The sequence below is a fragment of the Heliophilum fasciatum genome, assembly GCF_004341395.1.
GTDB lineage: Bacteria > Bacillota > Desulfitobacteriia > Heliobacteriales > Heliobacteriaceae > Heliophilum > Heliophilum fasciatum.
Window position 1 is genome coordinate 1 of record NZ_SLXT01000016.1, and the last position, 57,061, is coordinate 57,061.

General features: G+C 51.8%; 60 protein-coding genes and 1 pseudogene (1 of these 61 cut by a window edge). 7 read left to right on the forward strand and 54 right to left on the reverse strand.

The window, feature by feature from the left end:
• Window positions 1-113: 113 nt before the first annotated feature.
• The 3 genes from EDD73_RS09200 to EDD73_RS09210 are packed head-to-tail and all read right to left on the reverse strand — an operon-like array spanning window position 114 to window position 2,420.
• The gene (locus EDD73_RS09200; protein WP_131919498.1) at window positions 114-473 is read right to left on the reverse strand and encodes an EscU/YscU/HrcU family type III secretion system export apparatus switch protein; all 360 of its coding nucleotides are present in this window, start codon (window positions 471-473) and stop codon (window positions 114-116) included.
• Between the two features lie 12 nt (window positions 474-485).
• On the reverse strand, window positions 486-1,763 hold the full coding sequence (locus tag EDD73_RS09205) for a hypothetical protein (protein WP_131919499.1): 1,278 nt from the start codon (window positions 1,761-1,763) through the stop codon (window positions 486-488).
• A 15-nt stretch (window positions 1,764-1,778) separates the two neighbouring features.
• Window positions 1,779-2,420 carry a ribonuclease HII gene (locus EDD73_RS09210; protein ID WP_131919500.1) on the reverse strand — a complete coding sequence of 214 codons (642 nt, stop codon included), beginning with the start codon at window positions 2,418-2,420 and terminating at the stop codon, window positions 1,779-1,781.
• Window positions 2,421-2,552: 132 nt separating this feature from the next.
• Here EDD73_RS09210 and EDD73_RS09215 point away from each other — a divergent pair, with 132 nt between their 5' ends.
• Complete coding sequence (locus tag EDD73_RS09215; RefSeq protein WP_131919501.1) at window positions 2,553-3,413, forward strand: polysaccharide deacetylase family protein; 861 nt, start codon at window positions 2,553-2,555, stop codon at window positions 3,411-3,413.
• Between the two features lie 29 nt (window positions 3,414-3,442).
• On the opposite strand, the gene ylqF is transcribed toward EDD73_RS09215, so the two are convergent.
• The 31 genes from ylqF to EDD73_RS09370 all read right to left on the reverse strand — a co-directional run bounded on the left by ylqF (window position 3,443) and on the right by EDD73_RS09370 (window position 30,174).
• On the reverse strand, window positions 3,443-4,339 hold the full coding sequence (ylqF, locus tag EDD73_RS09220; RefSeq protein WP_243116865.1) for a ribosome biogenesis GTPase YlqF: 897 nt from the start codon (window positions 4,337-4,339) through the stop codon (window positions 3,443-3,445).
• On the reverse strand, window positions 4,300-4,869 hold the full coding sequence (gene lepB, locus EDD73_RS09225) for a signal peptidase I (protein ID WP_243116866.1): 570 nt from the start codon (window positions 4,867-4,869) through the stop codon (window positions 4,300-4,302). The genes ylqF and lepB overlap by 40 nt, the downstream gene beginning before the upstream one ends.
• A gap of 78 nt (window positions 4,870-4,947) precedes the next feature.
• Entirely contained in the window at window positions 4,948-5,292 is a 345-nt protein-coding gene (rplS, locus tag EDD73_RS09230; RefSeq protein ID WP_131919503.1) for a 50S ribosomal protein L19, read from the reverse strand.
• Window positions 5,293-5,428: 136 nt separating this feature from the next.
• The gene (locus tag EDD73_RS09235; protein WP_131919504.1) at window positions 5,429-6,007 is read right to left on the reverse strand and encodes an RNA methyltransferase; all 579 of its coding nucleotides are present in this window, start codon (window positions 6,005-6,007) and stop codon (window positions 5,429-5,431) included.
• Window positions 6,000-6,851 carry a tRNA (guanosine(37)-N1)-methyltransferase TrmD gene (gene trmD, locus EDD73_RS09240; RefSeq protein ID WP_131919505.1) on the reverse strand — a complete coding sequence of 284 codons (852 nt, stop codon included), beginning with the start codon at window positions 6,849-6,851 and terminating at the stop codon, window positions 6,000-6,002. The genes EDD73_RS09235 and trmD overlap by 8 nt, the downstream gene beginning before the upstream one ends.
• A gap of 3 nt (window positions 6,852-6,854) precedes the next feature.
• A complete protein-coding gene (gene rimM / locus EDD73_RS09245) occupies window positions 6,855-7,367 on the reverse strand; it encodes a ribosome maturation factor RimM (RefSeq protein ID WP_131919506.1) in 513 nt (170 codons plus the stop codon).
• Window positions 7,368-7,437: 70 nt separating this feature from the next.
• Complete coding sequence (locus EDD73_RS09250) at window positions 7,438-7,665, reverse strand: KH domain-containing protein (protein ID WP_131919507.1); 228 nt, start codon at window positions 7,663-7,665, stop codon at window positions 7,438-7,440.
• Between the two features lie 14 nt (window positions 7,666-7,679).
• Window positions 7,680-7,967: a 30S ribosomal protein S16 gene (gene rpsP, locus EDD73_RS09255; protein WP_131919508.1), complete on the reverse strand. Its 288-nt coding sequence runs from the start codon at window positions 7,965-7,967 to the stop codon at window positions 7,680-7,682.
• Window positions 7,968-8,006: 39 nt separating this feature from the next.
• Entirely contained in the window at window positions 8,007-9,365 is a 1,359-nt protein-coding gene (ffh, locus tag EDD73_RS09260; RefSeq protein ID WP_131919563.1) for a signal recognition particle protein, read from the reverse strand.
• On the reverse strand, window positions 9,358-9,732 hold the full coding sequence (gene ylxM, locus EDD73_RS09265) for a YlxM family DNA-binding protein (RefSeq protein ID WP_131919509.1): 375 nt from the start codon (window positions 9,730-9,732) through the stop codon (window positions 9,358-9,360). The genes ffh and ylxM overlap by 8 nt, the downstream gene beginning before the upstream one ends.
• A gap of 160 nt (window positions 9,733-9,892) precedes the next feature.
• Window positions 9,893-11,194, reverse strand: coding sequence for an amidohydrolase (locus tag EDD73_RS09270; protein ID WP_131919510.1), 1,302 nt, complete (start codon window positions 11,192-11,194; stop codon window positions 9,893-9,895).
• Window positions 11,195-11,233: 39 nt separating this feature from the next.
• Window positions 11,234-12,268 carry an S-methyl-5-thioribose-1-phosphate isomerase gene (gene mtnA / locus EDD73_RS09275; protein ID WP_131919511.1) on the reverse strand — a complete coding sequence of 345 codons (1,035 nt, stop codon included), beginning with the start codon at window positions 12,266-12,268 and terminating at the stop codon, window positions 11,234-11,236.
• 18 nt (window positions 12,269-12,286) lie between these two features.
• Window positions 12,287-13,084: an S-methyl-5'-thioadenosine phosphorylase gene (gene mtnP / locus EDD73_RS09280; protein WP_131919512.1), complete on the reverse strand. Its 798-nt coding sequence runs from the start codon at window positions 13,082-13,084 to the stop codon at window positions 12,287-12,289.
• 2 nt (window positions 13,085-13,086) lie between these two features.
• Window positions 13,087-13,332 (reverse strand): 2-hydroxymuconate tautomerase, encoded by a 246-nt coding sequence (locus tag EDD73_RS09285; RefSeq protein WP_341467735.1) that lies wholly within the window; start codon window positions 13,330-13,332, stop codon window positions 13,087-13,089.
• The gene (gene ftsY / locus EDD73_RS09290; protein WP_243116867.1) at window positions 13,299-14,219 is read right to left on the reverse strand and encodes a signal recognition particle-docking protein FtsY; all 921 of its coding nucleotides are present in this window, start codon (window positions 14,217-14,219) and stop codon (window positions 13,299-13,301) included. The genes EDD73_RS09285 and ftsY overlap by 34 nt, the downstream gene beginning before the upstream one ends.
• A gap of 4 nt (window positions 14,220-14,223) precedes the next feature.
• Complete coding sequence (gene smc / locus EDD73_RS09295) at window positions 14,224-17,805, reverse strand: chromosome segregation protein SMC (RefSeq protein ID WP_131919515.1); 3,582 nt, start codon at window positions 17,803-17,805, stop codon at window positions 14,224-14,226.
• 149 nt (window positions 17,806-17,954) lie between these two features.
• The gene (locus EDD73_RS09300; protein WP_131919516.1) at window positions 17,955-18,215 is read right to left on the reverse strand and encodes a stage V sporulation protein S; all 261 of its coding nucleotides are present in this window, start codon (window positions 18,213-18,215) and stop codon (window positions 17,955-17,957) included.
• A 60-nt stretch (window positions 18,216-18,275) separates the two neighbouring features.
• Complete coding sequence (locus EDD73_RS09305) at window positions 18,276-19,391, reverse strand: elongator complex protein 3 (RefSeq protein ID WP_131919517.1); 1,116 nt, start codon at window positions 19,389-19,391, stop codon at window positions 18,276-18,278.
• Window positions 19,392-19,394: 3 nt separating this feature from the next.
• A complete protein-coding gene (rnc, locus tag EDD73_RS09310; protein ID WP_131919518.1) occupies window positions 19,395-20,114 on the reverse strand; it encodes a ribonuclease III in 720 nt (239 codons plus the stop codon).
• Entirely contained in the window at window positions 20,114-21,355 is a 1,242-nt protein-coding gene (gene fabF, locus EDD73_RS09315; RefSeq protein WP_131919519.1) for a beta-ketoacyl-ACP synthase II, read from the reverse strand. Before fabF ends, rnc begins: the two co-directional genes overlap by 1 nt.
• A gap of 18 nt (window positions 21,356-21,373) precedes the next feature.
• A complete protein-coding gene (locus tag EDD73_RS09320) occupies window positions 21,374-22,321 on the reverse strand; it encodes an NAD(P)H-dependent flavin oxidoreductase (protein ID WP_131919520.1) in 948 nt (315 codons plus the stop codon).
• Between the two features lie 154 nt (window positions 22,322-22,475).
• Window positions 22,476-22,706, reverse strand: coding sequence for an acyl carrier protein (gene acpP, locus EDD73_RS09325; protein WP_131919521.1), 231 nt, complete (start codon window positions 22,704-22,706; stop codon window positions 22,476-22,478).
• 24 nt (window positions 22,707-22,730) lie between these two features.
• Window positions 22,731-23,477, reverse strand: coding sequence for a 3-oxoacyl-[acyl-carrier-protein] reductase (gene fabG / locus EDD73_RS09330; RefSeq protein ID WP_131919522.1), 747 nt, complete (start codon window positions 23,475-23,477; stop codon window positions 22,731-22,733).
• 16 nt (window positions 23,478-23,493) lie between these two features.
• Complete coding sequence (gene fabD / locus EDD73_RS09335; protein WP_131919523.1) at window positions 23,494-24,420, reverse strand: ACP S-malonyltransferase; 927 nt, start codon at window positions 24,418-24,420, stop codon at window positions 23,494-23,496.
• Between the two features lie 2 nt (window positions 24,421-24,422).
• Window positions 24,423-25,370, reverse strand: a complete 948-nt coding sequence (fabK, locus tag EDD73_RS09340; RefSeq protein ID WP_131919524.1) for an enoyl-[acyl-carrier-protein] reductase FabK — start codon at window positions 25,368-25,370, stop codon at window positions 24,423-24,425.
• Between the two features lie 30 nt (window positions 25,371-25,400).
• Window positions 25,401-26,393: a beta-ketoacyl-ACP synthase III gene (locus EDD73_RS09345; protein WP_279222099.1), complete on the reverse strand. Its 993-nt coding sequence runs from the start codon at window positions 26,391-26,393 to the stop codon at window positions 25,401-25,403.
• A gap of 10 nt (window positions 26,394-26,403) precedes the next feature.
• A complete protein-coding gene (gene plsX / locus EDD73_RS09350; protein ID WP_131919526.1) occupies window positions 26,404-27,405 on the reverse strand; it encodes a phosphate acyltransferase PlsX in 1,002 nt (333 codons plus the stop codon).
• A 19-nt stretch (window positions 27,406-27,424) separates the two neighbouring features.
• Complete coding sequence (gene fapR / locus EDD73_RS09355) at window positions 27,425-27,988, reverse strand: transcription factor FapR (protein ID WP_131919527.1); 564 nt, start codon at window positions 27,986-27,988, stop codon at window positions 27,425-27,427.
• A 166-nt stretch (window positions 27,989-28,154) separates the two neighbouring features.
• The gene (rpmF, locus tag EDD73_RS09360) at window positions 28,155-28,331 is read right to left on the reverse strand and encodes a 50S ribosomal protein L32 (protein WP_131919528.1); all 177 of its coding nucleotides are present in this window, start codon (window positions 28,329-28,331) and stop codon (window positions 28,155-28,157) included.
• Between the two features lie 17 nt (window positions 28,332-28,348).
• Window positions 28,349-28,891, reverse strand: coding sequence for a YceD family protein (locus EDD73_RS09365; protein WP_131919529.1), 543 nt, complete (start codon window positions 28,889-28,891; stop codon window positions 28,349-28,351).
• Window positions 28,892-28,974: 83 nt separating this feature from the next.
• Complete coding sequence (locus EDD73_RS09370) at window positions 28,975-30,174, reverse strand: acetate/propionate family kinase (RefSeq protein WP_131919530.1); 1,200 nt, start codon at window positions 30,172-30,174, stop codon at window positions 28,975-28,977.
• 123 nt (window positions 30,175-30,297) lie between these two features.
• Here EDD73_RS09370 and EDD73_RS09375 point away from each other — a divergent pair, with 123 nt between their 5' ends.
• A complete protein-coding gene (locus EDD73_RS09375; protein ID WP_131919531.1) occupies window positions 30,298-31,461 on the forward strand; it encodes a hypothetical protein in 1,164 nt (387 codons plus the stop codon).
• A 19-nt stretch (window positions 31,462-31,480) separates the two neighbouring features.
• Here EDD73_RS09375 and EDD73_RS09380 read toward each other — a convergent pair whose 3' ends face one another.
• Genes EDD73_RS09380 through rsmD form a run of 3 tightly spaced genes read right to left on the reverse strand, consistent with a single transcriptional unit; the run spans window position 31,481 to window position 33,128 of the window.
• Window positions 31,481-32,005, reverse strand: a complete 525-nt coding sequence (locus EDD73_RS09380; RefSeq protein ID WP_131919532.1) for an ATPase — start codon at window positions 32,003-32,005, stop codon at window positions 31,481-31,483.
• Between the two features lie 33 nt (window positions 32,006-32,038).
• Window positions 32,039-32,533, reverse strand: coding sequence for a pantetheine-phosphate adenylyltransferase (coaD, locus tag EDD73_RS09385; RefSeq protein WP_131919533.1), 495 nt, complete (start codon window positions 32,531-32,533; stop codon window positions 32,039-32,041).
• A 28-nt stretch (window positions 32,534-32,561) separates the two neighbouring features.
• Window positions 32,562-33,128: a 16S rRNA (guanine(966)-N(2))-methyltransferase RsmD gene (gene rsmD, locus EDD73_RS09390; RefSeq protein ID WP_131919534.1), complete on the reverse strand. Its 567-nt coding sequence runs from the start codon at window positions 33,126-33,128 to the stop codon at window positions 32,562-32,564.
• 170 nt (window positions 33,129-33,298) lie between these two features.
• Here rsmD and gpr point away from each other — a divergent pair, with 170 nt between their 5' ends.
• A complete protein-coding gene (gene gpr, locus EDD73_RS09395) occupies window positions 33,299-34,285 on the forward strand; it encodes a GPR endopeptidase (protein WP_131919535.1) in 987 nt (328 codons plus the stop codon).
• 15 nt (window positions 34,286-34,300) lie between these two features.
• On the opposite strand, the gene recG is transcribed toward gpr, so the two are convergent.
• The gene (gene recG / locus EDD73_RS09400; RefSeq protein WP_131919536.1) at window positions 34,301-36,688 is read right to left on the reverse strand and encodes an ATP-dependent DNA helicase RecG; all 2,388 of its coding nucleotides are present in this window, start codon (window positions 36,686-36,688) and stop codon (window positions 34,301-34,303) included.
• A 66-nt stretch (window positions 36,689-36,754) separates the two neighbouring features.
• A complete protein-coding gene (locus EDD73_RS09405; RefSeq protein ID WP_243116868.1) occupies window positions 36,755-36,961 on the reverse strand; it encodes a DUF1858 domain-containing protein in 207 nt (68 codons plus the stop codon).
• 162 nt (window positions 36,962-37,123) lie between these two features.
• Between EDD73_RS09405 and rpmB the strand changes: the two genes are divergently transcribed.
• The gene (rpmB, locus tag EDD73_RS09410; RefSeq protein WP_131919537.1) at window positions 37,124-37,315 is read left to right on the forward strand and encodes a 50S ribosomal protein L28; all 192 of its coding nucleotides are present in this window, start codon (window positions 37,124-37,126) and stop codon (window positions 37,313-37,315) included.
• 149 nt (window positions 37,316-37,464) lie between these two features.
• Here the strand turns inward: rpmB and EDD73_RS09415 are convergent, their stop codons facing one another.
• The 9 genes from EDD73_RS09415 to EDD73_RS09455 form a co-directional block, all read right to left on the reverse strand.
• Window positions 37,465-37,800 (reverse strand): Hpt domain-containing protein, encoded by a 336-nt coding sequence (locus tag EDD73_RS09415; protein WP_165876431.1) that lies wholly within the window; start codon window positions 37,798-37,800, stop codon window positions 37,465-37,467.
• Between the two features lie 23 nt (window positions 37,801-37,823).
• Window positions 37,824-39,053: a response regulator gene (locus tag EDD73_RS09420; protein ID WP_165876432.1), complete on the reverse strand. Its 1,230-nt coding sequence runs from the start codon at window positions 39,051-39,053 to the stop codon at window positions 37,824-37,826.
• Window positions 39,007-40,596, reverse strand: a complete 1,590-nt coding sequence (locus tag EDD73_RS09425; RefSeq protein WP_165876433.1) for a hybrid sensor histidine kinase/response regulator — start codon at window positions 40,594-40,596, stop codon at window positions 39,007-39,009. The genes EDD73_RS09420 and EDD73_RS09425 overlap by 47 nt, the downstream gene beginning before the upstream one ends.
• A gap of 71 nt (window positions 40,597-40,667) precedes the next feature.
• Entirely contained in the window at window positions 40,668-41,675 is a 1,008-nt protein-coding gene (locus EDD73_RS09430) for a sugar ABC transporter substrate-binding protein (RefSeq protein WP_243116869.1), read from the reverse strand.
• A 199-nt stretch (window positions 41,676-41,874) separates the two neighbouring features.
• Window positions 41,875-43,179: a flagellar filament capping protein FliD gene (gene fliD / locus EDD73_RS09435; protein ID WP_131919541.1), complete on the reverse strand. Its 1,305-nt coding sequence runs from the start codon at window positions 43,177-43,179 to the stop codon at window positions 41,875-41,877.
• Window positions 43,180-43,313: 134 nt separating this feature from the next.
• Entirely contained in the window at window positions 43,314-44,831 is a 1,518-nt protein-coding gene (locus tag EDD73_RS09440; protein ID WP_131919542.1) for an aldo/keto reductase, read from the reverse strand.
• A 42-nt stretch (window positions 44,832-44,873) separates the two neighbouring features.
• Entirely contained in the window at window positions 44,874-45,470 is a 597-nt protein-coding gene (locus EDD73_RS09445; protein ID WP_131919543.1) for a class I SAM-dependent methyltransferase, read from the reverse strand.
• Window positions 45,471-45,662: 192 nt separating this feature from the next.
• Window positions 45,663-45,839, reverse strand: coding sequence for an indolepyruvate ferredoxin oxidoreductase subunit alpha (locus EDD73_RS09450; protein ID WP_131919544.1), 177 nt, complete (start codon window positions 45,837-45,839; stop codon window positions 45,663-45,665).
• Window positions 45,840-45,953: 114 nt separating this feature from the next.
• On the reverse strand, window positions 45,954-46,952 hold the full coding sequence (locus EDD73_RS09455) for a CapA family protein (protein WP_243116870.1): 999 nt from the start codon (window positions 46,950-46,952) through the stop codon (window positions 45,954-45,956).
• Here EDD73_RS09455 and EDD73_RS15285 point away from each other — a divergent pair.
• Complete coding sequence (locus tag EDD73_RS15285; RefSeq protein WP_243116871.1) at window positions 46,951-47,286, forward strand: hypothetical protein; 336 nt, start codon at window positions 46,951-46,953, stop codon at window positions 47,284-47,286. The genes EDD73_RS09455 and EDD73_RS15285 overlap by 2 nt on opposite strands.
• Window positions 47,287-47,351: 65 nt before the next feature.
• A complete protein-coding gene (gene uvsE / locus EDD73_RS09460) occupies window positions 47,352-48,278 on the forward strand; it encodes a UV DNA damage repair endonuclease UvsE (protein WP_131919546.1) in 927 nt (308 codons plus the stop codon).
• Between the two features lie 60 nt (window positions 48,279-48,338).
• Here the strand turns inward: uvsE and EDD73_RS09465 are convergent, their stop codons facing one another.
• The 3 genes from EDD73_RS09465 to EDD73_RS09475 form a co-directional block, all read right to left on the reverse strand.
• The gene (locus tag EDD73_RS09465; protein ID WP_131919547.1) at window positions 48,339-52,007 is read right to left on the reverse strand and encodes an AAA family ATPase; all 3,669 of its coding nucleotides are present in this window, start codon (window positions 52,005-52,007) and stop codon (window positions 48,339-48,341) included.
• Complete coding sequence (locus EDD73_RS09470) at window positions 51,970-53,244, reverse strand: exonuclease SbcCD subunit D (protein WP_131919548.1); 1,275 nt, start codon at window positions 53,242-53,244, stop codon at window positions 51,970-51,972. The genes EDD73_RS09465 and EDD73_RS09470 overlap by 38 nt, the downstream gene beginning before the upstream one ends.
• An 88-nt stretch (window positions 53,245-53,332) precedes the next feature.
• Window positions 53,333-54,076, reverse strand: a complete 744-nt coding sequence (locus EDD73_RS09475; protein ID WP_320055182.1) for an SDR family NAD(P)-dependent oxidoreductase — start codon at window positions 54,074-54,076, stop codon at window positions 53,333-53,335.
• A 251-nt stretch (window positions 54,077-54,327) separates the two neighbouring features.
• On the opposite strand from EDD73_RS09475, the gene EDD73_RS09480 reads away from it, so the two are divergent.
• Window positions 54,328-54,762, forward strand: coding sequence for a nitrous oxide-stimulated promoter family protein (locus tag EDD73_RS09480; protein WP_243116872.1), 435 nt, complete (start codon window positions 54,328-54,330; stop codon window positions 54,760-54,762).
• A gap of 57 nt (window positions 54,763-54,819) precedes the next feature.
• Here EDD73_RS09480 and EDD73_RS09485 read toward each other — a convergent pair whose 3' ends face one another.
• The 3 genes and pseudogenes from EDD73_RS09485 to EDD73_RS15615 form a co-directional block, all read right to left on the reverse strand.
• On the reverse strand, window positions 54,820-55,380 hold the full coding sequence (locus tag EDD73_RS09485; protein WP_165876434.1) for a DUF4230 domain-containing protein: 561 nt from the start codon (window positions 55,378-55,380) through the stop codon (window positions 54,820-54,822).
• A 109-nt stretch (window positions 55,381-55,489) separates the two neighbouring features.
• Complete coding sequence (locus EDD73_RS09490) at window positions 55,490-56,953, reverse strand: ATP-binding protein (RefSeq protein WP_243116873.1); 1,464 nt, start codon at window positions 56,951-56,953, stop codon at window positions 55,490-55,492.
• A 45-nt stretch (window positions 56,954-56,998) separates the two neighbouring features.
• A pseudogene (locus EDD73_RS15615) lies at window positions 56,999-57,061 on the reverse strand (DICT sensory domain-containing protein); its annotated part runs 297 nt beyond the window's last position; the annotation flags it as partial.

A 57,061-nucleotide genomic window follows, 5' to 3' on the forward strand; every position in this document is an offset into this window, starting at 1 on the left:
AGCGAAGCCAAAATACCTTTAAATGGCACAAAATACCATTGAATACTGAGTTTTATGAATCGACCCTTGGGATGCGGGGGTTTTTAGACAGACTCTAAATGATTTTAGCTTGCTTATGCTTTGCGATTTTTTTCTTCGCTTTGTTTTAGTATTTCCCGATTTTTTTCCATGGCATGTCGGTCAAGTTGATAGACAAAAGCCAGCACTTCAGCAACTACCGGATAAAATTCCTCAGGAATCTCCATGCCGATCTCCAAGGCACTGAGCATCTTCGTCAACGCCGGATCACTGACAACGGGAACCTCTTCCCTTTCAGCGACCTCTAATATACGACGCGCCACATATCCCTGACCCTTAGCGACAACTTTCGGCGCCCCTTCTTCCTTTTGATCATAACGGAGTGCCACTGCTTCTGTTTTAGCCAGATCTTGACGCAACTTATCATGAACATCCACTTTCGAACGCTGTTGCATGGCACTCCCTCCCTAGGCCCGAATATCAATTCCCCTGGCACAAGGCTGGGCGACCGTCTCGGTCAAGCGCGCTTCCACTTCCGGTGCCCGACCAACACGCCAATCGCCTTTTAGGCGAAAACCCAATTTGTCCAGCTTTTCCTGCAAATCAGACCATGCTGCCCGCCCTGCTCGCGCCGTCACTTCATCATTGACAGTGACCCGAGCCCACACTTCTTGCCGCTGCAAAGTCAATTCAACAGTGACCACGCCAAGAGAAGCTGTATCTAAAATCAAGGCTACTCGCAACGGTCCCTCTTCCCGTTGATCCCGAGGCCGACGATATACGCGCAGTTGACCTTGACCATTCTCACCATCGGGCCGTTGATAAAGCAACGGAACATAAAGATAATCTTCCATTCTGACGCCCTGCTTATCAAGGGCATTCCAGAGATGACGTCCCGCCAAGCCATCTAAAAGAGTTTGGCCCCGTTCCCATAATTCACCTCCTTTTTGACCGATCTGCCCAAGTTCATCAAGCACCTGTCCAATCGGTGCACCCAAACGGTCGGCAGCCTTGCCTTCCGCCATATTTTGAATCAGCTTGCTTAAGTCTCCTTCTTGGGGATGGAGCGTTAAGGCCTTAAGCCCTGCCTTAAGCTCATTGATGGCAGCAGTCAACTCAGGTGATGGTGATTTCACAGTCAGATCGGTTGTCCATCGATCCAATCCGTTCAGTACATTATCACCACTTTGCACAAAAGTTTGCAGTAACCGCAACCATTCCGCTTCAACAGGTAGGTCTGATTTGAGCGCTACGGCTGCCAAGAAAGCGGCAGGCAAGTCACGTCGGCCCGTACCCTCCAGTCCGGCAGCAATCTGTTCCAGTCGTTCCGGCGTCGGCATCATTCCCACCAGATCAAGGGCACGTAAGGCCATACGATGGCGTGGGGAATCAGGTACTTGCAACGCTTGCAATCGCGCAGCTTCGCTGGGCGTTGCTTTGGTTTCCAGTAATTCCGGCGCCAACAACCGCGCAGCCACCTGACCTTGCCGCTCTCCCTCTACGAGCAAAGCGATCGACTGCCCCGGTACCAGACCATAAGGTGATTGAATCGTAACGGATTTACCGTCTACGTTGACTACAAAAAGATCGCTGGTCAGCGAACTAAGCACAATGCCCGTAAGCACATTGCCTTGCTCCCAACCCAAGGTCGCACCTTTGCTACCGCCTGGTTGCTGACCCAATAGCGGTAGTTGCCCTTGATCAACCCGCACCAGCGGCAGCATACCTGTTTGATTCACTGCCATCGGCGACCCTCCCGTCTATCTGTTCACGTGATCGATCCAGCGGTGGCAAAAACTGCGCCGGTGGATCAACGACAATCCCTGTTTCTCCATGGCTTGAACATGGGCTGCCGTACCATAGCCTTTATGTCGACCTAATTCGTATCCTGGAAAAAACCGATCATAGGCAGTCATCAATTGATCGCGATAGACCTTGGCCAGAATCGCTGCAGCCGCGACCGGAGCCGCTAATCCATCACCACCGATCAGCGTCATTTGGCGTCCATGATACGCCGGCAATTTGGCTCGGCCATCGATAATCACCATCGACGGAGTAATGGACAACCGCGCTAAGGCTCGTTCCATCGCCAGAAAAGTGGCCGGCACAATACCGATCGCATCGACAACACGGGCCGATACGATGCCAATCCCCCAAGTTAAGGCCTCACTCCGTATCACCTGGGCTAACGCTTCCCGGCGAGGGGCCGAAAGCTTCTTCGAGTCATCTAAGCCCGCAAGTTGCCACTGCGGTGGCCCAATTACGGCACCGGCTACAACCGGCCCGGCTAAGGGACCGTGACCTACTTCATCAACACCGGCAATCATCGTCATTCCTTCGGTATGCAAGGAGGATTCTAACTCCGCCCAGTAAGCCTGTAATCGCTTTTCGCCTTTACTCATCCTACTCCCGTCCCCTTCTGTCGTCAATCACCATAATCACCGCACAATACCAGCTATAAGGCCATCCCTGCTGCGACAAACTAAATCAAACGTTTCAGCAAGGAGGTGCTCTCACTGCGACAAATCATAACATTGCTCATCCTCTTTATCACGACCGTATTTATCGGTGCCAAAGGACTGGCCCTGTGGCATCCCCCGCAACCGGAAGAAATGTATCCGTTTAATTTCGCTGCCGCTCCGGGACAAGACTCCAAACTGGGTTGGGGTTTTGTTCGCAGCAAAAACGAAGTCCCTCCCTATGTACCGGAATGGGAAAAAGAATTGCTTCAAGCCTATGATGCGGTCTACATGCTACCCGGCGATGAACGGCGCATCAGTCTGACCTTTGACATGGGCTATGAAAGAGCCGGAGCAACACCACGTATCCTCGATATTCTCGATCGCCATCAAGTAAAAGCCACTTTTTTTCTCACGGGCCATTGGGTCGACACACAGCCTGAATTACTCAATCAAATAGCCCAAAAAGGACACATTATCGGCAATCACACGCGCAACCATCCCGACTTAACCAATATTACACCGGATCAACGGGCCGAAGAAATTCTTTCCCTCCATCGTAAAATTGAACAAACAGCCAATTACAGTCCTCGCTACCTCCGTCCGCCCGAGGGCAGATTCAGCCGCGAAAGCTTAAACGCTTGTCGCAACCTAGGTTATCAAACTGTTTTTTGGAGCATTTCTGCCGTCGACTGGTTGCCAACGGCCAATGCTCAAGAGATTCACGATACCGTTCTGGGACAACTTCATCCCGGTGCAATCATTCTCTTGCATGGTAACGCGCAAGCCGTCGTCGATCAACTTGAAAGTTTGATCGTCGACATTAAAGCACGTAACTATCAATTTGTGCCCCTCAGTGTCATCTCCACACCGGCAGGCCCACCGGCCCCTACTGATACACCGGCCCCTCCGGAATCGCCAGCAAATCCCCAATAAAAGGAAAAGCACCCCTGCCGGGGTGCTTTTTATTCATGATCATCATCCAACGTATGGTGTCCAAGTTTACCGGCACGAAAATCAACGAGCACTTGCACGGCTGCCTTGTGTTGATCGACCAGATTACCAGGGAGCAAAAAACCGTAGCGTCGCCCTACAATATCAAGCAACTCTGCTTCTTCAACACCGCTCATATCGGCACGGTACCGCTCTTGCAGAAGGGCCGGCTTGCGCACCCGCAAGTGAAGTAAAATAAAGCGTGCTACCGCTTGCACATCCACAACGAGATCACTGACAGCACCGGTGGCTGCTAATTTTAAAGCCACCAGTGGATCGGTAAACTTGGGCCATAAGATACCAGGCGTATCGAGCAGTTCGAGCTTTTCACCAAAACGTACCCATTGCTGCCCACGAGTTACACCGGGGCGATTCGCCGTCACCGTACGTTTGGACCCGGCCAGGCGATTGATCAACGAGGACTTACCAACGTTGGGAATCCCCAAAATCATCACCCGCAACGGCCTCGGGCGCATGCCTCGTTGTTGCCAACGCTGCAAAAGCGGCCCCAATGCTTGCTCGACCATGGGACCGATCTGCTTCGTCCCTTTACCGGTTGACGCTTCTACAACGAGCGAGCGAAGTCCCGCCTGGCGAAAACGCTCAACAAAACGCCTCGTCGCATCGGGATCAGCCAGATCGGCCTTATTCAACAAGATCAGACGGGGTTTCTCACCGATAATCGTATCAATATCAGGATTACGACTGCTGAGCGGAATTCGGGCATCGACTAGTTCAATCGCCAGATCCACTTTCGCCAGATCGGCCGTAACTTGACGGCGAGCCCGGGTCATATGCCCTGGATACCATTGAATCGATGTATCGACTGTTATACCCCTTTGACCACCTGAATCCGATCGATCGGCCAATAGAGAAGCACCGCCTTACCAATTACGTTTTCATCAGGGACAAATCCCCAATAGCGACTGTCATCAGAAAAATTACGATTGTCGCCCATCACAAAATATTGACCTTCAGGCACCTTAACGGGCCCAAAGTTCTTCATCTGTAATGGTGCCAGGTATGGTTCCGCCACAACTTCGCCATTACGGATCAATTGATTGTTACGCACTTCCACGGTGTCACCACCGACGCCAATGACCCGTTTGACAAAATCCCGGCTCGGATCGACGGGAAATTTAAACACAATAATGTCACTATGGGCAGGAGGATGAAACCAATAATTGATCTTGCTGACGATAATGCGATCCAAGGGACGCAACGTCGGTTCCATCGAAGCCGATGGAATATAAAACGGTTGAAACAAGAAAAATCGAATGACAAAGGCCAGCACCAGTGCGATCAGGATCGACTCAGCTAACTCACGCCATGTAGATTTCGCTGCAGTCTTTTTGGCTGCACCTCTGATTTCTTCCTTTTGACTTTCAAGCGACTCCACCTGGACACCTCCACGCATCCATATAATACCACTCGAAGAATAGACAAAAGGGACTGGCTACCCAGTCCCTGCAATTGACTAGCGGCGGTCCTTAATACGAGCAGCTTTGCCCACCAGGTTACGCAGATAGTACAATTTTGCGCGACGTACACGACCGCGACGTACAACTTCAATCCGATCAACCCGCGGTGAGTAGAGCGGGAAAATCCGTTCTACGGCTACGCCATAAGATACACGGCGCACCATGAATGTTTCGGTCAGTCCACCGCCTTTACGGGCGATAACGACACCTTCAAAGACCTGAATCCGCTCACGCGTACCTTCAACGACTTTGACGTGAACCTTAACGGTATCACCAGGAGCAAATTTAGGGATTTCTTTACCCATTTGTTCCGCTTCAATTTGACGAATCAAATTATTCATTTCTTGTCCCTCCTTCCAGCCTAGGTGTTCATATCACCCCTTGGTGTAGCGGACCACCCTTGCTCATGGAAGCCATGCTCCCAAACAAAGGCATTATATCATACGCCACAGGATATCGCAACGATTTTTGGAAATTTTATCGTTCAAACCACGCTTCACCGAGCAGACGGTCGAGAATAATCGCAGCTGCACTGCGCACAGAAAGATGATTATAATCGCCCCGTCCCCAGATGGGATGCAAGATATGATCAGCCGCCTCCATTAAGGACTTTTCCATCCCGTAACCGGTGCCAAAGAGCAATAGCCACGGTTGTTCCCCCGTCGCCAATCGTTGTCGCATCGCATGATAACTGATCGAATTCGGATAAATCCGCGCATCCGTGGTGATCACAGCGGGGGCTTGTCCTTCAAGGGATTGGATCATCGTCTTCGCTTCTTCTAATGTACTGACCACATGCAACCGTTCCAGCGCCGTTTTACGGTCAGGATTATATTCTGCGCCATAGCCATCGGTCCAATACCGTAGAATTTCATGAACTAAGCGTTGCTGCGCTTGATGCGGATGAATCACAAAGTAGCCGGCCAGATCATAGGTCGTAGCCGATCGCGAGATATCATGAAGATCAAGATTGGTCACCGATGTGGCGATCACTTCCATGTGCTTGTTGTATACGGGATGATGTACCAGCCCGATATACAAACGCGCCTTATTCATTGGTTCCTTTTCCCTCCTTTCGCCTTTTGCGCGTACGCGGCGCCGGTGCTGCCGTCAACGCCAGGGCCTGCCATTCACGCTCCAGTTGCTCGGCATCCATGCCCCCTGCTTGCAGACCCGCACGCAGCAATTCGCCATCTTGGAAGCTCAAGCAGCGGCCCTGGAGCAAATCCGGTCGGTTCTTATAGGTACGCACCAGCGATTGCTGCCGCCGCCAGTTGTTGATCCGCCCATGATGACCGCTGAGTAAGACATCGGGGACAGTCATTCCTTCAAATTCAGCGGGACGTGTATACTGAGGGTATTCCAGCAGTTGATCACTAAAGGATTCTTCTACTGATGAAGCTTCGTGACCTAATACGCCCGGTAACAGACGGGCTACCGCATCGATAACTACCAGCGCCGCTAACTCACCACCGGTAAGCACATAATCACCAATCGACAATTCCTCATCGACCCAAGTTTGCCGCACACGGTCATCGATACCTTCATAATGACCACAAAGCAAAACAAGCCGTTTCTTACCGGCCAGTTCAGCCGCTTTGGCCTGTGAAAAAACTTGTCCTTGCGGCGTCAACAGCACAATATGAGCATCGTCATGGTCCTTTTCGTTTAGGCCAAGTCCCTCACGTAAAGTTGCAAAAAAAGGCTGCGCATTCATCACCATACCGGCACCACCGCCAAAAGGCGTATCGTCAACACGCCTGTGCTTATCATCAGTATAGTCACGCACATCATGAGTAGCGATCGTTACCAGTCCTGCAGTTCGGGCGCGGCCGATAATGCTCGTCGATAACGGTCCTTCGATCATTGCCGGAAAAATCGTCAACACATCAAAGCGCATAGACTACTCTAATCCTTCCGGCAAACGCACCGTCATCTGCCCCTGGTTCAGATCGACCTTGAGCACAACCGACTTAAGGGCGGGAATCAGTCGCTCTCCCCCGGCATGGCGGATCACATAGACATCATTCGCCCCTGTTGCCAAGACTTGCGTCAGCGTACCCAACAGTTGTCCTTCCTCGGTGACAACCTGCAATCCCTCAAGCTGAAAGTGGTAGTAACAATCATCGGCCAGCGGCGGAACTTCTGACACCGGAATCGTTAGATAGATATCTTTCAACTTCTCCGCCAAGGCAATCGCCCGCACTTCCGCAAAAGTAACGATTACCGTTCGCTTATGCGCAAAAGCCGAAGTGATGGTCAGTTCCGTTGGTAACCCCGGCACTGGCGGTTCTAAAAACACCCGCCCGATCTGCGCCAAGCGCAAAGGATCATCGGTCAACGGCCAAACGCGCACTTGACCTTGAAGCCCATGGGTGTTGATAATCTGCCCTACACGAACCTGCCTCTGTTCCACCGCATATCCTCCTCATAAAAAAAAGAGGGCGATTGCCCTCTTATCGATGCTGCTCTTGTCGCAACGCAACTTACACAATCTCTACTGTCACTCGTCGTCCGTCTTTTGTGCTTGCTGCTTTGACCATTGTGCGAATCGCTTTGGCAATTTTGCCTTGCTTACCGATCACCTTGCCCATATCTTCCGGCGCGACTTTCAGTTCTAACACAACGTCTTTTTCTGTTTCCTTCTGTGAAACCTGCACGGCTTCTGGCCGGTCCACAAGAGCCTTGGCCAGAAACTCCACCAATTCTTTCATGTGGACACCCCCGATCAGGCTTCAGCGGACTTTTGTCCTGCTTTTTGGTCCGCCCATTTTTGCAGGATACCCGCTTTGTTTAACAATGCTTTCACCGTGTCTGAAGGAGTTGCACCGTTGGAAAGCCAACGGAGTGCTTTTTCTTCGTTGATTTCGATGATCGCCGGGTCTTTGACAGGATTGTAAGTACCAATCTCTTCAATAAAGCGACCGTCACGAGGTGCGCGGGCATCCGCAACAACAACGCGGTAGAAGGGCGCTTTTTTCATACCCATACGTTTAAGACGAATACGTGTAGCCAAGAATATCACCTCCTTCAAAGAATCATCAGTAGTTATCGATTAGCGCATAAAAGGTAAGCGAAACATCCCTTTGCCTTTTTTGGCTTTACCCATCATGGCACCACGCATTTCCGTGAATTGCTTCATCATTTTGCGTGTTTGTTCGAACGTTTTGATCAGGTTGTTCACTTGCTGCACCGACGTTCCGGAACCGCGGGCAATCCGTTTTTTGCGGCTGTCTTTCAGCAGTTGGGGATTACGACGTTCTTCGACTGTCATGGAGAGGATGATCGCTTCGACGTGCTTCATCTCTTTTTCATCGACTTGCACATCTTTCAGCGCTTTCATATTGCCCATTCCCGGCAACATCCCCAAAAGCTGATCCATCGGACCAAGCTTACGCATTTGCTGCATCTGCATAAGGAAGTCTTCAAAGTTAAAGTCGGCTTTGCGCAGCTTTTGCTCCATCTCACGGGCCATGTTGGCGTCAATCGTCGCTTGGGCCTTTTCGATCAGGGTCAGCACGTCACCCATGCCGAGAATCCGCGAAGCCATCCGTTCCGGATGGAACGGCTCCAGCGCATCGGTTTTTTCACCCATACCGACAAACTTAATGGGACAACCGGTAACAGCCTTGACGGACAGAGCCGCACCGCCTCGAGCATCGCCGTCCAGTTTCGTCAGCACAACACCGTCCAAGCCCAACTGAGCATGAAAAGCTTCAGCCACATTGACAGCGTCTTGACCGGTCATGGCATCAACGACCAGCAAGATTTCATGAGGTTGTACGGTTTTCTTGATATCTTCAAGCTCGGTCATCAATTCTTCATTGATGTGCAAACGCCCGGCTGTATCGAGAAGCACCATGTCATTACCATGACGGTTCGCATGCTCGACAGCTGCCCGAGCAATATCCACCGGAGAAATGTCTGTACCCATGGAAAAGACCGGTAGATCCAGTTGCGTACCCAGTACTTGCAACTGCTTCACTGCGGCCGGACGGTAAACGTCACAAGCCGTTAAGAGCGGCCGTCGCCCTTGCTTGTGCAAAAAAGCGGCCAGCTTGGCAACGGTCGTTGTTTTCCCGGCACCTTGCAAACCTACAAGCATGATCACTGTTGGTGGTTTGGAAGCTACGGTCAATTTGGCGTTGCTCCCGCCCATTAACTGCACCAGTTCATCATAAACCACCTTGACCACTTGTTGGCCCGGTGTCAAACTCTCCAAGACATCTTGCCCAATTGCTCGTTCTTTGACACTGGAGACAAATTGTTTGACCACTTTTAAACTGACGTCGGCACCAAGCAAAGCCATGCGTACTTCCCGCAGCGCTTCCGTTACGTCGGCTTCGGTCACTTTACCTTTGCCCCGCAGCTTGCGCAATGCACCTTGCAGCTTCTCCGCCAGTCCTTCAAACATCGCCATGAAGGGTTCCTCCTTCCCGCATCAGTTCTTCCAGCAACCGTCCTGCTTCCATTACATCGGTATCATGCTGCCATGCCGCCGAACCGCGCAGCAACTTCTCAACTTGTAATAAGACGTTACGCTCTGTTTGCCAGCGTTCAATCAACGCTAACCGTTCCTCATAACTCAGCAGGATCTTTTCGGCGCGCCGAATCACATCAAACACGGCCTGCCGGGAAACATTCAGTTCTTCGGCAATTTCCGCCAGTGAAAGATTATCTTCATAATAATAAGCTAAGGCCATCCGTTGACGCTCCGTCAACAACTGCCCGTAAAAATCAAGCAGTAAGGCCATCTGCTGTAGTTTCTCAAGTGAATGCATGTTATCCTCACGTCAAGCAAAAATCCTTGACACCAGTCACAACTTCTTTATCCTACAAGATAACCTCCTTACTGTCAAGTAATATTCCTTCACAGTTAAAAAAAATCCCATCAAGCAAGCAACTTGATGGGACCGCAACCGCTTCAAGCGATTCCGGCGATCATTGACGGGTAAGACGATAGGCAGCCGCCGTTGCTTTCGCCATCACTTCTTCTTCATCCATACAAGTGAGGCGTCCTTGATCGACCAAGATACGTCCATTTACCAGAACCGTTGCAACATCAGCACCCTTAGCGGCGTAGACCAAGCGTGACACCGGATCATGGTCCGGGCAGAGGTGCGGTTGCTGCAAGTTAATCGTGATCAGATCAGCCCGTTTGCCGACTTCTAACGTACCGATCTCGTCATCCCAGCGCAGCGCCCGGGCGCCGCCAATCGTAGCCATTTCCAGCGCCTCATAAGCCGGCAACGCCAGAGGATCGAGCAGATGCACTTTTTGCAACAACGCCGCTTGGCGCATTTCTTCGATCAAATCTAAGTTATTGTTGCTCGCTGCACCGTCCGTACCCAGCGCCAGGATCGCTTGGGCCTGACGCAACGCTTCTACCGGCGCGACACCGGAAGCCAGCTTCATGTTGCTGACCGGATTGTGGGCAATGCCTACACCTTTTTCGACCAAGATAGCCCGTTCTTTTTCATTGAGGTGCACACAGTGGGCAGCCAGGACCGGGCGTTCAAAGAGGCCGATGCTGTCCATCAATTCCACCGGTGGCAATCCATACTGCTTGGTCATGTCGTCGACTTCCGTTGCCGTTTCACTGAGGTGAATATGCAAGCCTGTACCCAGTTCATCAGCCAGGGCCATGACGCGCTTGAGATAATCAGGCGAACAAGTATAGGGCGCGTGAGGTCCTAACCAAACACGGGTCAGACCATCACCGGCACCATTATACTGCCGGAAAAAAGCTGCCGACTCCGTCAACGCTTTTTCCGCACTGGGTCCAAAGCCGACCATTCCACGGCTCAAGTGCGCACGTATACCCGTATCCAGGGAGGCTTGGGCCACTTGATCCATAAAAAAGTACATGTCGGCAAAGGTCGTAATACCCGATTTCAACATCTCAGCAATGGCCAGCTTCGTTCCCCAGTAGACATCGTCACCGGTCAGTTTTTCTTCGGCCGGCCAGATCGCTTCTTTGAGCCAGCGCATCAACGGCAAATCATCAGCAAAACTGCGAAACAGGGTCATCGCTGCATGGGTATGGGCATTGACCAGGCCCGGTAGCACCAGTTGTCCGGCCACATTGCGAATTTCGCTAACGGAAGAACGTACTTCTTCCGGCGCGCCACCAGGATAGATCGCCGCGATCCGGCCATCTTGAATCAAAATATCGCCCAACCCGATCGCTTCGCGCGATGTCATGGGAATCAACATCCCGCCTCGGAGCAACAATCCACTCATCGACAAACCTCACTTCTTCTGCATCAATCAGGCCAAGACTTACCGTTCGAAACAAGCACGAATCGACTCACCAAAAGGCGGGCGAATCACGCCACGATCGGTAATCAATGCCGTAATCAGTTCGGCCGGCGTCACATCAAAAGCCGGGTTAAAAACTTGAACTTCCTTCGGCGCCGTCCAGACACCGCCAAGCGAACGAACCTCTTCAGCATCCCGTTCTTCAATGGGAATCTGTTCTCCGCTTGTTAAAGAAAGGTCAAAAGTGGATACCGGCGCTGCTACATAAAAAGGAATACCGTGAGCTTTCGCTGCCAAAGCCACACCGTATGTACCGATTTTGTTCGCTACATCACCATTGGCCGTAATGCGATCAGCACCGACAATCACCAGATCAACCAGGCCCCGCTTCATCACATAAGCGGCCATCGAGTCCGTAATCAAAGTGACCGGGATATTGTCTTGCATCAATTCCCAAGCAGTCAAACGAGCGCCTTGCAACAGCGGACGCGTCTCATCCGCAAAAACACTGATCGACTTGCCGGCTTCATGGGCCGCCCGAATGACGCCCAGCGCCGTTCCATAACCAGTTGTCGCCAGCGCACCGGCATTGCAGTGCGTCAAAATCCCTGCACCATCGGGAATCAATTCCAAACCGTATTCGCCCATGCGGCGATTCATCGCTTGATCTTCTTCGAAAATCGCCTGTGCCTCATTGAGCAAAGCTTGTTGACGACGTTGGACGCCTTGCCCAGCCGTAGCCGCAAAAGAATCGCCCATGCGCTTGAGCGCCCAGAAAAGATTCACCGCCGTCGGACGCGTCTTACCAAGCAATTCAATGGCGTTACGCACATGTTCATTCAGTTCCGCTTCATCTTCGGAATGCACGTTCAAGCCGGCCAGCACGACACCAAAAGCAGCAGCCGCACCGATGGCCGGCGCCCCACGAACTTGTAATTTTTTAATCGCATCGGCCACAATGAACGGATCCCAGCAATCAATGTATTCCTCGACGAGCGGTAATTTGGTCTGATCCAGAAGCTGTAAAAATTCTCCTTGCCAACGAATCGCTTCCACCCGGTTGCACCCTTTCCCTTATAGTTTAAATCCACCGAATTCGGCCAGCGCATGCTGACACTCACAATCGACTTGCGCTTCAATCAGTTCAATCGCCCGGAAAAGAACTCGCCGTAACTTTTCAATGTTATCGGCCATGGCATCGACAACTTCCATGTGGGTCAAGTTATTCGGCGATATTCCTGCAGCGTAGTTCGTAACAATCGAGAGCGTCGCGTAACACATCTCCGCTTCCCGCGCCAAGACAGCTTCCGGAATACTGGTCATCCCCACCAGATCGCCGCCAAGCTGGCGGAACATCCGGATTTCTGCCGGTGTTTCAAAGCGGGGTCCTTCCGTACAAACATAAACGCCGCCTTCGTGGGTCGGTACATTTAATCCATAAGCGGCCGTCATTAACAGCTTACACAGGCGATGACAATAGGGGTTGGTAAAGTCCGTATGAATCACACCAGAATCGCCGCCTTCAAAAAAGGTCGACGGCCGGCCTTTGGTAAAGTCAAGAAACTGATCCGGCACGACCAGTTCATTGGGCCGCATCTTTTCATTAAGCGAACCAACAGCCGTCGTGGCAATGATCTGCGAGACACCGAGCTTCTTTAACGCCCAGATGTTGCCCCGATAGTTAACCAGATGCGGCGGCACCGAATGGCCTGCCCCATGGCGCGCCAAAAAAGCGATTTCTTGCCCACGGTAACGGCCAACTTGCAACGATACAACACCGTATGGCGTCTTGATCTCCCGTACCTGTACATCATCTAACATGGCCGGATCATATACACCGGTCCCGCCAATGATCGCGATATCCACAGCCAACCTTATTTCCTCCCTGCGTCACTTCGTAAAATCCCGGCATTGGCTACATTTGTCTTGGGTATATCCAAGATAGTGATCGTTACAGCTTCCGGCGGCGCTTCACAAGTTTCCACGATCGCATCGGTCACTTTTTTGACCAGTTGGCGCTTTTGTTCTTCCGTACGGCCTTCAATCATCGTAATATTGACAATCGGCATCTTGGTTTTCCTCCTCGTTATTCTTCCCGGCCAAACAAAGCCCGGGCAAATTCTTGCGGATCGAAGTCACGCAGATCTTCCACCCGCTCGCCTACACCAATAAATTTTACCGGTACATTGAGTTCTCCATGAATGGAAAGTACGACGCCACCTTTGGCTGTACCATCGAGCTTCGTCAAAGCAATACCTGTCACACCAACAACTTCACCAAAGATCCGGGCTTGGTTAATCGCATTTTGACCGGTTGTCGCATCTAAAACCAGCAACACTTCATGGGGTGCACCGGGGAGCGCCCGATCTAGAACACGAGTGACTTTTTTCAATTCATTCATCAAGTGACCTTTGTTATGCAAGCGCCCGGCCGTATCCATGATCAGCACATCAACACCGCGGCTGATGGCAGCCTGCACCGCATCAAAGGCAACGGCACTGGGATCAGAGCCCTCTTGATGGCGAATCACATCGACGCCAACCCGTTGTCCCCAGATTTCCAATTGATCGATCGCTGCGGCGCGGAAAGTATCCCCGGCGGCCAGCAATACTTTCTTGCCTTCATCTTTCCAACGCTGTGCCAATTTGCCAATCGTCGTCGTTTTACCGACACCGTTGACACCGACGACCAGCAAAACCGTCGGACCCTTCGTTAAATCCACACCAACAGCTTCCGTACCCAGCATACGGGCAATTTCTGCTTCCAGAAGCCCCTTTACCAGTGCAGGATCAGCAATTTTTTGGGTTTTCACTTGCTGGCGCAACCGCTCTACCAGTTCCAACGCCGTCTCAGCACCGACATCAGCGCTGATTAAAATTTCCTCAAGTTCTTCAAAAAGCTCTTCGTCAATGCGTGTTCGTCCTGTAATCAGTTCTTCTACTTTTTGCACCAAGTTCTGGCGCGTCCGGGTTAAGCCTTCTTTTAAACGACTAAAAAAGCCAGCCAAAAAACTACCCCCTGTCTCCTTCATTCTTCCCCGATTCCGATAATTTCACCGATATCAACCGGGAAATCCCCGCTTCCTCCTGGGTTACCCCATAGAGATAATCAGCGGCTTCCATAGTCCCCTTACGGTGGGAGATGACGATGAATTGACTTTGTGTCGCCAACGTCTTTAGATAGCGGCCAAAACGGTGAACATTGACTTCATCCAATGCCGCTTCAATCTCATCAAGCACACAAAAAGGACTGGGCCGCACAATCAACAGCGAAAACAACAACGCAATGGCCGTCATGGCCCGCTCACCACCGGAAAGCAACGAAAGAAATACTCGTTTTTTGCCTGGTGGCTGAGCAATGATATCGACACCGGTTTCCAGCAGATCGTCGGGATTGGTCAAGACCAATTCTGCTTGACCACCATGAAACAAATCGGTAAATACAGACCCAAACTGCCGGTTGATCTGCGCAAAAGCTTCGCGAAACCGCTTGATCATAATGGCTTCCATTTCGCGAATCACTTGTTCCAGCGTATCTTTCGCCGCCAGTAAATCTGCTTGTTGCTGCACCAAGAAGGAATAGCGCCCTTGCAGGCGTTCTTCTTCTTCGATCGCCAATAGATTAACCGGCCCCAACTGCTGGATCGCATCCCGGGCCAGCGCCAGCGATTTTTGCATTGTCCGGCGATCAACCGTTCGCTCGGCTTGCCCCCGTGCTTCTTCCAGGCTTACGCCGAGAGAATCTTGGAGCTTGCCACGAATCGCCGTAACTTCCGCCTCTTGCCGCGCCGCTTTTACTTCGGCTTGATGCAATGCATCACGTAACGTGGCCACCTCCGCCGCTAGGGGCCTGCGCTGCTGGGCTACGCCATTGAGCAATTCTTGCAAGTGATGCTGCTTTTCCCTCGCTTGCCCAGCCACCGCTTCACGCTCACGTTCCACAAGCATTGCAGAGGCATGTTTCGCTTCCAACTGAGCAATCTCCTGCCTACACTTTTCGATCGCTTCAGTCAATTGTCTACAAGATGTAGCTTTTTCATCTTTTTGAGCCCGCAGGCGTTCCCATTCACCTTGCAGAGTTGCTCGGGCAGCTTCGATCCCTTTGATTTCCGCCTGCACACGAGCCAAAGTCATTTGCCATTCTGCTAAGCGCTCCCGATCGCGATCACCGCTGGCCCGCAATTGCTCCAAGCGCTGACGCTCCGTCTCACGGCGCAGTTCGACAGCTTCATTTTCCGCTTGCTTGGCCGCTAACGCTGCTGTTGCTTCTTGCCGGGCTTGCGCAAGCTGTTCACGCTCGGCTTGCAACATCGCTGCTTCGCCGCGGCGCGCCTCTTCCTGCCATAGCGCTTGCTGATATTGTTGCTGCAATTGCGCTTTTTCGGCTTCCTGCTGCCGGTACGTCAACAACAGTTCCTGCATCGTCTTTTCTCGTTCTTGGAGTTGTTGTTGCAAAGACTGTTGTTCCGCTTCGATCGCTTGGCGCTCCTGGGAAAGCGCTTTGACGGTAGCCGCCAAATCTTTTTCGCGCTCAGCCAATTCCTGCAGTTCCCGGCGGCGCAAAAAAGTCTGTCCACCGCGCTGGCCCAGACTTCCGCCAGTTACTGAACCGCCTGGTTGCAGCAACTCGCCTTCCACGGTGACAATCCGCCATTGATGGCCGGTTTGACGAGCCAAAGCTAAGGCCGACGGCAAGTCTTGCATGACAATCGTGCGGCCCAGCAAAAAACGTAGAGCCGGTAAAAAACGTTCTTCCGACGACACCAAATCAGCAGCGCAACCAAGCACACCGGGCGACTGCAAAATCGCCCCATTGGGACCGGATGACGGGCGTAAACTCGTTAACGGTAAAAAGGTAGCCCGCCCCTTACGCACTTGTTTCAAATGGGCAATCCCGCGCTGCGCCGCATCGTCATCAGCAACAACTAAGTTCTGCATACCTCCGCCCAGAGCAACTTCGATCGCCACTTCCAACCCAACCGGTACAGTAATCAGATCGGCCACGACGCCATGGATGCCGCGCAGGGCCCGATGGTTTTCTCGCAAACGATCGAGAATCTCCCGGACCCCCAAAGCAAACCCTTCATGTGCCTTGTCCATCGCATCAAGCGCTTTCTGGCGGGCCGTTGTCTCTTGCCAGCGCCGGAGCGTCTGGGTATGCTCTTGCTCACCGTCACGGAGCCGCCGGGCGTTCACCTCCAGGTGCTGGCGAAGGGCCGCCCGTGCCTCTTCCCCTTCCCTTTGCTGCTGCCCCAAGGTAGCCAGGCAAGCATCGGCCGTTTCCAGCGCTGCCGACAAACGGCTTCGCTGTTCGACCGCTTCGGTAAGGGCCGCCTCCACACGCTGGCTACCAGCCTCACAGCGCGTCCAAGCCAATTCCACATCATGGACAGCATTGCGCAGTTGGGCCAGTTGCTGTGCCAAGGAAAAAAGCAACTGCCGATCCGTTTCGACCGTTTGCTCTGCCGACGTTAAGGCGGCTCGCTGCGCTGATGTGGCTGCCAAGCCCGCCTTAACTTCCCGTTCGGCAATCAGCAAATTTTCCGTCGTCCCTTGTTCCTGCTCTTCCAGCGATGCTTGGCGCTCCAGTAACTCAGCCTCAGCGATGTTGGCCTTGGCCAGTTCCCGCTCTTGCAGTTCTTGGTTAGCCACCAGTCCATGCTGCCGCTCCCGGACCACATCCAAAGACCGCTGCAATTCCAGCACAATTTCCGTCTGCTCATGAACAGCCTGCCGCGCTGCCGTGGCCACTTCTTCCGCTTGCTTCAATGCTGCAGCCAGTTCTTCTTCCTGAGCATCCAACCCGGACAGTGACGCTTGTTTTGCCCAAAGCGCCGCCGTCATTTTTTCCACTTCCGCCAGTTGCGCTTGCAAGCGGCCGGTAATCTCTTCTTCATCAGCAATACACAGCGAAAGTTCCCACTTCGCCCGCCGCTGATCAAGCTCTAAAAAACGACGGGCTCGCCCGGCCTGCTCCGTAACCGCTTCCGTCTGCCCGGCCAGTTCGGTCAAGATATCATTCAAACGCATAAGATGGCCTTTCGTTTCCTCCATCTTTTTGACGGCTTCCCGCTTCCGATTGCGATAACGAACGATACCGGCCGCTTCTTCGATCAGTGCCCGCCGCTCTTCCGGTCGTGAGGAAAGCACTTCATCGACACGACCTTGGCCGATGATCGACAAGCCCTCTTTACCTAAACCAGTATCGGCAAAGAGATCGTGCAGATCTTTCAAGCGGCAGGCACGGCGGTTCAGCAAATATTCACTTTCACCGGACCGGTAGACACGGCGCGTCACCGTAACCTCACGAAAATCAACCGGCAAGAGGCCGGCCTCATTATCGAGCGTGATGGAAACCTCGGCCATACCTACCGGTCGTCGCCGATCAGTTCCGGCAAAGATGACGTCTTCCATCTTGGCCCCACGGAGCGAACGGGGACTTTGCTCACCGAGAACCCAGCGAACTGCATCGGAAATATTCGATTTTCCCGAACCGTTCGGTCCTACAACAACGGTCACACCGGGCGCAAGCACGATCTCCGTTTTATCAGCAAAGGACTTGAATCCATTAATTTCAATACGCTTTAAGGCCAATGGGCTGCCTCCTTGCCAAAATCCTCTTTATTCTAGCATAATCGCCAAGAATGCAACAAGTAACAGTCCATGCCGGGCGCACAAAGAAAAGACCGCTGCAAGCAGCGGTCATCGGAGGCATTTACATATGAAGTTTCTCTGTCCCGGTCTTAACGGGGCTCGACGATAAATTTGATCGCCGTTCGTTCTTCGCCTTCAATGGCGATCTCGACAAAAGCAGGAATCGCGATCAAGTTAATTCCATTGGGTGCAACAAATCCCCGCGCAATCGCAATCGCTTTTACGGCTTGGTTCACTGCGCCTGCACCAACGGCTTGGATCTCTGCTTTGCCTTTTTCCCGGAGGATTGCTGCTAATGCTCCCGCTACAGATTTGGGATTAGATTGTGCACTTACTTTGAGACCTTCCATCTATGCCCCTCCTAATTGCTCGCCCCACCTGGGACAACCTTGCAGAATTTTTATACTATTCTATATTCGCTCATTACCTATTAATTCCTCTTTATCAAAGGATAATATCTTTTTTTCATCGATAAAAAATTTCCACGGTCCGACCAACGGCTGCCATAGCGGCCGTTCCGTTGATATGGACGATTTCAAGCGACGACCCTCAGCCTGCACTTCCAAGGATAGTCCAGTCGCAGCTTGCCAATGACGCAATAACCACCGGCCATGTCCGGTCACCAAAGACAAATCCTCTTCCGGAACCAGCAGAACAGGGCCATCCGCACCGGCCAATTCCTTGGCCCATCGGCTTGCCCCGGTTAAGGCATAGTTAAGCCCCACCATTCGCCGCACCCACTCACCAAGATCAGGCCGGACCGGGCCGGCTAACGTCGCTCCCTGACAGCGCTCACCGGGCATCAAGCCCCAACGAATTACCGGCACCTTCGCCGCAGCACAGCGTTCGGCCATAACCGCTAGAAGGCGCAATGTCCGCCCCCACGTCCAGGGCTGGTAGCTACCTTGCCGCCATTGCTCAGCCAGCGGTGCTCCCGCCAAGACCAGCGTCGGATGAATCCGCAGAAAATCAGGCCGCAGTTCCAGGATTCGTTGCAAAGAAAAAAGACATCCTTCTTCATCATCACCGGGCAAACCCGTCATCAGATGAATACCCACCGCGAACCCTGCTTGCTGCAACAAGGTAGCAGCACGCTCTGTATCCTTGGCGCTGTGACAGCGGCCAGAGGCCTGTAGGACATCATCGCGCATGCTCTGGGTGCCAATCTCCACTGTTGACACACCGGCCGTAACAAGCCGCTCCACCGTGCTCTGATCAATCCCATCGGGCCTCGTGGAAAGGCGAAGAGCGCCTACGCTCCCTTGGCGAACCCACCGACCAGCAGCCGCCAGCAGCCGATCTTGCGTCGCCGCCGGCAACAAGGTAAAGCTCCCACCGTAGAAAGCGATCGCTTCTGCCCAAGGTCGCTCGTTATGACGAGTTTTGGCTGTGGACAGGTACGCTTGCACCGTTGTCTCCACAAGCATTTCATCAACACAACCGGCTTGGCCGGTTAATTCCACTTGATTACAAAAAACACAATGGCCGGGACAGCCTTGCTGAGGTAAAAAAATAGGGATGATCATTCGTCATCCCCCTCCTTGCTGAACTTGGCGCCGCGCTTTTCCCGCAGCCGCTTGTTCTGCTTCTTTTTTAGTTCGACCTTCACCGGAAGCAAGCAGTTTACCGTCTAAATAAACACCGGCGACAAAAAGCCGGTTATGAGGCGGACCTGACTCTTCCAGGATGCGGTATCCAATATCAATACGTCCCTTGCGCTGGGCCCACTCTTGAAAAGCCGTCTTATGATCACCATTATCTAACTGCCGGAGCAAAAAGACATCATTAGGAATGATCGACAAGACAAAAGGCTGCGCTAAGGTCAAGCCACCGGCCAAGAACAACGCGCCAATCACAGCTTCCAGGGCATCGGCCAAAACAGACGGTTTATCGCGGCCGCCACTGTTTTCTTCCCCACGGCCCAAGCGCAATAGCGGTCCCAGTCCCAGTTCCCTCGCCAGCGGTGCCAAGCTTGCTTCACAAACAATCGCTGCACGGCGCCGCGAAAGCTCCCCTTCTGACCAGTCCGGTTGACGTTGATAAAGAGCCTCACCGACGATTAAGCCCAGTACAGCGTCACCGAGAAATTCTAACCGTTGATTGTGCTCCCACTGTTCCCGGGGATTTTCAGCCGCGAAAGACGGGTGGGTCAGCGCTGTTTGTAACAGCGCTAACTGCTCCGTCGGCATGCCCGTTTGTTTGGCCAAGCCAAGCAATGATGTTTTATAACTGCTCGACGGACGTTCCATTAGGGCCGGAACTTCCTCAAAGCCATCGTCGCATTATGACCGCCAAAACCAAAGGTATTGGAAATCGCTACTTCCACCGGCATGGTTCGTGCCACTTTCGGGGTATAGTCGAGATCGCAACCCTCACCAGGATTCTCCAAGTTAATCGTCGGCGGAACAACACCTTCCGTAATCGCCAGAGCCGCCGCTGCCAACTCAATTCCACCGGCCGCACCGAGCAAGTGCCCCGTCATCGACTTCGTCGAACTGATCACCACATTGGCCGCTGCATCACCGAAAACGGTTTTGATCGCTTGGGTTTCGAAAAAGTCATTCTTCTCCGTTGCCGTGCCATGAGCATTGATATAAGTTACATCACTTGGCGCCAGCTTGGCATCGTCCAGTGCAGCTTGCATCGCCCGTGCCGCGCCTTCGCCGCCGGGGGCCGGATCGGTAATATGATAAGCATCGCAAGAGGAACCATAGCCGATCACTTCCGCATAGATACGAGCACCGCGAGCCAGTGCATGTTCCAATTCCTCAAAAACGAGGATACCGGCGCCTTCACCCATGACAAAGCCGGCACGCTCACGATCAAAAGGACGGCTGGCCGTGGCCGGATCATCATTGAGCGTCGACATGGCCTTCATGGCGCAGAAACCGGCAAAGCCGAGATGAGTGATGGCCGCTTCCGTACCACCGGTCAGTACCACATCGCAGTCACCGTGCTGGATCAAGCGGAAGGCACTACCGCAAGCATTCGTGGCCGAGGAGCAGGCCGTGACGACGGTCTCACTGGGACCTTTCAGCTTTAATTGCATGGAAATATGGCCGGCGGCCATATTGGAGATCATCATCGGCACAAAAAAGGGCGAAACCCGGCCCGATCCTTTTTCATGCAAGACACGAGCTTGGTCTTCCAGCGTTTCCAGACCGCCAATACCACAGCCAAGGATCACACCGGCACGCTCAGACGGTACCGTTTCCGACGTCAGCCCGGCATCTTCAAAAGCAAGCTTTGCCGCAGCTACACCAAAATGGGCATAGCGATCCATCCGCCGAGCTTCTTTTTTATCTAAAAAGTCGCTTACATTAAAATCTTTAACTTCAGCAGCCACACGGGTCGGTAACGCACTTGCATCAAAACGGGTTACCGGACCAACACCGGAAACACCTGATTTCAAAGCATCCCAGAATTTCTCTTTTCCTGTACCTACCGGCGTCACCAAACCAAGGCCCGTGATGACAACGCGTTTACTCATGATCGATTTCCACACTCCTTAATCGCAAGCTTCTACTTCCTGCAAAAGACGTTCAAAAATCGTCTTAACCGGCAGGACATCTTTGATCCGTTCTACGTATTCACCAGAAAAAACTAATCCCCGCTCCATATCGCCTTTTTGCGCACGATCTAAGGCTTCCACAATGCAAAAACGACGTGTACATTCCTTTAAACAATTGTTACAGGATCTAGGTTTGATATCCTCACCGTTTTCCATCTTGTGCCAGAAAGGGTTTTTCAACCCTCGACCGGGCAGTCCAACAGGGGAATCAATCAACACCACATCATCATGGGTTGCCTTAAGATAAACTTCTTTAAACTCCGGGGCTGCTCCAGATTCGTCACTCGCTACAAAGCGCGTAGCCATCTGTACCCCCTGAGCACCAAGTTTAAAGGCGTCCACAATATCCCGTCCGTCGATGATACCACCTGCAGCAATCACCGGTAAATCAACGGCCGCTACGACTTCCGGGACGATCTTTTTCATCGACTCATCGGTTCCTAAATGCCCGCCGGCTTCTTTGCCTTCTACCACGACTGCTGCTGCGCCCATCTTTTTGGCAATCTTGGCTAAGCGTGCCGAAGAAACGATAGGAACGATCGGCGTACCCGATTCTTTGCCCCATTGGAACATATCCCTCGAGAAGCCCGCTCCAGAGATGACCAGATCGATACCTTCTTCTATCGCGGTTTTAACCAGCGTTGCAAACTCACGCGCAGCAAAAAGACAATTGACTCCAATAATGCCGGAGCTTAATTGGCGGGCCAGGCGAATTTCGCGACGTATTTCATCTACCGTCATGCCCGTAATGGCAATCACACCGATGCCACCTTGATTAGCTACTGCCGCTGCTAAGGGTGCAGTGGAAACACGAATGGCCATGCCACCTTGGACAATAGGAACCTTGGCCACCAAATGACCGATTCTCAACTCAGGTAACTTCACGAACTATTCCTCCATCAATGCGTCTAATTGCTGTGTCGTAACTGCTTGCACACTGATCTTATCTCTATCTGCCTAGTAACCCCCACTAATAGGCAGGAAGCCCCGTATTGCTACGGGACTTCCGCTAGGTGCTCACGTTATCAGCACGGAACGGTTATTTGTTTTGTTTAATGTAGTCTACGGCTTGACCAATGGTTTTGATCTTTTCCGCATCCTCGTCGGGGATTTCGATATCGAATTCTTCTTCCAGCGCCATAACCAATTCAACAATATCCAAAGAGTCGGCGTTCAAGTCTTCAAAAGAAGCTTCCATACGCACTTCATCAGCTTCGACTCCCAGTTGTTCAATAACAATGGCTTTGACTTTCTCAAAAATATCTGACATGTCTTTCACCTCCTTCAAGGATTTCTACGCCATGATCATGCCGCCATCGACATTGATCGTTTGACCGGTAATGTAATCGGCGGCAGAGGATGCCAGGAACAAGACAACTTGCGCTACATCCTCCGGTTGACCCAGTCGATTCAACGGAATGCCCTTGGTTAAAGCAGCAACGGCATCATCACTCAGTTTATCCGTCATATCGGTCTGAATAAACCCAGGTGCCACAGCGTTAACAGTGATATTGCGCGAAGCCAGTTCACGGGCCAGCGATTTGGTTAAGCCCAGCAGTCCCGCTTTGGCCGCAGCATAATTGGCTTGCCCCGCATTGCCCATTTGACCGACAACCGAAGAGATGTTGATGATGCGGCCATAACGCTGCTTCATCATCACTTTACTTGCCGCTTTACTGCAAAGAAAGGCCCCTTTTAGATTGGTATCTACAACAGTCTGCCAGTCTTCTTCTTTCAAGCGCATTACAAGATTATCCCGGGTAACTCCGGCATTATTCACCAGTACATCAATTCGCCCAAAAGCCGTCATAAGTTGCTGCATCAGGCCATCAACTTGTGAAGCTGAAGCGATATCACCTTGCAACAACACGGCTTGACCACCCATCGCCCCGATCTCGGCAACGACGGCTTGGGCTTTTTCCGTAGAACCGACATAATTGACACCGACTTTATAACCGGCTTTGGCAAAAGCCAAAGCAATTGCGCGGCCAATCCCCCGCGATGCCCCGGTAACCAGCACGACCGGCTGATCTACACCCATTGTATCGACTCTCCCCTTAATGTGCAAGAATCTTTTGGATCCCATCAGGTTCACCGATGGACTGTATGTCAGCACCTTTGATGATCTTTTTCACCAATCCTGCCAGCACTTTTCCCGCGCCGATTTCCAAATACCGGGTCACCCCGGCTTCGGCCAGATAGCGGACAGATTGCTCCCAGCGCACGGGGTGATCGACTTGCAAGATCAGGTTCTGACGCACGGCAGCGGCATCGGTGGCCGGCTGCGCCGTCACGTTGGCCACCACCGGCACAGCCGGATTATGGATCAAGGCGTTGTTCAGCACTTCGGCCATCTTTTCCGCTGCCGGTTTCATCAGTGAACAATGAAAGGGTGCACTGACATTGAGCGGAATCGCCCGCTTGGCACCGGCACCTTTGGCCAGTTCCATCGCCTTTTCCACAGCCGCCACTTGCCCGGCAATGACCACTTGACCGCCACCATTAAAGTTCGCCGGCTCTACAATGCCGACGGTACTTGCTTCAAGACAAACAGCTTGCACTGCATCGGCTTCCAGCCCCAAAATCGCAGCCATCGTACCGGCACCGGGCGGGACAGCGTCTTGCATCAGTTGACCCCGGATGCGAACAAGACGCAAACCTTCGGCAAAAGTCAGTGCCCCGGCAGCAACCAAAGCCGAATACTCACCCAGGCTGTGTCCGGCCATCATATCGGCTTGGACACCTTGGGCTGCCAAGATGCGGGCAACGGCCGTCGAGACCGTCAACAAAGCCGGTTGCGTATTGGCAGTTAAACGCAGTTCCTCTTCAGGACCTTCAAAACATAGCCGGCTGAGCGAAAAACCCAGCACATCATCAGCTTCCTGAAAAACTTCTCGGGCTTCCGTAAAGGCGGCAGCAAGCTCCGCACCCATTCCGACAAATTGTGATCCTTGCCCCGGGAATAAGAAGGCTACCTTCGCCATGATTACTTTACCTCCAAAATACCCTGGATTCGTTCCAGCGTACGTTGCGCCCCGGCCATGATATCTTCAATAATCGCAGCGGCCGGCATTTCGTTGCAGACCATCGCAGCCACTTGCCCGGCCATCACCGAACCTTGATCAGTATCACCGTTGACCATCGCCATGCGCAATTTGCCGACGCCGAGCTTTTCAAACTCTTCCGCATCGGCAGCCCGTTTTTCCATCTCTTCAAACTGGCGCGAAAGTTTATTTTTGATCACTCGTACAGGATGGCCGGTCGGGCGTCCCGTAACTACCGTGTCGCGATCTTTGGCTTTTAAGACAGCTTGCTTCACGTTCGGATGAATGGTGCATTCTTTGGCACACATAAAGCGCGTCCCCATCTGTACACCGACGGCACCAAGCGCGATAGCAGCGGCGAATTGGCGGCCGTCCGCGATGCCACCGGCGGCAATGACGGGAATCTTGACGGCATCAACCACTTGTGGCACCAGCGCCATTGTCGTCAGTTCACCCACATGGCCACCAGATTCCATTCCTTCCGCGATCAACCCGTCCACACCGGATTTCTCTAACCGCTGCGCTAAAGCAACAGAAGAAACTACCGGAATCACCTTCGTACCGATTTCTTTCAGACGAGCAATGTATTTTCCGGGGTTACCGGCGCCGGTTGTAATCAAAGGTACGCGATGAGCAATAATCACTTCCATAATCTCATCGACATGGGGCGACATGAGCATTACGTTGACGCCGTAGGGCTTATTCGTCCGTTCTTTGATTTTACGGATCTCGTTATCAACCCATTCGGCCGGAGCCTGACCGGCACCGACCAGACCAAGTCCACCGGCTTCGGACACGGCAGCCGCTAATTCCGCTGTCGCCACCCAAGCCATACCACCCTGCAAAATCGGATATTTAATACCCAGCAAATCACATAACGCTGTCTTCATCCAATCCACCTCACACTATCTAACCCACGATCAGGGACGCTGGGCCCACTGAATCGCCATACTCCCCCAGGTAAGTCCGGCACCGAATCCAACAAGGATGATGCGATCACCGGCATTGATCTTGCCTGCACGCACCGCTTCGTCCAACGCCACCGGCAAGGAAGCCGCCGACATGTTGCCATAGCGATCCACGTTTACTTCCACTCGGCTCGGATCGATGCCTAACTTTTTCACAGCCGAATCGATGATGCGCTGGTTCGCCTGGTGAGGAACAAGAAAATCCAAGTCTTCCGGTTGCCACCCCGCTTTTTCTAAAGCGATCGTCGACGCATCATCCATGGCTTTGACGGCAAACTTATAAACTTCCTTGCCGTTCATTTTAACATAATGAGAACGATCTTTGAGCGTTTGTTCACTCACGGGCATACGTGTTCCGCCAGCCGGAATCGAAAGCGCTTTGCCACCCGATCCATCTGCTCCGAGATGAATGGAACGAATCCCTTGACCCGCTGGAACCGGACCCAGCACAGCAGCACCGGCACCATCGCCAAAAAGCACACAAGTATTACGGTCCGTAAAATCGAGGATTCGCGACATCACTTCCGCACCAATGACCAGCACTTTTTCATACATACCGGTCGCGATAAACTGCGAAGCGATAGCCGCGCCGTAAATAAAAGAGGTGCAGGCCGTCTCCAGATCAAAAGCAGCGGCGCGCCGCGCGCCAAGGCGATCGGCAACCAGGCAAGCCGTAGCCGGCAAAAACATATCAAAAGCACAACTGCCGACAATAACCATATCAATTTCTTCAGGGGCTACGCCGGCATTTTCCAGCGCTCGACGTCCCGCTTCAACAGCCAAATCAGAAGTGGCCTGCTCCGGTGCGGCGATCCGCCGCTCACGTATCCCTGTCCGGGTTCGGATCCATTCATCGGAAGTGGCGACGAGGCTTTCCATATCTTTGTTGGTCATGATTTTTTCCGGTAAATAGGAACCGGTACCCCAGAAACCTACATCGCGCAATCCCGCCATATCAATTGCCTTCCTTCCCGGGAAAATGTTGTTTGATCGCCGCAATAAACTGCTGTTCTACACCTTGCTGCGCTACGCGCAAAGCATTTTTAATCGCTTTGGCTTTGGAAGATCCATGACAGATGATCGAAACACCGTTGATCCCCAGCAAAGGTGCGCCACCATGCTCAGCATAATCCAGCTTGCGCATCATGTCTTTGAGCGCCGGTTTGGCCAGCAATGCGCCTAACGAAGCCAAGGCACTTTGCTTCAACGCATCGCGCATCATCGTTCCCAAAGAACTGACAATCCCTTCGCCAAACTTTAGCACAATATTGCCCACAAAACCGTCACAAACAATCACATCAACTTGCCCCGCCAGAATATCACGGCCTTCTACGTTACCGATAAAATTAATGGGGGCACTTTGCAACAGTGGATAGGTGGTTTTTACCAAATCGTTGCCTTTCGATTCTTCCTCTCCAATATTCAACAACGCGACGCGCGGACGAGGAATGCCTAATACTTTTTCCGCATAAACACTACCCATAAGAGCAAATTCATAAAGATTCTTTGGTTTCGCTTCAGAATTGGCACCGGCATCGAGCAGCAATTTGCCGCCGTGCAGCGTAGGCAAAATCGTCGCAATTGCCGGTCGATCGATCCCGGCGATGCGCCCTAACCCCAAAAGTGAAGCGGCCATCTGGGCACCGGTCGATCCTGCCGAGACCAGGGCTTGCGCCCGTCCTTCTTTGACCAGGCGAGTCGCTACAGCAATAGAAGCGTCTTTTTTCCGGCGTAATGCTGTCATTGGCGCTTCATCCATACCGATCACTTCCAGGGCCGGAACGATTTCCAGGCGTTTACGCACCGTTGTTGACGCATCGGCCAATAGCGGCTCAATCGCCGAAGGCTGACCGACGATCAGGATCTTCGTGTCCCGTTCTTCTGCCGCCATCATCGCGCCCCGGACAATTTCCTGGGGAGCGTGATCGCCACCCATCGCATCAAGTGCGATTTGCATTGCCTGTACCTCCCCGTGATCAACCTGCATCATCTTTGGCTACAATATAAAACTTCGCTGAGAAAACAACATCCTCATTGACTTGACTAACCACACGAATCAGATGGCGCGAGCCTACCACGCGCAATACTTCAGCTCGCGCGTCCACCTGCTCACCACGAGTTACGGGCCGGCGGTAACGAACTCGTGCTAAACCGGTAAGCGCAACCGGTGCATCCACGATGGCGATCGCTAAGGAGTTCGCTTGGGAAAACAAATAATGCCCACGGGCTATGGCACGCTTGGTAAAAAGCATATCATCGGTGATGCGTAAGCTCGAAGAACCTTCTCGCCCTAACACCAGATGGGTCAATTCACCAACAATCTCAGCGCCACTGATTGCCCGCACTTGACGCAGTCGCTCGGCGGCTACTTGCCGCGTTCGCTCCCGCAATTCCGGAATGCCGATCTCCATGCGATCCAAACGCACTGTTTGTATGCTCACCCCCAGCAGACGAGCAAGCTCACTGTCCGTTAAAAACAAGTCTTCGTTCAACGCTTGACGCAAGCGATCATGGCGGCTTTCCTTGCTTTCCCGGGCCATCCTATCACCTCACCGGACCCCCTACTGAACATCAAAAAGTTAATTAGTACGTGCTACCAATGAGCAGTATACAAGGTTCATTTCAACATTGCAAGCGCAGACGAGCCATGTATGGGCTTTAAAAAACAAAAAAGTGGCCGTAAACAGCCACTTTTCAGTCATACAACTAGTCTTGCTTAACAACTTCACGGTCACGATAGTAGCCACAGCTCGAGCAAACGCGATGAGGCATCTTCGGCTCTTGGCACTTGGGACACGAGGCGAAGCTGACCATCTCCAGTTTCTGCTGGGCGCGCCGTTGACGGTTGCGCGACTTCGATCTCCGGTGCTGAGGAACACCCATTTTCCTCCACCTCCTTTTTATATTGGCGACCGTTCTTTGTCCATCAGTAACGCTCGCAATGGTGCCATACGTGGGTCATCGGCATCTTGCGCACAGTCGCAGGAACCATGGGCAAGCGATGTACCGCATCGAGGACAAAGACCGGGGCAGTCATCACGACAAAGCACTTTCATCGGCAACGCCAACATCAGTGCATCTCGCAAGGCCGGCGTAAGGTCAAGGGTACGTTCCGTTTCCAAGGGATACCAAAGAAAATCTTCATCTTCCTCGGTCTCCTCATCAGGCGCCTCTGATGACAGCAAAAAAGTGGCATCGACAGGCACAGCCAGAGTCGACTCAACCGGACAAAGACAACGATGGCACGTCGCCTCAAGTGAAACTGTCATCTCCCCTTGAAAGCGGTATCCTCGTTCCTGACGCAGTACTTGCCCCGTTACAGCTATTGGCTGCCGGTAACGGAAATCCGGCTCCAGATCCGGCGCTTCCTGCCATTCTCCGGACCAAGGTTGCGGTAGCCACTGTTCACGAACTTTCCGTAATACGCTTTCACAGACATTCATCGCCAATCACCTCACTGGTAGACAACATCCCATATTATACAAAGTCCGAGTCGCACTGTCAACGGATCCAATAAAATTGCTTTCTACGCATTCTCCCGAGCGATCCGGAACGTATCCTGGGCGATCATCAACTCTTCGTTGGTCGGAATCACAAAAACCCGACAACGACTGTCAACGGCAGAAATATCGCCTTCCCCATCGCGAATATTTTTTTCCTCATCAACAGCAATACCTAAATAGGTAAGATCAGCACAGATTTTGGCACGCATCATCGCTGAATTCTCGCCGATACCGGCCGTAAAGACCAAGGCATCGAGGCCATTCATCGCCGCGGTGTAAGCACCAATATACTTTTTTACCCGGTAGGCAAACATATCAAGGGCCAACCGACAACGGGCATTCCCTTGTTGTGCTTCTCGTTCCAGGTCACGAAAATCGCTGGAAAGCCCCGATACACCGAGAACGCCGCAGCGTTTATTGAGAAAATCACGAACTTGTTCCGATGTGTAACCCTCATGCTCCATGATGAACAATACAGCCGCCGGATCAATGTCGCCGACCCGCGTGCCCATCATTAACCCTTCCAGCGGCGTAAAACCCATCGTTGTATCGATCGATTGACCGCGATCGACGGCGCAAAGAGAAGACCCGTTGCCTAGATGGCACGTGATGATTTTTAACGCTTCCAACGGTTTTTGCATCAATGCCGCCAGCCGCCGGGCCACAAAGCGGTGGGATGTCCCATGGAACCCATAGCGGCGCAAATTATATTTTTCATGAAGCGCCCAAGGAAGCGCATACATATAAGCCGCTTCGGGAATGGACTGGTGAAAAGCGGTATCAAAAACAGCAATCTGGGGAACAGCCGGCAACATCTGCTGACAAGCTTCGATCCCCATCACGGCCGGCGGGTTATGCAACGGCGCAACAGGAAACAGCGACACGATCGCCGCCATCACCTGCTTATCGATCAAAGCAGCGTCGGTAAAGCGGTCACCGCCGTGGGCAACTCGATGGCCAATGGCTTCGATAGCTTGCATCGATGCGATGACACCATGGTTGGGCTCGGTCAAGGCTTTTACCGCTAAGGCGATGGCGGCCATGTGATCGGCGATCGCCTGCCGGATAACCAGGGGTTCCTGGCCGGAAGGGCGATGCGTCAACAAAGAACCGGGCATACCAATCCGCTCAATTAAACCTTTGGCGAGCATCGTTTCGTTGCCCATATCAAACAACTGATACTTCAACGACGAACTGCCTGAATTGATTACCAAGACAATCATCACCGTGCTCCTCCTTGCAAGTTATCCTGGCTGGTTTCTTGTTCCACTATACCGCACCGCCATTGACCTTACAAGATTGGCACGGTCTGAGTACCGGTATCGACGAAAGGCGGCGAGCATTCATTGAAGAAAAGCACCTATGGTTTAATCCTGCTTCTTTTGATCTTTACCCCGATCATGATCATCTATCCGCAAGTCAGCGTCAACGCTGCCCGCGAAGGCTTACAACTTTGGTTGCAGATTGCCTTACCGGCACTGTTCCCCTTCATGGTAGTCACGGAAATCTTCATTCTCTGCCAGTTACCTCAACTCCTAAGCGTTTTTTTTGCACCGTTGATGGGTCCTTTGTTTCGGTTGCCCGGCAGTGCCGGCTTGGCCTTGCTCGTCGGCTTTACGACCGGCTTTCCCATCGGCGCCATTCTCACAGCCCGTCTTGTACAAGAAGGAGCCTTGACAGTTGCCGAAGGTGAGCGACTGGCACTGTTTACGAACAACGCCAGCCCCCTATTTATTCTCGGCGCCGTAGCCACAGGATTGCTTGGTGATCCGCGGCTTGGCGTCATGCTGGCGATATCCCATTACCTGGCCAATTTGCTCGTCGGTCTTTGGTACTGCCGCCGTTGGCCCCCCTCGCCATCGCATCCCAGCCCAAAACAAAAAATAGACCAGCGCCTTTTCGCCCACTGGCGCTGGTGGCGCGCCCGGGCAAGCACTGGTCCTATTTTAGGGCCGGCAATCACCAATGCCATGAACAATATGCTCAAAATTGGCGGTTACCTGATCTTTTTTACGGTCTTTTATCGCTTACTCAACACAAGTTCACTTGTTGAGCAAGTTACCGTCTGGATTGGCTGGGGCCTGGAAAAAATCTCGCTATCGTCCAACCTTGCGCCAGGCATGATCGCCGGATTTTTGGAAATGACCATCGGCTGCCAACTGATCGCGATCAGTGATGCACCATTGGCTGATCGCTTGCTGGTGCTTACGGTGCTGATGGCCTGGGGCGGTTTATCGATTTTCGCCCAAGTAAGTGCATTTCTTACACCAGTCGGTATTTCTATACGTCGTTACTTGCCTGCGCGCCTGTTGCAAAGCACACTGGCAGTCATCCTGATGCAGTTACAGCTACCATGGCTTTCCATCAATGTGACCGCTTCCACAGCATCAGCTAGCTATCCTTCGGCCATGACCTATCTTACCAACACGGGATTAGCCTGGATTACCGGATGTTACCTGGCTTTAGGTATCATACTGCTGGTTTACCCGTTATTACGTCGACAATACTGAAAACAACAAAAGGGGATGATTACGCTTCGCCTTCTCGTTCCCGATAGCTTTTCAATTCTTCCCGGCCACGTTGTACCGAGGAAATCGTTTTATCCATGCTTTGACTGAACTGCCGCATGTTCTGCTCCAGTTGCTTCAGCACATCATCAGCATAAGCCAACGCCTCTTGGCGCAATTCCTGAGCCTTTTGCTGTGCTTCCTTAAGCACTTCATCAGCTTTTTCCTGCGCTAAGCGGTATACTTCTTTTTCTGTCGAAAGATTGGCTACATAGCGCTGGGCATCGTCCATCATCTGGCGACACTGCAATTCTGTATCTTGGAGCATGCGCTGGCGATCACCGGTCACTTGCTTGGCCTGGCGCACTTCCAAGGGAATCTCGGTGCGGACACGATCAATGAGCACAAAAAAATCATCGGGATCAATCATTGCTTTATTGGTCATCGGAATGCGCTTGGCCGTTTCCAGAAGGTTCTCCATCTTATCGAGAATCTTCTCGACCGAACTTTTTCCATCACGGCGCATGCTCAAATCTTCTAATGCCATCGCCATTACTCCCCATTTCTCCCCTTTTCCACTTCATCGTCCGGTTGATCGCAACATTAGCTTCTTCTGTAAACGCTCGTAAACAACGGGCGGCAAATAATCCCGAACATCGCCACCGAGGGACGCCACTTCTTTAACCATAGAACTACTTAAAAAAGCGTAATCAGACTGCGCTGCCAAAAAAACGGTATCTGCCTCGGAATACAACCGTTTGTTCATCATCGACATCTGAAACTCATTTTCAAAATCCGAAACGGCCCGTAAACCACGAATAATCGCCGAAGCCTTCTGGGCACGGACAAAATCAACAAGCAAACCGGAAAAACATTGGACTTGTACATTGGGCCAAAGGGCACAAACATCATCAATCATTTCCATGCGCTCATCCATCGAAAACAACGGCGTTTTCGATGGATTTTTAACGATCGCCACAATCACCTGCGAAAATATATTCGCTGCCCGTTGAATCACATCGATATGACCATTGGTGATTGGATCAAAACTACCCGGATAAATAGCAATTGCCAACGAACTAGCCTCCTCTGTGCCCGAGCAGTTATCCCTGCGGAGCATCAAGGTCATCCCACTGATAATAATGAAGCACTGTATCGCCGTAACGATCGGAGCGCCGTTTACGCAGATGATCAACCATTTCCGGCAACTCTTCATCGCTGGCACTTTCCAGCACCAGCGTTCCCGACGGCGCCAGCAATCCACGAGCCATCAACGGCAATAACGGCAATAACTGGCCCTGGTGATAAGGTGGATCAGCAAAAATCAAATCAAAGGATCGCCCTTCTGCCAACCACTGCTGGCAGGCTACGTATACATCGCGCTTGACGATTTCCCCTTGAAGCATTTTCGTCGTTTGCCTGTTTTTCTCAATTACTTGCCAGGCCGCTTTGGCTTTTTCTACCCAATACACATAGGCGGCACCACGGCTCAACGCCTCAATCCCTAATGCCCCGGTACCGGCATACAAATCCAAACAATGGGCACCAAGCACACGGTGACCTAAGACATTGAACAAAGCTTCTCTGACCCGGTCAGTCGTCGGACGCGTTTGCCATCCTTTGACCGCGACGAGGCGATGGCCCCGGGCCTGTCCGGCAATAACACGCACACCCATTCCTCCCAGCTTGGCATTATGAGCATTATAGCACGGACGGACTCTATCCGACAATTGTCGAGCTTTCCATCACCGATGATTCATGGATATTTTACGTTTTTCAGCGGCAAGCTGAGGAAAGATCCCCTTGCCGTCGCTACAGCGCCAACGAAGGAGGAACAGAAATGGAGCGCAGCGCTCTGTATGAACAACTGGGCATTCGCTTGGACATGGCCGTCGAAGCCCATGAAATCTTGCGCCAAGAACGCAATGCCGATGTACCCGGTGTGCGCATTATTGATGGAAAACACGAACACGCTACGGTCACTACGGTGATCGTCGAATCAGCTGAAGGGGAACAAGCCATGGGTAAGCCGCGCGGCACCTATATCACCATCGACGCTCCGGAGATTCGCGTCAACAATCGGGAGATACACCAGAAGATCGCCGCTGTCGTTGCCTCAGAACTCTCCCGGTTAGCCCGCCTTGGCCCCCAAGATAATGTACTCGTCGTCGGATTAGGCAATTGGCATGCCACGCCCGACGCCTTAGGCCCGAAAGTCGTCGACATGACCCTCGTGACCAGGCACTTGCATAAGTATGCACCGGAAGAACTGCAAGGCGGTTTGCGCTCGGTCAGCGCTTTTGCTCCTGGTGTACTTGGCTTAACCGGTATTGAAACAGCAGAAATGATCAAAGGCGTTGTCGACCGTACCCAGCCCAGCTTGGTCATCGCCATCGATGCCTTAGCTACACGTTCGGTGGAACGCATCGCGACCAGCATCCAATTGGCCGACACCGGCATTCATCCCGGCTCCGGTGTCGGCAACAAGCGATCCGGCATCAACCGTGAAAGCATGGGCGTTCCGGTCATTGCCATGGGCATTCCCACCGTTGTCCACGCCGGCGTGATCGCCCATGAAGCGATTGCCGCACTGCTTCAAGAATTTCAAACGAGCCCTACCCTTTATAAACTTTATAAAGGCATCAACCCGGATGCCTTGCAGTCGATCATTCAAGGTGTCCTTGGCCCCGAAGGCCAGGAGTTAATCATGACTCCCAAAGAGATCGATCAGTTAATTCAAAATACATCCCGCATCGTTGCGGCCGGCATCGGCCAAGCACTTCATCCGGGCATCGACACCAGCGGTTGGACCCAATACCTGCAGTAACTTGACGCAGTCAGGTTAAAAAATATCCAAACCGGCAAACATGGTGCGGATCTTATCGGCCAAAACACGGCTATCCGCCGCTTGTAAATGAGGATCGTTCATTAAATAACGAACGGCCCATTCTCTGGCTTGCGTAATCAAGGAGCTGTCCCGTTCCAGATCGGCCACTTTAAAAGCGGGAATGCCGCTTTGCTTGGTACCGATCATCTCACCAGGCCCACGCAGCTTTAAATCCTCTTCCGCCAGAACAAAGCCATCATCGGTACGCACCATCGCTTGCATCCGCTGCCGACCTTCATCACCTAATTTATCAGCCACAAGCACACAATAAGAGGGGGATTGTCCCCGGCCCACACGGCCGCGCAACTGGTGAAGCTGAGCCAGACCAAAGCGCTGGGCATCTTCAATCACCATCACCGTCGCTTCCGGTACATCGATACCGACCTCCACAACGGTTGTGGCTACTAAAACCGGCGTTTTCCCTTGGGCAAAAGCTTCCATGGCGGCAGCTTTTGCTTCTTTTTTCAGCTTGCCATGAAGCATCCCGACAGCAAGATCGGGAAAAACATCTTCCGATAACACCTTGAAGCGCTGCTCCACCGCTGCAATATCGAGTTCTTCGTTCTCCTCAATCGCCGGACAGACCACGTAGGCTCGGCCCCCTTGCGCGATTTCCCGCCGGATCAACTGCTCGATCCGCGGCCACGCTTTGCTGCTCACATGGGCTGTTTTGATCGGTTGACGCCCCGGCGGACGCTGATCCAGTACAGAAACGTCCAGATCACCGTAGAGCGTCATGGCCAACGTTCGCGGGATCGGTGTGGCCGTCATCACCAGCAGATCAGGCAGTTGGCCCTTGCCCCACAAGGTAGCGCGCTGGCGTACACCAAAACGGTGCTGTTCATCAATGATGACTAGGCCCAACCGCCGGAATACCACATGCTGCTGCAAAAGCGCATGGGTGCCGACAACAATCGAAACAGAACCGTCTTGCAACGCTTTTAGCAGTTCTTCTTTGCGCCGCTTGGTCATTCCCCCCGATAAATGCCCCACCGGAATCCCCATGGGCGCCAGCAACCGCTGCCAATTGATCGCATGTTGTTCCGCTAAGATCTCCGTCGGGGCCATGAAAGCGGCCTGAAATCCGGAAGCGACGGCTTTCACCGCTACCGATGCAGCAACTACGGTCTTACCGGCGCCCACATCACCTTGCAAAAGACGATTCATCGGTGTTGCCCGTTCCATGTCTTGGCTAATTTCTCGAATCACCCGTTGCTGTGCTTCCGTCAAGGGATAAGGCAGCAATTGCCATAACGCTGCCAGTTCCCTTACGGCGGACTGATGCATGACCCCGGTACCACTGGAACCGCGCCGCCGCCGGACCATTTGCCAGGCCATCTGCAGCAAAAAAACCTCAGTAAAAGCCAACCGCCGCCGCCCCGCTTCGGCTTCCGCCAGCGATGTCGGAAGATGAACACAACGCATCGCCTCAGCGATAGTCATCAAACCAAGCTGGGTTTGCACCGAAGCCGGCACTGCATCACGGAGCCGTTCGCCATAATTAGCCAACGCCTGCTGGCAAAGTTGCTGTAATTGCCGCTGGGGCAATCCTTCTGTTGCCGGATAAACCGGTACGATCCCTTGCCGTGCCTCTCCCTGTAGTTCCATATCTTCCACATGCAGTTCTAAGCTATCGCCACGATATTCAGCTTTGCCAAACACCACAACGGCTGTCCCTGGTGGAAAAGTCCGATGCAAGTGCGGACGGTTAAACCAGATTAACGGCAAAATCCCCGTCCCATCATCAAGCTGGGCGCGATAGATAATTAAGCCCGGCCGGGTAGGACGATGTTGTTGGGACCGGATAATCCCGGCCACACCGTAATCACCGGGGCTTTGGACAGAAGCGACAAGCGAAAGGGAACTGCGATCGACATAGCGCGCCGGCAAGTGCCAGAGCAGATCAGCGACCGTTTCGATACCTAATTTTTTTAACCGTCCTGCCCGCTGCGGCCCAACGCCACGCATAAACTGAATCGGTACATCGCCATCGTTCACCTTCTTAAGTGGACGCGGTTGTATCGTTGGTTCTGCTTCCTTCACCGGCGGATCATGGAACAAGCCCGTACGCAGTTCCGCCTCCGTTAATAGCTGATCAAACTGTTCTAACAATGCTTGACGCTCACCGGTAGATAAACGCTGATAATCGGCTAAGCGACTTTCCCAGATTGCCAGCTTCGCTCCCCAGGCAGCTGCATCAGGATTCAAGCACGCCCGCAGATGCTTCAATAACATCCGTCCATGAGCAGCATAACCACCGACAACACTTCCGTCGGTACAACCGAATTGTCGCTCACGGCTGGTTACCTGACGCAAAGCACTCCATAACTCCTGCCAACGCATGATCGCTGCTCCCATCTGCCATTGTTTTTTTCCTCCCGATCATCATCAGGCTAAAAAAAAACCCGCCTAAGCGGGTGACCCTTCCTGCAAACGATTTAACTCTGCAAGCAAAGCCTCCAAGTTGAGAGAATGCATCCGCGCACCTTCTTCAATCGTCTCCATGGACGCTCCCATACAAAAAATACAACTCATGCCATGACGCGCTAAAATCTCCTCGGCACCAGGATACCGCTGGAGTAAATCCATTAGCTTCATGTCCTTGCTGATCATCATGGTATTTTCCTCCTTCGCTCTTCGCTTTTCTTCACGTACTCGTTTCGCCACAATCCCGGTAAAATCCTTTGTTCAAATTGTTCTAAATCTAGACCTTGCCAAAGGCACTCACATTTGCTAAAATACATGAGTGATCTCGGTGACCCGTGAGGAGGTGGAATTATGGCACGTAAATGCGCCATTTGCGGTAAAGGGGTACAAGTCGGCATGCAAGTAAGTCACTCGCATATCCGTACAAAACGCACTTGGTCCCCGAACTTGCAACGAGTTCGCGCGATCGTGGACGGCACCCCGACTCGCCTGAACGTTTGCACGCGCTGCCTCCGTTCCGGCAAAGTCCAACGCTCGGTTTAATATGCCCAGCATATGTATCCTTAACGGATGAAAAATCCCTTTGACCATGTGTCAAGGGGATTTTTGTTTTCTGCCGACCTTTCCACTTTTTCACCTACGATCAGAGGAAAGCGGCCATCAACGCATTGACAACCGCTTTCCTGGCTCACTTACTTTCCATAATAGCATCGAATCTCTTCTTTATAGTCTTCAATCAATTGTACAACTTGAGGAAATCCGGTTTGAACCGACAGTTCATTTTTTTCACGGGCCGCTGCTTCCAGCACTTTCGCCAAAGCAGTGACATCCTTCAGATGCAAATTCGCTGCGGAACCTTTGAGATCATGAAAAAGCTTTTTCAACTCTTCGTAATCCATGGAGGGCATCGCACGCTTACAATCAGCCAGCGTCTCATCAGCCTCTTCAAAAAAAGCTTCAAAGATGTCTTCCAGTTCTTCCGGTTCCAAAAGAAGCGCCTCCGCCACCTTAACAATGTCGATGGTCATCATTCATCATCTCCTGTTAAATATTATGTTTCATTAGAGATTGATTGTTGATACCAACGGGGAATGACCTCACGCAGTTTTTCCGGATTTACAGGCTTGCTGATATAGTCATCCATGCCGGATGCTAAGCAACGCTCCTGGTCACCTTGCATCGCATTGGCCGTCATAGCCACAATCGGCAAATGGCGTCCAGTGTTTTGCTCTGACAGACGAATTTGCCTCGTTGCTTCAAAACCGTCCATCTCCGGCATCTGACAGTCCATCAAAACCAAGGCGTAATCACCATTGGCACAAGCTTCTACTGCCTCCAGTCCATTATTTACAGCAACCGTTCGATAGCCAAGTTTTTTGAGTAAAAGCACAGCCAGCTTTTGATTCGCCCGGTTGTCTTCAGCCAAAAGAATCGGCTTTTCCTTTTGATCAACCAGTTCCTTCGCAGGTTCATTGGCTGGCTCTTTCACCATCGGTGGGGTCGTTTCATGGTGGGCGGCAGAGGCTAATTTTGCAATCATCTCGAGAAGCTGCGATTGCTTGATCGGCTTGGGTAAATAGGCGTGAAAACCACGACGCAGTGCGTGCTCACCTTTTGTGCGATCATTAAAACCAGTGACCAAGATCCATTTGACATCCGACAATCCTGGAACACGTTGCAACTGCTCTACTTGCTCTAATTCTTTTTCGTCCGCTGTTTCTCCTTCAACAATCACCAAGTTATAAGCAGCGGAGATCGATGGTTGCGGTTGGATCAATTGCCACGCCTCTTGGGCATCAGCAGCAAAAGCATTGGTGAACTCCCAAGCATTTAAATATTGATGAATGACTTCAAGGGCACCTTGATTTTTCCCCATCAATAGAATACGTAAATCGGGAAGCCGTTTTTTCGGCGACGGTGCTTCTGCCTCCAGATCGCTGCGCTGAAGGGGAATCTCTACCCAGAAGGTCGAACCGTGACCTAATTCACTCTCCACGCCAATGGAACCATGCATCATTTCAACCAAGCGCTTCGAGATGGAAAGGCCCAATCCCGTTCCGCCATACTTGCGTGTTGTCGAACCGTCCGCTTGTGTAAACGGTTGGAATAAGCGTTGTTTCGCTTCGTCCGACAATCCAATACCGGTGTCACGTACCTCAAACCGCACAAGCACATGGTGATCGTCACTACCGGCAACCGTGGCGACTAAGGACACTTTGCCTTGATTGGTAAATTTAACGGCGTTGCCTGCAAGATTGAGTAAAATTTGCCGGATCCGCAAGGGGTCCCCGACGAGAAGCGGAGGAATTTGGGGGGGCAACAAAGGTCATAAAACTGATGTTTTTTTCATGTGTTTTGGCCACCAGCATCTCCGTGATGCTCTCAACTACATTGAGCATCGAGAAATCTGTTGATTCCAAATCCATCTTGTCCGCTTCCATTTTGGAAAAATCCAAAATATCATTGATAATTGTCAATAACGAGTTCGCCGATTCACGGACAATCAAAGCAAACTCTCGCTGCTCGCTGTTGAGGGGCGTATCAATCAAAAGCCCCGTCATACCGATGATGGCATTCATCGGTGTCCGGATTTCATGGCTCATGTTGGCGACAAATTCTGACTTAAGCCGATTAGATTTTTCCGCTTCTTCTTTGGCGACGAGTAACTCACTATTCAGCTTTTCCAGGTTCATCGCTAATTGCGTTTGTTTTTCGATAGCCTGCAACAGTTCTTCATCGGTTTTTTTCTTTTCGGCCAGGCTATCTAAAAAGGTGTTAAACCAACGGATCAATTCACCGATCTCGTCACGGGGTCCTTCTTTCAAGCGAGTTTCATAATCAATCGTCCCTTTGCCGATTTCTTGAAACAAATGGGTGATGCGCTTGATCGGCATTACGTTTTGCCGGGTAAATCTATAACCAAGGAAAACCGCAAAAGCAATCGATAAAAACAGCAACAGCAAGGTGTTATCGCGAATTTCTGTCGTGTTTTCAGTAAGCCTATCGAGCGGCACAAAACAAAGCAAGGACCATCCACTGTTGACAGAGTGACTATGGGTGATGAACATGTCTTTCCCATCAATATTGGCATTGACAGCATGTCGATCACCATCAAAACACGCTAATAGGCTTGCGTTGATCCGGCTGCCGATTTTTTCTTTTTGAGGATGGAAGATGATGCGTCCTTTGCTGTCCACAATGACCATGAAGGCATCGCGGCCAAAATTGGTTTGGATAAAATGCTCATAAAAAGTGTCTACACTGTAGTTGACGAGCAATAAACCAATCGGCCTTTCACGCATCGTCTCTGAATCAAAGGACTTTAACACCTTGGCCGCTGTAATCACTTGCTTATGTGTCGAGTTGGCATTGACATTATCTTCAATGCCTGTCCAAATGACTGACTTATCAGTGGTAAGCGCTTCCTGATAAATCTTTTCTTTTAGATCGTTGCGGATTGTCTGAACATTTAAGGTATCACCAACATGATAATGGGCATCATTCAACGTGAAAATATCGATGGACACAAGACCTTTGAGGTTTGTATAGCCGCTTAAGATATAGCCGATTTTCGCTTGCGTAGCCAGACTGGCATAATCACTGGGTGTTCGCTGCCGATCATCGACGACGGCTTTAATATCTTCAATGCTGGAGATATTAGCGATCAAACTCTCGACTTCCTGCATCATCCGTTCCATGTAGTCGCGCTGATTACCTACCAGTTCACTGGTAAAATTACCGGCTTCCTCTTGAATGATGGTTTTTGAGATGCTGTACGATGTCATACCGACCACCATCAGCGGGATGATGCTTGTCGTTAACAAGTAAAAAATAAATCTCTGGGTGATATTAAGGCTTGGTAATTTATTCATAAGATATTCATATAATTATGGGCTTACGGTAGGTTGTCAGCTTGGAGCAACTTGACATCCACCATCGTCTCGACCGGCACAGCATTACCTTGGATCGCGCTCATAGCATACTTCACCCCAGTATACCCTTGCACATCGGCCTGCTGATCAATCGTTGCCAATAATTTTCCGGTTTGAATCGCTTTTTTCGCTTCTTCCAGCGCATCATAACCGGCTACCAGAACGTCTTTTTTCCCGGTTTGCTCCAAGTATTGAAGCGCCCCAAGAGCCATCATATCGTTAGCACAAAAAATTACACCAATATTCGGATAGCGTTGAAAAAACTTACCTGTCAATTCCATCGCCTCATCGATTTTCCACATGGCAGATTGAGACGCCACCAGTTGGATGTTGGGATTTTCACTGAAGGCCCGCTGGGCACCACGCCTACGCTGTTCCCCGTTATCGGTGCCAGGAATTCCTTCAATGATCACCGCTTGGGTCGGCTTTTTGATCTTATCACTGAGTACTTTGGCGGCCAGATAGGCCCCCTGCTCATTATTGACGCTGATAAAAGGAATTTGCCCAAGTCCCATTTCCTGCGAAAGTTTCGGATCCAGCCGATTATCAATATTGATAATCGGAATATTGGCATCTTTAGCCTTTTTCAGTGCCGGTATCAATTCGGTTGAACTGCCTGGAGCAATGACGATCGCATCAATTTTATCACGAGTCAACTCTTCGACGATCGCGATCTGTTGTTCAATCGACGTCTCCTTGGCCCCTACTTTAACAATTAAGTTGATACCGAGTTCACTTTCCGCACGGCGTGCACCTTTTTCCATCTCGATAAAAAAAGGATTAGTCAGTGTTTTCATGACTAAGGCAATATTCTTTTTAGGCTTCAAATCTTGATTTTCCGGTTGTTTTTTTGTTCCGCCATCATCGGCAATCAATGGATTCGTCTTTGCTGCCGTCGAACCTCCACAGGCAGACAACATAACCATCATCAACAACAATAATACTCCGAGCAAACTTTTTTTCATACTCATTGCCCATCTCCTTTCTTTATCGCCAGACACCTATGCAGGAATCAAGAACGAGTTCGACAAATTTTTAATATTTCCTTCGTTTTTCCTCTTATATTCTTATTTTCCGCCATTGATCTTTTTCTTAAAAGTCATTGATCTTTTCCTTAAAAATGCCTGATTACATTACATAATCAGGCATTCACAAGAAAGATCATAAAACTCACAGGAAAAAGTTAAAACTGCCGCCGGCACTGGCATACTGCGCATAAAAACGATTTGGTTGGCTAAACAACAAGTACTGGTTAAGTTGGGACGCCATCTGTTGCTGCTGCGCTTGCACATCATTGTTGCCTTGAATCAATGCTGTAACAGGCGAATTCAGTAAGTTGCTTGTTCGCCGTTCCATCGCAGGTGCCAATCCGCCGGCACCACCGATAAGATTTTTGGTACTTTCATAGTTATTTTGCAACGATCGATCAAGCTTGCTTTGATCCAGGCTAAGTTGATTATCGGCTTGCACTGTAATTCCGATGTCATCCAAAGCCTCTTCACGATCATTGGCAAACTGAGTAAATCGTTGCATCACTCGATTGCTGATTAAGCCGGATTGATCTTGCATGGTCACAATCGCTTGGTTGTACTCTTCGATCAAGGCGCTCACTTGCTTGATGATCGCCGAACGATCACGATCTACGGTAACCGTTACTGGGTTATCGTTAGTAGTCACACCTTTTAAAGTGGCCGTTACTTTTCCGTTATCCAATTGTACCGTATTGCTGGCTTGTTCATAATCTTTACCATCAACGGAATATTTGGCGTTGCGTGCTTCCGTTGTTTGATGATTCATTTGCGTAGCCGTCAACAAATCACCTGAACCGGCAGTGAGCGTAAAGGCATTGGCTGTACCAGTTTTATCGGCTGTGAGGACAAGCTTACTGTAACGCACACCATCGGTCGTCGATTCAACGACCCTGGCCGTTACGCCGGCTTTAGCATCATTGACGGCCCTGGCGACTTTATTAAGTGCACCCAGATTCGTATCGAGAGAAGAAAAGTTGACGGAAACGTTCTTAGTTACGCCGCCCACTTGAAGGCCAAAGGACTGGGTGCCCGCTTGCATGGTTTGCAGATCATTCGATCGCAAGGTATTGCTTGTGGTCTGCTTGGCCGTAGCTACCTGCGACACCTCAATTTTATAGGTACCGACAGTCGCACGGTTACTTGCTTGTACGCCCAAAACATTACTGTTGGAAACATCAGCTTTGCGCACATCAAAGATGTTGTTCTTACTGGTTGTGTTGAGTGTACTGCTCGCTTCTTTCACTTGCGTAAAAGACTGGCGAACGTCCTGGGCTGCCGTTGCTGTTTTTTCCTTCCATGGATTAAACGAAGCAATCTGCTCAAATAACGGCGGTTGTTGCGGCATAAAATTACGATTCGGCGGCATCATCGGCGGGTACTGCACAGCCGGCCGCACATACGACAGCATCGTTTTATAAGCACTGTAACCGAAATTATTGATCATGGTTCTCCCCTCCTAGGCCCCATTCACAATCGGTTATGGATTGATCTACTCTTTTTCATTGTACCATATATAACATTTTGATTCCATATTGTTGAATACTTTCATTGAATAAAAGTATCTTGATGGTGCTTCATTCACACTTTCGCCTGCGCCAGATGTAACCAGGAATGTGCGCGGTCAAGGACTTGAACCGGACGGCTTAACTCGATCAGCCCATCATCGACATAGGACAGTTGACGCATGCCGAGCAGCACCGTCGTGATCCCCTCGGTTGAACGCAATGCACGCAGTGCTGCTTGGCTTAACGTTGCCGTACCGGTCCAGTCCGGATCAGCTTGCTCCGTACAAGCTTTGATTCGGATCGCCGCGTCTGCCGCCTTGGCTTGCAGATAAAAACTGACCGCATCCAAAGCGTCATTCACAGTCTCGGCATACTGCTTAGCCCATGCCAAAATATCAACCCGTTGGCGGTGCCGCTTATGACCCAGCAAGCCTTCGATGCCCGCTTGGATGGTTGGCCCAAAATAACGCCCGACCGCTTCATTCCATTCAAGGGGACTGGCAAATTGCGGCAACTGGTATTCAAGGATTTCACTGGCACAAAGCTTCATGGCCATCTCATCAGCGTTACTCTTAGCCAAGGGATGAGCAACCAATATCGTTTTCTTCAACTGTTCTTCCATCAGTTTCAAATCTTTTTTGTACTTTTCTACCGCTTCCCAAGATACCGTTGCTTCTACGGTAACATCGGCAAGACGAATCAAGCGGTTGTTAACAATCGCATTGAGGGGTCGGTTAACCAGGACGGCTACATTTAATTGGCGGGCCAATTCCACAACAGTGCAACCGCCTGGTTGATTGCTTTCTGTCATTGCACCTGTCTCCAGCAGATTCAGCGGCAGTTCGATCACCTGAAAATGATGGTCCTCTTTGATGGCCTTGGCGATCGCCACGATATCAGCGAATGGCATATGATCAAAACGCTCTTTGGCAACAGGGAACGTATTAGAACTGATGCCGTAAGCACCAATCCGTCCCGCTTCCACTTGCGTTTCCAGATAGCGAAAAGCCGCCTCGATGCGCCGTAAATATTCCTGTCGCGCAGTTGCAAGCGGTACTCCTTCTTCTTGTGCATGTTTTAAGTAATACTCGGGGTTATGCAGCAAAAAAACATCAACCGTCGCAACTTGTAACCGCTGTAAACTGCGCGTCAACTGATCGGCAAGAAAGTCCCGATGAATGCAATGTTCAAAACCAGGCTCCATAATCACTCGCTCGGGAAAAGGTTGTCCCCGGCGCCTTCGTTCCTGACTGATGGCATAATTGGCACCTTGAATATAGCCGGCCTTCGTCACCAGCACCAATTCGTCGCGGCGGAGTTCTCCCGTTCCGATCAGTTCGGTAAGCACCTCACCGATCAGCGCTTCCGAGCGACCGTCGGCATAATTGGCACTGGTATCGATCAGATTGATTCCGCTTAAAAGTGCATGCCGCAACGCTTGCCGGTGTTGGATGCTACCGTTGTGAATCCGGTAAGCACCAAAGCCGGCTTGACTGACCTTCAACCCCGTCTGCCCCAGGGTATTATACATAAGTTTGGGATAGCGTTTAGCGTAGCCGGTGGTACTGTTGACGGTAGCCCCTTGAAGCATCGCGACTCCCTCTTTCTGATCCGGTTACTGTTTTACCACGTTTTAAATATCAGAGGGAAACTGCTTAGGGACAGTCCCGCTGATCGCATAATGTTCAGCAAAATCAGGCATCTCGATGATATACAAAAAACCGGCATTTTCAAGTTGTTTGATCACCGTCGCCGCGGCCACACGATGATTTAGCGGTGGACCACTCAGTGTTGCTTCCGCCTTCCAATCGACAATCAATAAGCGGCCACCGGGCGCAAGGATGCGACGCAACTCTTGCAGCATCGCCGCAGGCTCGTGCAATTCGTGATAGACCGCCACAAGCACCGCTGCCTGACAACAATGATCATCAATGGGCAAGCGGCTCTCTTCGGATAACTTCCATTCAATCTGTTTCAATTCCGACGGAGTCAACGCTTGCCCCGCTTCCAGCATCGCCGGTGAAGTATCGCAGGCAAAGACTTTCCCATTGGCCCCGACGGCATGGCCCAAGGGAATAGCCACATAACCGATACCGGCACCGATATCAGCAACTTGATCTCCCGCTTGCACTTGCATCAGTTGAACGATCGCTTCCGGCGGCAGTTTGCGCCGCCGTTCCGGGTTCTCTAACTTGGCCAGTTGTTCCGGATTAAACTTATGATGAGCCATAAAAAGACCACCTTTCGTTATGGAGAGCCAAGCATGCTATCCGCCTGCTTTCCCTAAGTATCAGCTTACTCGTTTCTTTATCTACAATAACATAAAAGCCGCTCTTTATGCTCATATTCATAAGCAAAAGAGCGGCGACGCAACCGAGTCAATCAGGTATGTACCAGTTAACTTGCCGGTACATGGTTAACCTTATACCTTGGCAATGCAGTTTGTGGGACAATCGCGTGCACAACTCCCACAATCGATACAATCAGCTTCCCGGATCTCAAGCATTTCATCTGCTCGCGTGAAGATGCACGATACAGGACAAACATCCTGGCAAACACCACAAGCGATACATTCATTTTCGTCAATACGGTAGGCCATGGGATCCACCCTTTCCGATGATTATTTCTTTAATAGTAATGAGTATCTTTCGTAAAATATTCAACATCAGACTTGAGATTCCTTGAAGTGGACCAAGAAAATTTGAAAAAATCTTTACTGGGCTGCAGCACGATAGGACGCACCCAGCTGGCCCCGTGTCTGCGCCAACACCTGTTCCAGCGTGGGCAGATCGTCCCGCGTCAGGTACGGTTCGCGACCGTTCTTGATTTGGGCAATGGCATCTTCGACAGCGACCATCCGGTACATTAATCGTCCTTTCTCTTGATAGGAGTGAACGTACGTGGGTATATAGGTCACTTCCTGCAACGTGGTCTGCCCGTTCGTACTGTCTTTCTCCAATTTTACTTGCACAATGACACCACTGTTGCGCTCCAACCCGCGCTGAGCACCCACAGAATTGCCTAAGCTGTAGATGACATAACGGTCTTTGCCTTGCACCGCAATGATCTCAGCCGGCTGAATTACATGCGGGTGACTGCCGAAGATGATATCGGCACCGGCCTCAAAAAAGTCGCGGGCCCATTTTTTTTGCTCGGCCGTAGGCTGCGGTGCATATTCAACGCCCCAGTGCAGCAAGAGTACCACCACGTCCACTTGGGGGCGCAGCGCTTTAATGTCAGCAAGAATGCGCCCATGGTCAAGAAAGTTATAAAACTCGGGATGGTTTTTGGGCACCGGAATGCCGTTGGTGCTGTAACCATAGGCCAAATAACCTACCTTGACGCCACGAATGTTTTTAATCAAAAAGCTGTCCCGTTCTTGCGCGTTACGATTCGTGCCGGCCACATCGAGACCGGCTTTTTGCAATGCGTCCATCGTGCGCAGTGCGCCGGCGTAGCCGCGATCAAGGATGTGATTATTGGCCGTCGTCACGAGATCAAAGCCACTTTGTTTCATGGCTGTTGCCAGTTCATCAGGACTGTTAAACAAGGGGTAGCCCGTATAGCCGGTCGCGGGGCCGGCCATGGCTGACTCCAGATCAACAGAAGCGTAGTCACCTTTTTCCAAGTAGGCACGCACAGGGGCAAAAAGGTGGTCGAAACGATACGTGCCGTCCGGCTGCAAGCCTGAGTCGATCAAGGTGTTATGCATGAGAATATCGCCGGTGGCAACAAGCGTAATCGTTTCTTTTGCCGGTTTTGCCGGTTGGACAGGTACTGCCGGGGTCGTGGGGGCCGAGGAAGCCGCTGAAGGGGCCGAAGATGCCCTTGATGGAACTGATGTTCCTGTACCTGCTGCTTGTATACATCCCGTCATTACGAAAATCATCAAACCGAAAAGTACGATGGATGTCCAAAGCCTTGCCATGATCTTCTCCTTCATCAATGTAGAAATTTTTTGTATTTCAATGATTTTACTATATTTCTACCGTTTTAACGATAGATATCCGGGAGGATTCTCGCCCATTCGAGGCCGATCTTGGTAAGGAATCTTGACATCCCCGCTTGATTATCCTAAGGTTAAGCCCATCAACGATATGAGAGGTTGTCTATGACTGATATTTGCTTCGGCTATGCCTGCATCAACAATTCCCTGCCCTCGCGCTTTCGCACCATGCAGCGTAAGCAATACCTTGAGTTAGCCGCCAAGGATGAAACCCTGGCCATGGAAAAAGCCAAAAGCATCACCATTTTCAACCTAAAAGAAGCGCTGCGCATCTTGCGCTGGAACCGTGAAAACAAGGTGCCTTTTTATCGCTTCAGCAGCGATCTGGTTCCCCTGGCGACCATCGCTGAACTGCGCCGGTCGCGAACCTGGTATGATGATCCGGAGATTCGCCAAAACTGTGCCGCCATTCACCACCATGTAGAGACCTATGGTCCCCGGACCAGCCTCCATCCCGGCCAGTATTGCGTCCTCAACACGCCCAATCCGGATGTACTGACAACAAGTCTTTTTGACTTACAGCACCATGTGACGCTGGCCAAAATGCTTGGTGCAACGGCATTGATTGTGCACATTGGCGGCGGCTACGGTAATAAAACCAAAGCGATGGAACGATTTATCGAAGTGGCTCATGGTTTAGATGAAACAACGCGCTCCCTGCTGTGCATCGAAAACGATGATCGCACTTACACCTTGGAAGAAACGTGCTTTGTCGGTGAAAAAGCGGGGTTGCCCGTTGTCTTTGATGTGCATCATCACCGCTGCAACCCTTGCGACGCACCGGCGAAGCATCTCGCCTGTGCCTTGAACACGTGGGGCGACCGGCGTCCGAAAGTGCACATCAGCACCGGCGTTACCGGTCCCACCGACCGCCGTCATGCCGATTACATCGCACCGGAGGATTTTGAAGTGCTGGCGCAGATGCTCGCCGACGCCGGCAGTTCCGTCGCCGATGTGGACATCATGGTCGAAGCCAAGGAAAAAGACAAAGCGTTATTGCAGTTGCGAGAGCAAATTGCCCAAAGCCTTTAACACCAAAAAGCCGGTGCTTGACTTCATCTCGTAAGTCAAACACCGGTTTTTTACGTTCATTCAACCAATCTCAATCCGCACCTGGCTGCCGCTACCGGCCACTTCGCTGTGGGTGACCATCAAACGCCGGATCAGTCGCTGCTGCAATTCCTGCACATGGCTGATCACACCGATGGCCCGGCGGCCCGTCTGCAATTGTTCCAGCGTGCCCATGACCACATCAAGCGTATCGGCATCGAGGGTACCAAATCCTTCATCCAGAAAGAAAAACTCCAGTGGATATTTGCCTTGTAATTGAATCTGCGCCGACAAGGCCAGCGCCAGCGCCAACGATGCTTGGAAGGTCTCGCCACCGGACAGAGAGGCTACGGGACGTTTGACGCCACCGTTGGCATCGTCGCGGATCACAAAGCCGCCGTCGAGAATCTCCAGGGCATAACGATTGCGCGTCATCTGTTTAAGCTGCTCCGATGCTTGCTGCGCCACAAATTCCACTTGTTCCTGCGCAAGAAAATCAACCAAACAGTCGCCGCGTAAAAGCGCCTTGAGCTGGTTGAGCCGATGGCCCTCCTCAGCCAGCGCTTCTTGCCGTTTTTTCAACTGCTGCCAGCGCTCTTGTTTGCCGGTGATCACTTGATAAGCTTGCTCACAAGCACCGCGTTGGCTCGTCGCAGTTTCCAATGCTTGCTGCTGTTCCTGCCACAGCGCTTCTTGACGTTCCCATGCTTCCGGCGACAACGTACGACCGCCCAGTTGTTCCTGCAACTGGGCCCATTCTGCTTGCAAGCGTTTTCCCTGATCCAGGTATTCCGTCATCCATCCTTGCAGCTTGGCTTTTTCATCGTTGTCCACCAGCGACGCCCGGACCTCCTGAACAGCAGTAAAACCTGTCTGGCGAAGCGCTGCCGTCAGTTCTTCTTGGACTGTGGCCTGTTCCCCTTGGGCAACCTGCCACAACGTCCCTTGGCGCTCGCGCTCTTCGCTGGCTTTTTCCCGTTGCTCGCGAGCCTGTTGTACGTCAATGTGGGCATTTTTCTCATCATGTTGGATCTTCGTAAGTTGTTCATTAATCGTTTGCAAAAGAACCGACGCTTTCCTGCCGCCGGTCATCTGGTGGACCTTGGCTTGCAGCGCTGCCACTTGCAGGGCTTTTCCCTTTTCCAATGATATCCATTGCAGGACTTCCCCCGAAGCCGTTCGCTCCTGCGCTTGCGCTTGGGTTAACGCTTCTTCACAGGCGGCCAGTTCAGCAACGCGCCCTTGCATCTGCCGGCGCAGGGTTTCGCACCTTTGATCTTGACGGTGAATGGCGGCTGCCCGTTCCCTCACCTTCTGGATGCCGCCGGTCAACAGATCCTGACCATCTTCCCCCCACAACGCCAATACCTGGCGGAAAGCTTCCTCGGCTGTCGTCAACTCCGCTCGCGCTTGGGTGTGCACTTCCTGCGACTGCTGCCATTCCCGTTCGGCTGCTTCGACCAGTTGATAACCCGACTGATGCTCCGCTTTGGCCGTGGTCAGCTTCTCTTGGAGCAAACGCAGTTGCTGCCCTGCTTGTTCCCGCTCCTGTTGCCATTTGGCCAGTTGCTCCCGTTTCTCACCGATTCCCCGGTCACCAAGCGCAATCTGCTGCTGCAACTGTTCGGCTGTCGGGATAGCCGGATCAAGAGGTAAGCCCAAAGGATGTTTGCCGGGCCAGCGCTCATTGGCCTGCTGGCGCAGTTCGATGATGGCCGCTACCGTTTCGGCCAAGTCTTTGTCCAGCAGTTCCAGACGGGCTTCATCGGCACGAAACTGCTGTTTCCAGTTTTCTTCGGCTTTTTGCACTTTCGCCAGTTTTTCTTCGGACAGGGCCAGCGCCTGTTCCCGCTGGGCCTTTTCTTCGCTTTCATCGATATCGATAACTTTAACGTCCGCCAAGGCCGGGTGCGGATGATCAAGAGAGCCGCAGACCGGGCAAGGTGCGCCGGGATGTAAATCCGCAGCCAGGTGGGCAGCAAGAGCTCGTTTGTTTTGCAGCGCCAGATCGAGCAGCGCTTCCCGTTGACCTTTAACGGCCCTTTCCAACTCGGCTCGCTCTTTTTCCAATGACGCAATCTGGGCCTGCGCTTGGCTTCTTGCTTCGCCAAGCTTCTGACGCCAGACCAGCAGATCGCCCCGGCGCGTCTCCCGCTCTTGCAAGGGATTGAGCAAGCCACGCACTTCTTCCAAACGTAACGCCAACCGATTTAAAACGTCTTCACTGACTGGCGGTTGGCCGGCAACCTGTTCCTCCAGTGCCATCGCTTGAAGCCATTCGGCTTGCAGCATGGCCGCTTGCTGCCCCTTAGCTTCCCAGTTACTGCGTGCTTGAGCGACTGCTTGCTGCCGAAGAAGCGCTTCCTTGTTCGCTTGCTCCCACAAACGCGCTTGCCGGCGCAGTTCTTCGCCTTTTTGTTTGGCGTCATCGACCTGCCGGCGGTAATCGGCGGTGACCTGGTTCGCTTCTACGGCCGCCTCATCGTCCCGGTTTAATTTGTGCAGGTTTTCTTTTTGGACCAGCCAGCGCTGCCGGTCTTGTTCCGCGGCCTGGGCGGCTGCTTGTTTTTGGGCCAGTTGTGTCTTGGCCTGGGACCAATCGGCAGATAATCCTTCCAGTTGCTGTTCTACCTCTTGCGCTTCTTGCAACTGCACTTGCTGGGCGATCAACCGCGGTTCCTCGGTCACCCGTAACTGTTGCGCCGTTTCCCAGCGTGCTTGAACTGCCTTTAATGTAGCCTCGGCGGCTACCGCCTGCTGCTCCGCCTTTTCTTTGGCTACTGCCAGTTGGGCGGCTACTTCCGTCGTTCTTTCCGCTCTTACGATCAGCGGTAGAACTTTTTCCGCCTCGTCAGCACGTTCAACTTGCGTCTGGACCTGCCGGAAGCGTTCGGCCTGGCTTTGATGCGCTTCTACCTGTTCGGTCTTGACGGCCAATTGATTTTGCAATTTGCAGACTTCCCGGGCTTCTTCCACCGCTTTTTGCAACTTGTCCAGCTTCTTTTTACTTCGCTGCTCCTCTGCTTGCGCCGCTTCCAGTGCCGCCTGCGCACGGTTGATCGCTTCCGGTGATGCATCGCCAAGACCAGCCAACTCGCCCTCCACATTGAGCCGCTCTTCCGTGACCAGGCTGCTGCGCCGACTGAGCCGCTCCGATAAGTGTCGACCGTACTGCTCCAAGTTAAAGAGGCGCTGCAGCATGGCCCGGCGATCTTTGCCGCTTAAACTCAAAAATTCAGCGAATTTTCCTTGTGGGAGTACAACGGCCCGCGTAAAATCATCACAGTGGATCCCTAAGAGATTCTCAATGGCACGGGTGACGGCATTGGCACCTTCCTCCAAGATCCGTTCCTGCCCGGTCCTGTCAATAGCGACCAAACGGCTGACTGTGTTTTTGACGGCATCTTTATCGCCGCGACTGTAGCGCCGGTCGACGCGGTAGGTAGACCGATCATTGCCGAGGCCCAAGGTAAACTGCAAAGTCACTTCCAGGCTGTTTTCACCGTGATTGAGGATTCCGCGGGTACCGTTGCTGGCCCGGATCACTTTGCCGTAGAGTGCCAGCGTAATCGCATCCAAAATCGTCGATTTGCCGCTGCCGGTGTGACCGAAGATGCCGAATACACCGGCGTCGGTCAAGCGATCAAAATCAATTTCTTGGCGCTTGCGAAAACTATTCAGCCCGGCGATGGTCAGCTTGATCGGCTTCATCGGCTACCTCCTGCTCCAGCCCCTCCTGGGCCAATTCCAAAAACAACTGCACCAGTGCCGGTTCCGGTGCCCCACCGCCGGTCTGTTGCTGATAAAAACGAATAAAGCGCTGCTCCAGGGAAAGATTTTTCAATGCTTCTTTGGCGAGGCGGTCCTCTTCACTTTGGTTGATCGTCACGCGAATATTGACGAACCCGGGATGGAGGTTTTTGATCTGCCCGATCTCATCAAGCGTCAGCGGGCGTTCTAAGCAGATCTCCAAGTCAATCCAGGCGTTAGCGTCTTTGCCCGACTCGGTATGTACTTTCAGTTCTTCCAGGCCGCCCCGGATGACCCACTTGGTCAGCGGCTTGCCCGACATCAGGGGAATTTCCGTCACCACCGCCGGCTGCCCCGGCAGGAGATCGACGAGCGTCACCGATTTGGCTTGTCCCGCTTCGGAAAAACTGTAGGCTAAGGGTGAGCCGGAATAGCGGATCGGCATGGTCGCACCCCGGATATTTTGCGGCCGGTGGAGGTGCCCCAGCGCCACATACTGCGCCGATGGCGGAAAAACACCGGGCTGAACAGCATAAGCGCCACCCATCTGAATGGCGTTTTCCGAATCAGAAACAGCGCCGCCACAGACATAAAGATGGCTCACAACCAGGTTAACTGTATCATCACGAAAATGGCCGGCCAACTCGGCAAAAATCTGCTGCAGCCGCTCGTTGTAGCCCTTTTGAATCGCCCCTTCTTCCGTGCTGCTTGCCAGCAATTCTTTGAGCCGTCCTTCCGACGGATAGGGCAGGGCAGCGATCACGGCGTGATGGTCACAACGGGGTACTTTGATTTCCACCCAAGAAGCTCCGGCAGCGACGCGACTGACACGCTCCGGTGACGCCAAAAGGTCAGGCATCATGATATGCTTGGGATGACCGAGCAAGCTGATGCCCAAGCGATCGGCGAGGGGTGACGGCGCACAAAGACGCTCGGGGTTATCATGGTTGCCGGCAATCAGCAGCAAGCCCCGCGTACCGTTACAAGCCAGGCGGCTCAGCGCATCGTAAAACAGCTCTTCCGCCGCGGCGCTGGGGTTGGCATGTTGAAAAACATCACCGGCCAAGACGATCAAATCGACTTGCTCCCGGTCACAGATGATGCAAAGCTCATCGACGAAGGCTTTTTGTTCGGCAAGCCGCTCGCGTCCTTCAAGGGTTTTGCCGAAATGCCAGTCGGAAGTGTGTAAAATTCGCAAAAGTTCGGCCTCCTGATCAAAAATTGCCCATACTGCAAAAAAATCGGCAGATTTTACGCGGATGCCAAGAGCATTGCTCGCATGTCAGCTATTCTTCATAGATCATCTTCCGCGTCATGCCCCCGTCGATGACCAAATTTGCCCCCGTAATAAAATCATTGGATGGGTCGGTGAGATACAAGCAAGCGCGGGCAATGTCATCAGGTCTACCGACTCGTCCTGCCGGATGCTGCCGGTGATCGTCATCGCGCAGCTTGGCATAGTCCCCCGTTTCGATCCAGCCCGGACTGATGGCGTTAACCCGGATATGATCAGGCCCCAGCGACAAGGCCAACGCATGGGTCAAGCCAAGAATACCGCCTTTCGACGCAGCATAAGCTTCCCAATGCGGTTCCGACATGGTCGCCCGTGTGGAAGCCAGATTGACGATCGACCCGCCACCGTGGGTGCGCATGATCTTCGCCGCTTCTCGCGCGCAAAGAAAAGTCCCCCGCAAATTGCCCGCCAGCACATCATCCCATTCTTCTACCGTAATATCATAAGGTGACTTCATAAAACCTACGCCGGCGTTATTGATCAAAATATCGAGGCGGCCTAACTCTTTGCTTATCTGGACAAACAGATCTTCGATCTCCCGCGGTCGCCGTACATCGATCACGGCAGAAATAACCTGCTGCTCTCTTGATGCAATCAAGCCTACCGTTTCTGCGAGCATTGCTGCTTCTTTATCAATGATGACGACACTTGCCCCCGCTTCAGTATAGGCAAGCGCAACGGCACGGCCAATGCCACGTCCTGCACCGGTGACCAAGGCAACTTTACCGGTAAACATCACTGCTTCAACTCCTTATACTGATCACGCATCTTGGATTGCTGATCAGCGATATACAAATAAATTCTCAATTTGTTGGTAAATCCTATTTTCATCACTTATGAAGCGAACTCCTTCCCCGACGTGAAAAAAACGGCGATGCCTGTTGAGCAAAGATATTTCCATAGAAAAAAGATGCAGGATTTTATTTTGTTTTTGTTGAAACAAGAACAAAATACCCTTAAATACGGCAAAGGAGCTACCAACGAATTATGCCTGATAACCAGAATTACTTTGGCCAGGACACTCCATCGTCTCCGCTGTTCCGCTCCCCTTCTACGCAAACAACCAAACCAATGGGATCAGCAGAGCAACAAAAGCACCGGCGCATTCAACGAGAGTGTGCAACGGTAGCTGCCATGATCGCTCTCTACTGCCGCCATCATCATCAATCCCCAGACGTTACAGACGGACTTTGTTCTGAGTGTCAACAGTTGCACGAATATGCGATGGCCCGGGTAGCACGGTGCAAGTTTGGGGCAACCAAACCAACCTGCGGCCAATGCACGATTCACTGCTATCGCCCGGCCATGCGCCAGCGCATTATCGAGGTCATGCGTTTTGCCGGGCCGCAAATGCTCTTTCGCCATCCGCGCTTGGCCCTCTGGCATATGATCGACAGTTGGCTAAGACCCCCACAGCAATAACCATGCCATGAAAAAGCCGTTGTGATGCGGACAACCATCACAACGGCTTTTTTATCGTTAGATAAATTTTACTTCCCGCATCCCGGCACTGCGTAACAACTTTTCTATCGTTTTCTTCGCGTTGTCGTTGGCCCTTTCCAACAAACCTACTTTTTTCGCTCGCTCCACCATTTGCTGCTCTGCCATCAACTCCGCTTTGTGGATATCATGAATCGAGAATTGCAGCAGATTGCCCGACCCATCATCCCAATAGCGCCAGGAATTGGATTCGATTTTCCATTCTAAGATCTCCGGCTCCGGCAATTTTATCGTGGCCACACCATCGGCTACCGTAAACTCAGTGATCTTCTCGGTGTTGATCCCGGCGATCACTTTGCCCTGACCGATGGCCAGATAGCTTTTCTTGGTAAAAGGGACGGGAATCCCCCATAGTTGCACACTTTCCGGTGGCAGCATGACCGGCACATCAAAATACGCTTCCGCGGTAGCCAGTTTGGCGATCTCTTGGATACTGAGCAGTGACGGTGGCTCAACAGATTGCCGCTGACCATGGGTGGTGAGTAAAACGGCGAGACTAAGGACAATCAGTACAAGAAACCCTACTTTTTTGTAGTTCATCTGGCTCATCTCCTAATGGTACTTTTTCGTAAGGCCTGCGATAAAGTCCTGTCCGCGTTACCTAAACCATCACTATGCTACAGAACGGTCAAATATCTCCCCTGTAGGCTCACGTACCCAAATGGCTGTGGAGCATCGTTTTTAACCCTTCGAATTTTATCGGCTTACTCATGTAATCATCCATACCGGCTTGCAAGCAACGCTGGCGATCCTCTTCCATCGCATGGGCTGTCATCGCGATGATCGGCACGTGGGTGTTTTTCTCTCTTTCTTTTTGCCGGATGAGTTGCGTTGCCGTAAGCCCGTCCATGTTCGGCATTTGACAATCCATAAGGACAAGAACGAACGACTGCTGCTCCAGTGCCTGGAGCGCTTCCTGGCCATCTTTGACACAATGAACCGTATAGCCAAGTTTACGCAACTGCACTTTGATTAATAATTGATCAATCGAGTTGTCTTCCACGACCAGAATCGTTGGTTTCTGGCGCTGCTCTTCCATCAGATTCGCACCGGCTGTAACACTTTGAGAAAGAACATCCTGGTTGGGAGAAAGCGTCGTTTCCGCAAAATCCTGCGAAGCGCCGTTGACAAGGGGCAGCGTAAACCAAAAGGTGGAGCCTTTTCCCCATTCACTTTGAACGCCAATTCTTCCACCCATCAGTTCAACTAACCGCTTGGAGATCGAAAGGCCCAGCCCCGTACCACCGTAGGTTTGCGTGCGCAAATCATGAACTTGAGAAAAGGGTTGAAACAACTGAGAGAGCGCTTCGGAATCCATGCCCACACCGGTATCGCTGATTTCAAATCGAAGCACCGAGTTGCCTTTTTCCTCTTGTTCAGGAAAAACAGACAACGAAACTTTGCCTTCGTGCGTAAATTTAATGGCATTACCCATCAGATTCAGCAGAACCTGGCGAAGACGTACGGGATCAGTAATGATCACTTGCTCCGCGTCCAATTCAACAGTGGCCTCCAGGGCAATCCCCTTAGCTTTTGCCGTTTGGTCAAGCAGATCAATGACACCGGAGATCAGCCCTTGGGGAATGATTTCAATCTTGTTGATCACCAGATTGCCCGATTCAATTTTCGATAGATCCAAAATATCATTGATGATGGTCAATAAGGCATTGGACGACTCATAGATCGTCTTGGCATAATACTGTTGCTCCCGCGAAAGCGCTGTATCCATCATTAATTCCGTCATCCCGAGAATCCCATTCATGGGAGTGCGGATCTCATGGCTCATATTGGCAAGGAAAATACTTTTGGCCCGGTTTGCAGCTTCTGCAGCTGCTTCTTCCATTTTAGCAATTTTAAGCTTTTCCAGCGTTGAAGCGAGCTCGATGTTGGCATTGGTTAGTTTCTCAATTTTTTCTTCAATTTTGTCGATGGTTCGATTGATGAAAAAACTAAGCCGTTTATCGAATCCAGCTTCACCGGCGTCCATTGCTCTTTTTTCGGAGTATGCCGGGGTGTAACTGACGCCATACTTTTGCAATTCATTGACAAGCAATTCAACGGCTTGATGAACTACAAAAGGTGAGAAGCTTAAGAAGCCCTCAAATTTACGCATACCGTCCTCGCAAGATTGATTCAACTCGTACAATTCTCTTGCGGTGAAAATAGCATATTGCTCAGGATGACACAAAATGACATTCCATTCATGACAAAGCACCGAATC

Excerpts from the sequence above, each read along its gene's own strand:
- EDD73_RS09415 (WP_165876431.1), bottom strand. The coding sequence starts at position 37,800 with ATGACCATCGACATTGTTAAGGTGGCGGAGGCGCTTCTTTTGGAACCG.
- EDD73_RS09380 (WP_131919532.1), bottom strand. The coding sequence starts at position 32,005 with ATGGCATTAGAAGATTTGAGCATGCGCCGTGATGGAAAAAGTTCGGTC.
- EDD73_RS09440 (WP_131919542.1), bottom strand. The coding sequence starts at position 44,831 with ATGCTTCAAGGGGCTACCGTCAACAGTACCACCGGCTACGCTAAACGC.
- EDD73_RS09405 (WP_243116868.1), bottom strand. The coding sequence starts at position 36,961 with ATGATGATCAGCAAGGACATGAAGCTAATGGATTTACTCCAGCGGTAT.
- fabD (WP_131919523.1), bottom strand. The coding sequence starts at position 24,420 with ATGGCGAAGGTAGCCTTCTTATTCCCGGGGCAAGGATCACAATTTGTC.
- gpr (WP_131919535.1), top strand. The coding sequence starts at position 33,299 with ATGGAGCGCAGCGCTCTGTATGAACAACTGGGCATTCGCTTGGACATG.
- fabK (WP_131919524.1), bottom strand. The coding sequence starts at position 25,370 with ATGAAGACAGCGTTATGTGATTTGCTGGGTATTAAATATCCGATTTTG.
- EDD73_RS15285 (WP_243116871.1), top strand. The coding sequence starts at position 46,951 with ATGAGAATATCGCCGGTGGCAACAAGCGTAATCGTTTCTTTTGCCGGT.
- EDD73_RS09250 (WP_131919507.1), bottom strand. The coding sequence starts at position 7,665 with ATGAAAGAATTGGTGGAGTTTCTGGCCAAGGCTCTTGTGGACCGGCCA.
- EDD73_RS09205 (WP_131919499.1), bottom strand. The coding sequence starts at position 1,763 with ATGGCAGTGAATCAAACAGGTATGCTGCCGCTGGTGCGGGTTGATCAA.
- EDD73_RS09450 (WP_131919544.1), bottom strand. The coding sequence starts at position 45,839 with ATGGCCTACCGTATTGACGAAAATGAATGTATCGCTTGTGGTGTTTGC.
- EDD73_RS09270 (WP_131919510.1), bottom strand. The coding sequence starts at position 11,194 with ATGAGTGGATTGTTGCTCCGAGGCGGGATGTTGATTCCCATGACATCG.
- EDD73_RS09475 (WP_320055182.1), bottom strand. The coding sequence starts at position 54,076 with ATGTTTACCGGTAAAGTTGCCTTGGTCACCGGTGCAGGACGTGGCATT.
- fabF (WP_131919519.1), bottom strand. The coding sequence starts at position 21,355 with ATGAGTAAACGCGTTGTCATCACGGGCCTTGGTTTGGTGACGCCGGTA.
- EDD73_RS09485 (WP_165876434.1), bottom strand. The coding sequence starts at position 55,380 with ATGAACTACAAAAAAGTAGGGTTTCTTGTACTGATTGTCCTTAGTCTC.
- rplS (WP_131919503.1), bottom strand. The coding sequence starts at position 5,292 with ATGAATAATTTGATTCGTCAAATTGAAGCGGAACAAATGGGTAAAGAA.
- uvsE (WP_131919546.1), top strand. The coding sequence starts at position 47,352 with ATGACTGATATTTGCTTCGGCTATGCCTGCATCAACAATTCCCTGCCC.
- EDD73_RS09445 (WP_131919543.1), bottom strand. The coding sequence starts at position 45,470 with ATGGCTCATCATAAGTTTAATCCGGAACAACTGGCCAAGTTAGAGAAC.
- EDD73_RS09210 (WP_131919500.1), bottom strand. The coding sequence starts at position 2,420 with ATGAGTAAAGGCGAAAAGCGATTACAGGCTTACTGGGCGGAGTTAGAA.
- acpP (WP_131919521.1), bottom strand. The coding sequence starts at position 22,706 with ATGTCAGATATTTTTGAGAAAGTCAAAGCCATTGTTATTGAACAACTG.
- ylxM (WP_131919509.1), bottom strand. The coding sequence starts at position 9,732 with ATGCATTCACTTGAGAAACTACAGCAGATGGCCTTACTGCTTGATTTT.
- fliD (WP_131919541.1), bottom strand. The coding sequence starts at position 43,179 with ATGATCAATAATTTCGGTTACAGTGCTTATAAAACGATGCTGTCGTAT.
- EDD73_RS09430 (WP_243116869.1), bottom strand. The coding sequence starts at position 41,675 with ATGAGTATGAAAAAAAGTTTGCTCGGAGTATTATTGTTGTTGATGATG.
- fapR (WP_131919527.1), bottom strand. The coding sequence starts at position 27,988 with ATGGCCCGGGAAAGCAAGGAAAGCCGCCATGATCGCTTGCGTCAAGCG.
- EDD73_RS09200 (WP_131919498.1), bottom strand. The coding sequence starts at position 473 with ATGCAACAGCGTTCGAAAGTGGATGTTCATGATAAGTTGCGTCAAGAT.
- EDD73_RS09235 (WP_131919504.1), bottom strand. The coding sequence starts at position 6,007 with ATGAATAAGGCGCGTTTGTATATCGGGCTGGTACATCATCCCGTATAC.
- rpmF (WP_131919528.1), bottom strand. The coding sequence starts at position 28,331 with ATGGGTGTTCCTCAGCACCGGAGATCGAAGTCGCGCAACCGTCAACGG.
- EDD73_RS09370 (WP_131919530.1), bottom strand. The coding sequence starts at position 30,174 with ATGATTGTCTTGGTAATCAATTCAGGCAGTTCGTCGTTGAAGTATCAG.
- EDD73_RS09305 (WP_131919517.1), bottom strand. The coding sequence starts at position 19,391 with ATGATCATCCCTATTTTTTTACCTCAGCAAGGCTGTCCCGGCCATTGT.
- recG (WP_131919536.1), bottom strand. The coding sequence starts at position 36,688 with ATGCGTTGGCAGGAGTTATGGAGTGCTTTGCGTCAGGTAACCAGCCGT.
- ffh (WP_131919563.1), bottom strand. The coding sequence starts at position 9,365 with ATGTTTGAAGGACTGGCGGAGAAGCTGCAAGGTGCATTGCGCAAGCTG.
- trmD (WP_131919505.1), bottom strand. The coding sequence starts at position 6,851 with ATGCGCTTTGATGTGTTGACGATTTTTCCGGCAATGATCGAAGGACCG.
- EDD73_RS09465 (WP_131919547.1), bottom strand. The coding sequence starts at position 52,007 with ATGAAGCCGATCAAGCTGACCATCGCCGGGCTGAATAGTTTTCGCAAG.
- EDD73_RS09490 (WP_243116873.1), bottom strand. The coding sequence starts at position 56,953 with ATGCGTAAATTTGAGGGCTTCTTAAGCTTCTCACCTTTTGTAGTTCAT.
- EDD73_RS09365 (WP_131919529.1), bottom strand. The coding sequence starts at position 28,891 with ATGAATGTCTGTGAAAGCGTATTACGGAAAGTTCGTGAACAGTGGCTA.
- fabG (WP_131919522.1), bottom strand. The coding sequence starts at position 23,477 with ATGGGTGTAGATCAGCCGGTCGTGCTGGTTACCGGGGCATCGCGGGGG.
- EDD73_RS09300 (WP_131919516.1), bottom strand. The coding sequence starts at position 18,215 with ATGGAAGGTCTCAAAGTAAGTGCACAATCTAATCCCAAATCTGTAGCG.
- EDD73_RS09455 (WP_243116870.1), bottom strand. The coding sequence starts at position 46,952 with ATGCATAACACCTTGATCGACTCAGGCTTGCAGCCGGACGGCACGTAT.
- rnc (WP_131919518.1), bottom strand. The coding sequence starts at position 20,114 with ATGGAACGTCCGTCGAGCAGTTATAAAACATCATTGCTTGGCTTGGCC.
- EDD73_RS09480 (WP_243116872.1), top strand. The coding sequence starts at position 54,328 with ATGCCTGATAACCAGAATTACTTTGGCCAGGACACTCCATCGTCTCCG.
- plsX (WP_131919526.1), bottom strand. The coding sequence starts at position 27,405 with ATGCAAATCGCACTTGATGCGATGGGTGGCGATCACGCTCCCCAGGAA.
- rpmB (WP_131919537.1), top strand. The coding sequence starts at position 37,124 with ATGGCACGTAAATGCGCCATTTGCGGTAAAGGGGTACAAGTCGGCATG.